Below are 53941 nucleotides of genomic sequence, written 5' to 3' on the forward strand. Positions count from 1 at the left end.
ACGGTCAGGACGGCGTACTGGACGCCGCGGCTGATCCGCTGTCTCTTGCGGGGGCGGTGGCGGGGGCGGCCCCGCGCCGCCGGGGTCGGCGCGGCCGCCCGGGGGGGCGCCCCCCCGGCGCGCGGGCGGGGTCGGTGGTCATCGCCTCCCACGTTAGACGGATGTCCGATCACGGTAAGTAACACGGTGATCGGGGGATCTGCGTGAATCTGTGGGAGTACATCGCCGACCGGCGGGATCTGCTGCTCTTCGAGACGGCGCAGCACGCCAGCATGGTGGCGCAGTGCGTGCTGGTGGCCGCCGTGATCGGCGTGGCGGTGGGCGTCATCACCTACCGGCGGCCGCGCGGGGCGGCGCTGGCCACCGGCACGGCCGGGGTGCTGTTCACGGTGCCGTCGCTGGCGATGCTCGGCCTGCTCATCCCGGTGCTGGGGCTGGGGGTGGCGCCGAGCGTGACGGCGATCGTGCTGTACGCGCTGCTGCCGATCATCCGGAACACGGTGGTGGGGCTGCGGGGGGTGGACCCGATGCTGGTGGACGCGGCGCGCGGGATCGGGATGAGCCGGCTGCGGGCGCTGACACGGGTCGAGCTGCCGCTGGCCTGGCCGGTGATCCTGACCGGCATCCGGGTCTCGACGCAGCTGGCGATGGGCATCGGCGCGGTGGCCGCGTACGTGTCGGGGCCGGGATTGGGCGAGCAGATCTTCTCCGGGCTGGCCCGGCTGGGCGGCGCGAACGCGGTGAACTCCACGCTCACCGGCACGCTCGGCGTGGCGCTGCTGGCGCTGCTGTTCGACGCGTGTTTCGTGCTGCTGGGGCGGCTGACCAGGCCGGGAGGCCGCCGTGCCTGAGACGGGGGCGGGCGGCGGCGGGGTGCCGATCGAGCTGCGCGCGGTGACCAAGCGCTTCCCCGGCGCGGCCGCGCCCGCGGTGAACGAGCTGGACCTGACGATCGCCGCCGGGGAGATCGTGGTGCTGCTCGGCCCGTCGGGGTGCGGCAAGACGACGACGATGCGGATGATCAACCGGCTGGACGAGCCCACGTCCGGCGACATCCTCATCGGCGGGCGCAGCGCCCGCGACATCGACCCCGACCGGCTGCGGCGCAACATCGGGTACGTGATCCAGCAGGCCGGGCTGTTCCCGCACCTGACGGTGGCGGCCAACATCGCGCAGGTGCCGCGCCTGCTGAAGTGGGACTCCGGCCGGATCGCACGCCGCGTGGAGGAGCTGCTGACGCTGGTCGGGCTGGACCCGGCGACGTTCGCCCAGCGCTACCCCAGAGCGCTGTCGGGCGGCCAGCAGCAGCGGGTGGGGGTGGCCAGGGCGCTGGCCGCCGACCCGCCGGTGATGCTGATGGACGAGCCGTTCGGCGCCCTGGACCCGATCACCCGCGAACGGCTGCAGGACGAGCTGCTGCGGCTGCAGGACGAGCTGGCCAAGACCATCGTGTTCGTGACGCACGACGTCGACGAGGCGCTGAAGATCGGCGACCGGATCGCGATCATGGAGCGGGGGGCGCGGATCGTCCAGTACGCGCGACCGGCCGAGATCCTGACCGCGCCCGCGGGCGAGTACGTCGAGCAGTACCTGGGCGGCGGTTCGTCGATGCGGCTGCTGCGGCTGACGAAGGTGGGCGACATCCGGCTCGACTCGGTGCCGCACGCCACCGCGGGCGCCGACGCGCGTGCCCTGCTGGCCCAGGCCGAGGAGGAGGGCCGCGACTTCGCGCTCGTCGTCGACGAGGCGGGCCGGCCGCGCCGGTGGGTGAGCGCCGCCGACCTGGCCGCCGCGCGCGGGCCCGTCGGCGAGCTGGGCGAGGAGACGGGGCCGCCGATCGGGCACCGGATGACGTTGCAGGACGCGCTGGAGGCGCTGCTGAACGCCGACAGCGACGTGGTGCCGGTCGTCGGGCGCGGGCAGGCGTACGCGGGGGTGCTGTCGCTGAGCACGGTGCAGAACGCGATCCAGGCGATCAAGGCGCGCGAGCGGGAGCGCCGCCGCCGGCGCCTGTCCGGCCTGACCGGCGACAGCGGAGACGGCGGAGACGGGGACGGCGGGTCCGGGCCTGGGGGTGGGGCGTGACCGTCAGCGGGTCGGCCGCGCAGCAGGCCGCCATCCCCGAACCGGACGTCGGCCGCTCCTGGCACATGCTGCTCGCGCCGCTCATCTACCTGGCCGTGGCCGCCGCGATGGTCGCCTACACCCAGCTGGTGCCGCTGGACGACATCGAGCGCAGCGCGCTGCGGCTGCCGTTCCTGGCCCGGCGCACCTGGGAGCACATCCGGCTGGTGTTCTACTCCACCGTGCTCGTGCTGGTGGTCGCGCTGCCGCTCGGGGTGCTGCTGACCCGGCGCGCCCTGCGCAGGGCCACCCCCGTGGTGCTGGCCGTGGTCAACGTCGGGCAGGCCACCCCGGCCGTCGGCCTGATCGTGCTGCTGGCCGTGGTGTTCCGGATCGGGTTCTGGACGGCGGTCGTCGCGCTGTTCGCCTACAGCCTGCTGCCGACGCTGCGCAACACGATGGTGGGCCTGGAACAGGTCGACCCCCGGCTGATCGACGCCGGGCGCGGCATCGGCATGTCGGCGTTCGGCGTGCTGTGGCGCGTCGAACTGCCCATAGCCGTCCCCGTCATCCTGTCAGGGGTGCGCACCACGCTCGTGCTGAACGTCGGCACCGCCGGCATCGCCGCGTTCATCGGCGCGGGCGGCCTCGGCGACCTGATCACCGCCGGGGTCAGCACCCAGCGCAACCTCGTGCTGATCACCGGCTGCGTGCTCATCGCCGTGCTGGCCATGCTCATCGACTGGGCCGGCGGCGTCGCCCAGCGGCTGCTGTCGCCCAAGGGGCTCACATGAGACTCGCGCTCCTGCTGATGCTCGTGACGGTACTCGTGACGGTGCTCGTGGCTACGGCCGGGTGCGGGCTGCGGCCGGCCTCGGCGTTCATCCCGCCGGTCGGGCCCGGCAGCATCAAACCCGTCCCCGTGCTGGAAGGCGTACGGCTGCAGGTGACGTCGAAGGAGTTCACCGAACAGCTCATCCTCGGCAAGATCGCCGTGCTCGCGCTCACCGTCGCAGGCGCCGACGTCGCCGACCGCACCAACGTGCAGGGCAGCGTCAACGCCCGCCGCTCGCTGACCCGGGGCGACGCCGACCTCATGTGGGAGTACACCGGCACCGGCTGGATCACCTACCTCGGCAGAAGCGACCCGATCACCGACGCGGCCCGCCAGTACGAGGCCGTGCGCGAGCTGGACCTGCGCCGCAACGACATCGTGTGGCTGCCCCCCGCCCCGCTGAACAACAGCTACTCCATGGCCGTCACCCGCGCCACCGCCACCCGCTACGGCATGCGCACGATCTCCGACATCACCCGGGTGCCGCCCGAGCGGCGCACGTTCTGCGTCGACCACGAGACGTTCGGCCGCTCCGACGGATTCCTCGGCATGCTGCGCGCCTACGGCCTGCACTACGGCACCGACGTGCAGCCGTCGAAGGTGCGCCGCGTCTCCACCGGCGTGCTGTACGACTCGATCGCCAGCGGCCAGTGCACGCTCGGCATGGTCACCACCACCGACGGCCGGCTCGAAGCGCTCCACCTGGCGCTGCTGGAGGACGACCGCCACTTCTTCCCCCTCTACCACCCGTCGGTCACCATCCGCGGCCCGGTCGCCCGCGAGCACCCCGAGATCGCCCGCGTCTTCGCGCCGATCAGCGCCAAGCTCACCGACGCGGTCATCCGCAAGCTGAACGCCCAGGTCGACGTCGACGGCGACGTGCCGGTGCTCGTCGCCCGCGACTGGCTGCGCTCGCAGGGCTTCATCACCTGAGCGGGCCTAGGATCGTGCCCGTGTTCACACTCGACGACGTGCTCGAGGTGCTGGCGCTGATTGAGGACGCCGGCTGCCGGACGTGGATCGGCGGCGGCTGGGGCGTCGACGCCCTGATCGGCCGGCCGACCCGGCCGCACCGCGACCTCGACCTGCTGCACCGGGCCGAGCAGGAGCCCGCCCTGATCGCCGCGCTGACGGCCGCCGGGTTCGCCGAACAGCCCGGCGCGGTCCCCGGGCGGCCGGTCCGCTTCGTCATGGCCGACGCGCACGGACGCGAGCTCGACCTGCACCCGCTCACCTTCGCCGCCGACGGGTCGGCCGTCCAGCCCGCCGACGCGCACGGCGCCACCTTCCCCTACCCGGCCGGCGCGTTCACCTGGGGCACGCTGGGCGGGCGGCGCGTGCGCTGCCTGTCGGCCGCCCAGCAGGTGACCTTCCACCAGGGCTACGAGCCGGCCGAGCGGGACGTGCACGACATGCGGCTGCTGCGCGAGACGTTCGGCGTCGACACGCCTTTCTGAACGCGCCTCAGGCGACGGCCACCTCCAGGGCGCGCAGCCGGTCCGGCTCGGCGACCACGTCGACGCCGGTGATCAGATCCCCGTCGAAGGTGAAGGTCAGCACGACCGACAGGCGGCCGTACGGCGCCATCGCCAGCGCCGGGACGCCGTCGACGAGCGCCACGCCGGTGAAGCGGGCCCGGCCGGTGGCGGCCATCGCGCCCTCGGCCACCCGGCGGGCGCCGCGCACCACGATCGGCTCCGGCGTCGGCACGACCCGCCGGTCGGCGTGCAGGACGACGTCCGGGTGCAGCAGCTTGACCAGCGCTTCGAAGTCCCCGCCCCGGGTGGCCGCCAGGAACGCCTCCACCACCCGCCGCCGCTGCGGCGCGTCCGGGCGCGGCGCGGCGCCGCCCCTGACGCGGCGGCGCGCCCGGCTGGCCAGCTGCCTGACCGCCTGCGGCGTCCGCTCCAGCATGACGGCGATGTCCTCGAACGGCACCGCGAACAGGTCGTGCAGCACGAACGCCAGCCGCTCGGCCGGGCTGAGCCGGTCCAGCACCACCAGCAGCGCCACCCCGACCGAGTCGGCCAGCACCGCCTCCTCCTCCGGGTCCGCCCCGCCCGTCAGCCCGGCCGCCGGCCCGCTCTGGGCCTCCAGCGGGTCCTCGCGGCGGGTCCGGCGGGCGCGCAGCATGTTCAGGCACAGCCGCGCCACCACGGTCGTCAGCCATGCGCCCAGGTTGTCCACACCGGAGACGTCGGAGCGGCTCAGCCGCAGCCACGCCTCCTGGACGGCGTCGTCGGCCTCGCTCACCGAGCCGAGCATCCGGTAGGCCACGGCCCGCAGCCCGCCCCGGTGCTCCTCGAACAGCCCGGCCAGCCGGTCATCTGCGACGCGCTCGTTCACCCTGGTCCTCGTCCCTTCCCGCGATGGCGTGCGCGCACACCCTAACCGGGCCCTCCCGGCGAAGCGGGACAGGGGTGGCCCGGCGTGGCGAAAGCGCCGAAGATGGCGTTGATCGTCTCCCCGGCCGCGAAGGAGCGCCCATGCCCGCCACCTCCACGCTGGTGCTCGTGCACGGCTTCTGGCACGGCTCCTGGTGCTGGAGTGAGGTCATCCCCCACCTGGCCGCCGCCGGCCGCGCCGCCGTCGCCGTCGACCTGGCCGGGCACGGGCTGCGCGCCCGCAGGCCGCGCTGGCTCACCGCACGCCCGTACGACCCCGAGGCCGTGCGCGCCGAAGTGTCGCCGGTGGGCGGCGTGAGCCTGGAGCAGGCCGCCGCACTGCTGACGGCGCAGCTCGAACGCATCGGCGGCGGCCGGCCGGTGACCGTGGTCGCCCACAGCGCGGCCGGCCCCGTGCTGATGCGCGTCACCGAGCGCAGGCCCGCCCTGGTCGCGCACGCCGTCTACCTGACCGCCTACCTGCCGGCCTCCGGCCTGTCGGCCGCCGCCTGCACGCGGCTGCCCGAGGCGGCGGCCGACCAGGTCGCGCCGCTGCTGCGCGGCGACCCCGCCCGCACCGGGGCGCTGCGGCTCGACCTGGCCACCAGCGACGCCGCCTACCGGCGTGCGCTGTACGAGGCGTTCTACGGCGACGTGGAGCCGGGGCTCGCCGGCGCCGCTACCGCCCTGCTGACCCCCGACGGCCCCATCGGCATCATGCTCGGCACCACCACCCTGACCCGCGACGGCTGGGGCTCGGTGCCGCGCACGTACGTCATGTGCACGGCCGACCGGGCGATCGTGCCGGCGTTGCAGGCGAGGTTCGTGGCCGAGGCCGACGCCGCCTTCCCGGGCGATCCGGTGTCCGTGGTCGAGCTGGACGCCTCCCACTCGCCGTTCCTGTCGATGCCGGGACGGCTGGCCGACGTGCTGGCGGCGCTCGGCTGACGGGCGGCCGACGGGCGGCCCGGGCCCGCCGGCCGGGTCAGACGCCCCGGATGTCGTGCGCGCTCCCGGGCGCGGCGAAGGCGAGCAGCGCGGCGGCCTCCGCGCGGATCTCCTCGGCCTGCGCGCCGGTGACGGGCGCGAACAGCTCGACGCTCACCACGGCCTTGTCCCGCTTCCAGGTGCCGCGCACGAACCCGTCGACCAGCACTGTGCCGAGCACCTGGCCGTTGACGGTGATCACCCGCGGCCGGTCGGCGTCGGCGATCACCCGGGTGCGGTCGGCGTGGCTGAGCAGCAGGTTGTCGAACGGCGCCAGCAGCCGCACCGGCGCGGGCGCCTCACCGCCCGGCCGGGGCGCGCCGGGCAGGTCGAACAGCTCCCTGCCGTCCGGGCCCGTCAGCGTGACCAGCTCCGGGCGCAGCCGCTCGACCACCTCGCGCAGCCCGGTCAGCCCCGACCACGCCTGCGCGTCGGCCACCGTGGCGGGCCCGAACGCCGCCAGGTAGCGGCGCACCAGCGTTTCGGGCGAGGGCCTCGGGTCCGGGTCGCGGCCCAGCCACGACTCGGCCGTCGCGTACGCAGTCTGCCCCGAGCGGCCCCACACGGCGCGCGGCGGCACCTGCACGAGCGGGACGAGGATGCGCATGATCTGCGCCAGGTCGGCCGCCTTGACGCCGGGGAACTCGCCGGCCAGCCGGGCGCCGAGCGCCGCCCCGGTCAGCGGGCCGCCGTCCAGCGCCCGGCGGCCCGCCGCGACCACCGCGTCCAGGTCGAGGGCGGCGATGCGGCTGCCGTACGCGCTGTGCAGGTAGCGGGTGAGCTGCGGCTGCGTCAGCGGGCGCAGCGTGAGGCTGTCGGCGGCGCTGACCAGGTGGACGGTGCCGCGCATGAGCACGAGCCTGACCACGTGGCGCTCCTCCAGCAGCCGCGCCAGCTCGCCGGGCTCGAAGCCGGACAGCCGCGACCACAGGCCGAAGTACGGCGGGAACGGCGCCTGGGCCTGCAGGCCCACCAGGTGCTCGACGGCCTCCAGCGCGGGCATGGCGTGGCGGCGCAGCAGGAGCTGGCGGGCCAGCGTGGCGCGGTTGAGGTCACGCAGGGTGATCACGGGGTGGCTCCGGGGGTCATGCCGTCGAGGAGGTAGGCCAGGCCGCGGGTGAAGGCGGCGTCCCAGTCGGGGTCGAGGCCGTGCGCCGCCAGGGTCGGGTAGGCGTCGCGGTGCTGCTGGAGGTGCCGGGCCAGGCCGGGGCCGCTGCCGGCCGGGTCGCGGGCCTGCATGGTGGCCGAGCCGGTGACGAACGTCGACAGGCTGAAGGCCGCGGCGGTCAGGTCGGGGCCGGTGAACCCGGCCTCGGCCAGCGTCGCGTACAGGAACTCGGTGCGCTCCAGCGCGTTGGGGCCCATCAGCGGGCGGTCCAGCAAGCCGGTCGACCACGGGTGGCGCAGCAGGGCGGCCCGCCAGCCGGTGACCAGCGCCGCCGCCCGCTGCCGCCAGGTGCCGCCCTCGGGCAGCGGCACCTGGCCGAACACGGCGTCCAGCGCCAGGTCGAGCACGTCGTCCTTGGTCTTGACGTGCCAGTAGAGGGTGGTGGAGCCGGTGCCGAGCCGCTCGGCCAGCCGGCGCATCGTCAGCCGGGCCTCGCCCTCCTCGTCGAGCAGGGCGACGGCCTCGGCGACGATCCGGTCCAGGGTGAGGGGCCGGCGCTCGCGCCGGGCGGGCCGCAGCCACACGCTCTCGTTCACCACCCGACGATAATACGCTGTACGAGGACCGGATCGATGGTCTAGTAATGGAACAATGAGCCATGTCGAGGTGAGCGAGCTGACCTACCGGCTGCCGGACGGGCGGCCCCTGCTGCGGGACGTGTCGTTCCGCGTCGGCGACGGCGTCATCGCGGCGCTCGTCGGCCCCAACGGCGCCGGCAAGACCACCCTGCTGCGCCTGATCGCCGGCGAGCTGCGGCCCGCCGCCGGCCGCGTCGCCGCCTCCGGCGGGATCGGCGTGCTGCGCCAGTTCCCCGGCCCCGGCACCGTCGCCGAACTGCTGCTCGCCGTCGCCCCCGCGCCGATCGCCGCCGCGGCCGCCGAACTCGCCGAAGCCGGCCGCGACCTGGACGGCGAGCCCGCCCAGCTCCGCTACGCCCAGGCCTTGGCCGACTACGCCGACACCGGCGGCTACGAGCTCGAAGTGGTCTGGGACACCTGCACCACGCTCGCCCTCGGCCGCCCCTTCGACACCGTACGCGAACGCCCGGTCGAGACGCTGTCCGGCGGCGAACGCAAACGGCTCATGCTGGAGGCGCTGCTGCGCGGCCCCGACCGCGTCCTGCTGCTCGACGAACCGGACAACTACCTGGACGTGCCCGCCAAACAGTGGCTGGAACGGCGGCTGCGCGAGACCCCCAAGACCGTGCTGCTCGTCTCCCACGACCGCCACCTGCTGGCCGAGACCGCCGACCGCGTCGTCACCGTCGAAGCCGGCCGCGTGTGGGTGCACGGCGGCGGCTACGGCGGCTACGCCCGCGCCCGCCGCGAACGCGCCGAACGCCTGCACGACCTGCGCCGCCAGTGGGAGCGCGAACACGCCCGGCTGCGCGGCATCGCCGACACCCTGCGCCGCGGCGCCACCCGCAACGACGGCCTGGCCACCTCCTACCAGGCCGCGCTCACCCGCCTGGCCCGCTTCGAGGAAGCCGGCCCGCCCGAACGCGCCCCCAAGCCGCAGAACGTGCGCATGCGCCTGCGCGGCGGCCGCACCGGCAAACGCGCCCTCACCTGCGAACAGCTCGCCCTGCCCGGCCTGCTGAAACCGTTCGACACCGAGATCTGGTACGGCGAGCGCGTCGCCGTCCTCGGCCTCAACGGCACCGGCAAGTCCCACCTGCTGCGCCTGCTCGCCGGCCAGCCCGTCGCCCACACCGGCGCCTACACCCTCGGCGCCCGCGTGCGGCCCGGCCTGTTCGCCCAGACCCACCAGCGGCCCGACCTGGCCGGGCAGCCCATCGCCGACCTCGTCACGACCGGGACCGCCACCGGCCGCCCCCTCGAGCGCGACGAAGCCATGGCCGCGCTGGCCCGCTACGAGCTCGCCCCCGCCTGGAGGCGGCCCTTCGAGACGCTGTCCGGCGGCCAGCAGGCCCGGCTGCAGATCCTGCTGCTGGAGCTGTCCGGCGCCACCCTGCTGCTGCTCGACGAGCCCACCGACAACCTGGACCTGGCCGGGGCCGAAGCCCTCCAGCAGGGCCTGGCCGCCTACCGGGGGACGGTGCTGGCCGTCACCCACGACCGGTGGTTCGCCGCCGACTTCGACCGCTACCTCATCTGCGCCGCCGACGGCCACGTCAGCGAGAGCGCCGAACCCGTATGGGACCGGTAGCCGCCCCTCAGGCCAGCGCGTGGACCAGCTCCACCGCCTCGCCCAGCGCCGCCGTCTCCTCCGCCGACATCGTCGGATTGGCCGCCCGCCGCGCGCACGCCTCGGCGAGCTGCCCGCCGAACAGCTCACCCCCCTCCTCCTCGGGGTCGCGGCACGACAGCAGCGACGACAGCAGCAGCCGCGTCAGCTCCACCGGCTCCACCATCCGGGTCACCGCCGCCTGCGCCAGGATCAGCGCCGACGTCGCCCAGTCCAGCGCCGGCGGCCCCAGCTCGGCGTTCTGCCAGTCGATCACCACCGGGCCGCGCGGCGACAGCAGCACGTTGTCCGGATGCAGATCCAGATGCAGCACCCGCTCACCCGGCCCCGCCTGCGCGCCCGGCGGCACCGCGTGCAGGCGGCGCAGCAGCTCCGCCAGCATCCGGCCGCCCTCCTCGGGCGCCATCGAGCCGTCCACCAGCGCCACCAGCATCGTCGCGCCCGCCACCCGCTCCATCACCAGGTCCGTGGGCCGCGGCCGCTCCGGGAAGACCTTCGGCACCGGGAACCCCGCCGCCGCCACGAGCGTCATCATCGCCAGCTCCCCGCCCGCGTCGTCACCGTCGCGGTAGCGGCGCAGCACCCGGCCCTCGCCCGCCTCGTACACGTCGGCGGTGCGGCCCCTGGCCAGCAGATCCTCCAGCATCATGCCCCCCAATCTAGGCTCGGACCATGCGTTACGTGCTGATGATCGGATTCGACGAGGACACGGTCACCGAGGAGCAGGCGCGATCCGGCTGCGAGGGCTGGAGCGAGGAGATGGCCCGCCGCGGCGTCCTCGTCACCGCCGCCGGGCTGCGCCCGAAGACCGAGGCCACCACCGTGCGCGTCCGCGACGGCGAGGTGCTGCTCACCGACGGGCCGTTCGCCGAGACCAAGGACCAGATCGGCGGCTTCACCGTCATCGAGTGCGGCGGCCTGGACGAGGCCGTCGCCATCGCCGCCGCCCACCCTTTCGCCCGCTACGGCAGCATCGAGATCCGGCCCCTCCAGGAGGCGCCCCACCCATGACCGGCTTTTCCGGCGGGGGTGTCGGTGGGCGGGCCCGCCGTTCGTCGTAGGGGCATGAACACAGTCATCTCCCGCGACGGCACCCCCATCGCCTGCCACAGCACCGGCACCGGCCCGGCACTCGTGCTGGTCGTCGGGGCCTTCAACGACCACTCCACCGGGACGCCGCTGGCCGGCCGGCTCGCCGCCGCCTTCACCGTCCACACCTACGACCGGCGCGGCCGGGGCGACAGCGGCGATCTCACCCCCTACACGGTCGAGCGCGAGCTCGACGACCTCGACGCCGTGATCGACGCCGCCGGCGGGGCCGCGGCCGTGTTCGGCTACTCCTCCGGCGCCCTGCTCGCCCTGCACGCCGCCGCCCGCGGCAGCGCCATCACCCGCCTGGCCCTGTACGAGGCCCCCTACGACAGCGCGCCGCGGCTCGGGCCGGCCCAGCGGGTGGGCGAGCTCGTCAGGGCCGGGCGGCGGGGCGAGGCCGTGGAGTACTTCCAGGCCGAGATCGTCGGGATGCCCGCCGAGCTGGTCACCCGGTCCCGCAGTGCGTCGTTCCGGCCCGCGCTGGAGGCGATGGCCCACACGCTGGAGTACGACCTGACCGTCACCGGCACCCCCGTCGACACCACGGCCGTCACGATCCCCGTGCTGGCCCTCGCCGGCGGCGCGAGCCCGGCCGCGATGCGTGAGCGCACGCACGCCCTGGCCGCGGCGCTGCCCGACGCCACGGCACGCGAGCTGCCCGGCGCCTCCCACCACCTCGACCCCGCCGCCCTGGCCCCGATCCTGACGGAGTTCTGCGCGCGCTGAGCACGGCAGGGACCGCCGCCGCCGTCACCACGGCGGCGGCGGTGACCATCCGCTACTCGCCGTCCACGTACAGGCGCAGGTGCCGGGCCGTCAGCGACGTGCCGGAGGCGACGAGCTCGCCCGGCGTGCCCGTAAAGACCACCTGGCCGCCGTCGTGACCCGCGCCCGGCCCCAGGTCCACGATCCAGTCCGCGTGCGCCATCACCGCCTGGTGATGCTCGATCACGATCACCGTGTTGCCGTCGTCGACCAGCCGGTCCAGCAGCGCCAGCAGCCGGTCCACGTCCGCCAGGTGCAGGCCCGTGGTGGGCTCGTCCAGGATGTACGTGGTGCCGTTCTTCGCCATGTGGATGGCCAGCTTCAGCCGCTGCCGCTCACCGCCCGACAGCGTCGTCAGCGGCTGGCCCAGCGCCACGTACCCCAGCCCCACCGCCTCCAGCCGGTCCAGGATCGCCCGCGCCTGCCCCGAGGTGAAGAACTCGCGCGCCTGCGACACCGACATGCCCAGCACGTCGCTGATGTTCTTGCCGCGCAGCGTGTAGGACAGCACCTGCGGCGTGAACCGCTTGCCGTCGCACTCCTCGCACACGGTCGCCACGTCGGCCATCATCGCCAGATCGGTGTAGATCAGCCCGATGCCCTTGCACGCCGGGCAGGCCCCCTCGGAGTTGGCGCTGAACAGGCCCGGCTTGACCCCGTTGGCCTTCGCGAACGCCGCCCGGATGGGGTCGAGCACGCCGGTGTAGGTGGCCGGGTTGCTGCGCCGCGAGCCGCGGATCGGCGACTGGTCGGCCACGATCACGCCGTCGCGGCCCGCCAGGTTGCCGTGGATGAGCGAGCTCTTGCCCGACCCCGCCACCCCGGTGACGACCGTGAGCACGCCCGCCGGCAGGTCCACGCTCACGTCACGCAGGTTGTGCTGGGTGGCGCCGCGGATCGGCAGCCAGCCCGACGGCTGCCGCACCGACTCGCGCAGCGTGACCCGGTGGTCCAGGTAGCGGCCGGTCAGCGACCCCGAGGCGCGCAGCCCCGCCAGGTCGCCCGCGTAACACAGCGTGCCGCCGGCCGCGCCCGCGCCCGGCCCCAGGTCGACCACGTGGTCGGCGATCCTGATCGTCTCCGGCTTGTGCTCGACCACCAGCACCGTGTTGCCCTTGTCGCGCAACTGCAGCAGCAGGTCGTTCATCCGCTGGATGTCGTGCGGGTGCAGGCCCGCCGTCGGCTCGTCGAACACGTACGTGACGTCCGTCAGGCTGGAGTTGAGATGGCGCACCATCTTCACCCGCTGCGCCTCGCCGCCCGACAGCGTCGAGGACTCCCGGTCCAGGCTCAGATAGCCCAGCCCGATCTCCACCAGCGACTCCAGCGTGTCACGCAGCCCCTGCACCACCGGCCCCACGGTCGGGTCGGAGATGCCCGCGACGAACGCCGCCAGGTCGCTGATCTGCATCGACGAGCACGCCGCGATGTCGACGCCGTCGATCGTCGCCGAGCGGGCCGCCTCGTTGAGCCGGGTGCCCTTGCAGTCGGGGCAGGTGGTCAGCTGCACCGCCCGGTCGGCGAACGCCCGCGTCTGCCCCTTCATCGACTCGCGGTCCTTGCCCAGGAAGCTGCGCCGCACCTTGGGGACCAGGCCCTCGTAGGTGAAGTTGTTGGCGCCCACCTTGACCTTGACCGGCTCCTTGTGCAGGAAGTCGGCCCACTCGGTCTCGGTGTAGTCGGCCAGCTTGCGGTCGGGGTCGAAGAAGCCGGAGCCGACGATGATCTGCCACGGCCAGGTGTCGACGCCGTAGCCGGGCACCTTGATCGCGCCTTCCTTCAGCGACAGCGACCGGTCGACGAGCTCGTCCACCTCGATGTCGGTGATCTTGCCCAGGCCCTCGCACGCCGGGCACATCCCGGCCGGCAGGTTGAAGCTGAAGGCCATCGGCGGGCCGACGTGCGGGGTGGCGATCCGGCTGAAGACGATGCGCAGCATCGTGTACGCGTCGGTCGCGGTGCCGACGGTCGAGCGGGCGTTGGAGCCCATCCGCTCCTGGTCGACGATGATCGCCGCGCTCAGGTTGTGCAGGGCGTCGACGTCCGGGCGCGCCAGACTCGGCATGAACCCCTGCAGGAACGCCGTATAGGTCTCGTTGATCAGCCGGCGTGACTCCGCCGCGATCGTCTCGAAGACCAGCGAGGACTTGCCGGAGCCGGAGACCCCGGTGAAGACGGTGAGCCGCCGCTTGGGAATGTCGAGGGAGACGCCGGTGAGATTGTTCTCGCGCGCGCCCCGGACCTGGATGTGGTCGTGGCTGTCGGCCGCGGTGTGATCGTGAGCAGGTGAGCTTCCGCCATTCATGGCTTCAAGTTTGCCATTAAACTGCTGATATAGACTTTTGGCGAGATTTCCTGGGCTTTCACCGGCGAACCTTAAAATCCGACGTAACCCTGGAGGTGCGGTGCGGCCCATCGACCTGGCCCGGCTGGCGGGCGTGTCGACGCAGCAGATCCGCAACTACGCCGACGAGGGCGTCCTGCCGCCCACGCCCCGCACCCCGGCCGGCTACCGCAGCTTCGACGCCCGCCACCGCCGCGCCCTGCTCGCCTACCAGGCGCTGGCCGCCGGGTTCGGCCGCGACCTGGCCCGGGCCATCATGCAGGCCGTCCACGACGGCCAGGTGCCCGTCGCCCTCACGCTCATCGACGCCGGCCACGCCGAGCTGCACGAGCAGCGCCTGGCCCTGCGCGCCACCGGCGAGGCCCTGGAAGCCGTCGCCGGGCAGGACACCACCCAGGCGCCCCGCTCCGGCCTGCGCATCGGCGAGGTCGCCGCCCACCTCGGCGTGCGCGCCTCGGCCCTGCGGCTGTGGGAGTCGGCCGGGCTGCTCAAACCCCGCCGCGAGCACGGCACCCGCTACCGCACCTACGGCCCGGCCGACGTCCGCGACGCCCGCATGGTCGCCATCCTGCGCCAGGGCCGCTACCCGTTCCCGCAGATCAGGCTCGTGCTGGACGGGCTGCGCCGCACCGGGGGCAGCGCCGCGCTGCGCGCCGCCATCACCCACCGCCAGGCCGAGCTCACCGGACGGGCCACCGCCATGCTCGAAGCCGCCGCCCGCCTGCACGCCTACCTCAACGGCCACGACTAGACGGCCTGCGCGGAGACGGCCTGCGCGGAGGCGGCCTTCACGGAGGCGGAGGCGGCGCCGGGCCGATGGTGGACCGGAGATCCCGGCATAATGCAGACAATCTGCACACGGGAGACACCACGCATGGACACGCCACCATCGCAGGCGGAGCGGATCGACGGGTCAGCCGTCCGGATCGGCGCGCTCGTCCCGCTGACCCGGCCCGGCTGGGCCGAGGCGGGCCGCCACCTGCTCGCCGGGCTCGAACTGGCCGCCCGCCACGTCAACGACGACGGCGGCATCGCCGGACGGCCGCTCGAACTGCTCGTCCGCGACACCGCCGCCGACCCGGGCAAGGCCGAGGCCGCCGTGGAGGAACTGGCCGGTCTCGGCGTCGCCGCCGTGGCGGGCGAGTACCACAGCGTCGTCGCGCGCGCCGCCGCCACCCGGGCCGACGCCCTCGGCCTGCCGTTCCTCTGCTCGTCGGCGGTCCTCGACGCGCTCACCGAACAGCCCGCGAAAACGGTCGCGCGCCTGGCGCCCGCCCAGTCCCACGGCTGGCGGATCTACGCCGACTTCCTGCTCGGCGCCGGCCACCGCCGCGTCGCCGTGGCCACCGAGCCGAGCCTGTACTGGGCCTCCGGCGCCCGCATCCTCCGCGAGCACCTCACACCGCGCGGCGGCACGCTCGCCGAGCTCGACATGCGCGCGCTCACCCCCGCCGCCGCGTGCGACGAACTCGCCGCCCAGGGCGCCACCGCCCTGCTGCTCCTGGTCGGCACCCCCGAGCCCGCCGTGCCGATCGTCCGGGCAGTCCGCCGCGACCCGCGCCTGGCCGGCCTCCTGATCGGCGCCCCGGCCGGGCAGCCGGAGTTCGCCGGCTGGGCCGCCGCGCTGGGCGGCGACGGCGCCGCGATCCCGTTCCTGCGCTACCTGCCCGAGCGGCTGACCCCGCTCGGCGCCCGCGTCGAGACCGCCCTGCGCGAACAGCTGGCCGAAACGCCGTCCTTCGTCGCCTTCGAGGGCTACGACACGATCACCGTGCTGGCCGGCGTGCTGCGCTCCCACGGCGCCGACCGGGCGCGCATCGCCGACGCCTGGCCGCACGTGGACGTCGAGGGCACCCGCGGGCCGATCCGGTTCTCCGACGTGCCCGGCATCAACGTCCGGCAGTGGGCGTGGCCGCCCGTCCAGGTCGCCGACCGTGACCCCGGACACCCCGGCCGCTTCCGGATCCTGCACACCGGCTGACAAGGAGCGCGGGCGGGGTCAGATCGACTCCCGGGCCACGGCCTCGCCGGAGATCCCCGTCTCGCGCTCCACGTCGGCCAGGACCTCCCGGGCCAGCTCCCGCACCGCCGCCCACTCCGCCGCCTCGCCCAGGGCGGCGGGGGTCCACAGGCGCGCGTTCTCCTCCCCGCCCATCGCCTCCAGGCAGCGGTCGAGGTGCTCCAGCTCGCCGATGACGCCCGGGCTCAGGGTCCGGGCCTCCTTCAGCACCCAGAGCGTCGCCAGCGCGCCGTCGTACTCCAGCGCGAGCTCGTCGACCGGGAGCCGGCCGCGTCCGAGCATGGCCGCCTGCCGCTCGCCGTCACGGGCCAGCCACACCAGGATCCTGACGATGATCTCCAGGGCCAGGTCAGGGCCGGGCACGTGCGGGTCACCGTTCACGAGCGCCCGCCCGTGAACGGCGGCTCGCCCTCCTTCAGCGGCCGGAAGCGCAGCGCCGACCACACCTCGTCCACCGCCACCTGCCCGTTGGGACGCAGCCCGTACTCGCCCACGATGGGCCAGAGCGTGTCCCGGTTGACGTCGGCCTTGTTGCCCTTCGGGTAGGCCACCCACAGCACCGCGGGCCGGGTGAGCCCGTCGCGGTGCTCGTCGAGCAGCCGGCGCGCCTCGTCCGCGCCGGAGGCGAACAGCACCGCGACCCCCGCCTCGCCGGGCCCGGCGGCCAGGGTCACGTCCTCGGGCAGCGGGTTCAGCAGCGGCCGGTGCTCGGCGTGGGAGATCCACACCGAGGCGCCGGGCTTGATCAGCAGCTTCTCGCAGACGGTCTTGCCGGCCATGTCAGGCCCTTTCGTAGGTCAGGTCCAGCACGCCGGTGCCGAACGTGGTGGAGGAGGTCAGCCGCAGCGGGACCCGCCCGGTCGCGTCGTCGAACAGCTTCTGGCCGCCGCCGACGACGAGCGGGTGCACGAGCAGGTGCAGCTCGTCCAGCAGCCCGTCGCGCAGCAGCGAGCGCACCAGCGCGGGGCTGCCGCTCATGCCGATGTCGCCGCCCGGCTCCCGCTTGAGCGCGGCCACCTTGTCGTAGCCGACGACCGTGGTGTTGTGCCAGGCGGGGTCGGCCAGGGTGGTGGAGACCACGTACTTGGGGATGTCGTTGAGCAGCTTGGCCATCGGATCCTCGTCCGGGTTCTGGTGCGGCCAGTGCGCGGCGAACTCCTCGTAGGTGCCGCGGCCCAGGAGCAGGGCCTCGCCCCGGTCCATGAGCGCGCCGACGGACCGGCCCATGTCCTCGTCATAGTAGGGGAAATGCCAGGTCTGAGGCGCTTCGACGACGCCGTCGAGCGACACGAACAGGCCGGCGATGATCTTCCTCATGGAGGGACCTCCTTCTCGGGTGGCCCCCATCCTCCAGCCGACAAAAAAATTTGTCAAGGCGGCCGCAGCACTCCCCGGAGGCGGCTCCGGGGAGGGTCTAGGACTCCAGGAAGTGCAGGATGGCCAGCACGCGGCGGCTGTAGCCGGTGGCGTGCGACAGGTTCAGCTTGTCGAACAGCGAGTTCACGTGCTTCTCCACGGCGCTCTGCGACACGTGCAGCGCCTGCGCGATCGAGGCGTTGGTCAGCCCCTGCGCCATCCGCTCCAGCACCTCGCGCTCACGCGCGGTCAGCCGCGCCAGCGGATCCACCTGCGTCGTGCGCGCCAGCAACTGCCGCACCACCTCGGGATCGAACGCCGCACCCCCCGCGCCCACCCGCTCCAGCGCGTCCAGGAAGTCGCCCACCTGCGCCACGCGATCCTTCAGCAGGTAGCCGACCCCCGCCACGTCCGCGCTCATCAGCTCGGTGGCGTACTTCTTCTCCACGTACTGCGACAGCACCAGCACCCGCACGCCCGGCCAGCGCCGCCTGATCTCCAGGGCCGCGCGCAGCCCCTCGTCGGTGTGCGTGGGCGGCATCCGCACGTCCACCACCACGATGTCCGGCACGTGCGCCGCCACGGCCGCCACCAGCGCCTCGCCGTCGCCGACGGCCGCGGGCACCTCGTGGCCCTCCTCCAGCAGCAGCCGCACCAGGCCCTCGCGCAGCAGCGTCGAGTCCTCGGCCAGGATCACCCGCACGGCAGCACCGCCGTCACCAGCGTCGGCCCGCCCGGCGGGCTGTCGACCTCGAAGACGCCGTCCAGCGCCGCCACCCGCCGTCCCAGCCCCGACAGGCCGCCGCCGGCGGCGCTCGCGCCGCCCGTCCCGTCATCTCGTACGCGCACGACGAGCATGCTGCCATCGCGGCGCACGTCCACCTCGACCAGGGTCGCCGACGCGTGCTTGGCCGCGTTGGTGACGGCCTCGCTCACCACGAAGTACGCCGCCGTCTCCACCGCCATCGGCGGACGCTCCGCCAGCTCGCACGACACCCGCACCGGCACCCCGGCCCGTTCGGACACCCCGGCCAGCGCCTCACCCAGCCCGAACGTGTCGAGCCCGCTCGGGTAGACCCGCCAGGCCACCTCGCGCAGCTCGGCCAGCGCCCGCTGCGCCTCGTCGTGCGCCTGGTCCAGCAGCTCCGGACGGCCCCGGCGGGAACGTCCGATCAGCATCGACAGCGCCACCAGCCGCTGCTGCAGGCCGTCGTGCAGGACACGCTCGATCCGCCGCCGTTCGGAGTCGACGGCCGCGACGATGCCCGCCCGGCTCTCGGCCAGCTCGGCGATGCGGCGCTCCAGCGCGAGCGTGCGGTCGCCGGCCAGCAGCCGGCTTGCCAGCCAGCGTTCGAGGACGTGTACGCCCACCAGGCCCGACAAGAGCGAAAAAAGTGCGACAAGTCCGACGAGGAGGAAGTAGCCGCCGATCGTCCACGACGGCGCCATCCCGTCGAACGGCTCCCCGTGCCCCCAGCTCCACAGCAGCGCCACGACGCTCTTGACGCCGAAACCCACCAGGAACAGCACCAGCCCGCCCAGCACCCCCACGGGCGCCCGGGCGGCCAGATAGCGCCGCAGCCGGTCCCGGTCGCCCTGGACCAGCGCGTCCAGCTCCGAGACCTCCAGCCGCAGCCGCCTGGCCTCCAGCGCGGCCAGCCGGCGGGCGGCCCCGTCCGCCCGTCCTCCCAGCAACGGCGCCACCAGCAGGAAGATCAGCTCCACCGGCGCGGTGAGCGCGCCCAGAGCCACCCTGCCGGCGACCCGCGCGCCCTCAACGACCGGCCGCATGCCGTCCCTTGCGGCGCTCGCTCAGCCGTACGCCGATGAAGACCAGCACCGCCAGCGCCACGAGGCCGAGCACGATCTTCGACCCGATGCCCGCGTACGTCTCCACCAGGTGCCAGTTCTCGCCCAGCAGGTAGCCGGCCATCACGAACACCGTGTTCCAGATCGCGCTGCCGATCAGCGTCAGCAGCGTGAACTGCATCAGCGGCATCCGCTCGACCCCGGCCGGGATCGAGATGAGGCTGCGGAAGATCGGGATCATCCGCCCGAAGAACACCGCCTTCTTGCCGTGCTTGAGAAACCACGCCTCCGTCTTCTCGATGTCGGAGATCTTCACCAGCGGAAGCTTGCCCGCGATCGCCAGCGTCCGCTCCCGGCCCAGCGCAGCTCCCACCCCGTAGAGCGCCAGCGCCCCCACCACCGAGCCGAGCGTCGTCCAGATCAGCGCGTCGACCAGACCCATCGACCCCTTGCTGGCCGTGAACCCCGACAGCGGCAGGATCACTTCGCTCGGCAACGGCGGGAAGAGGTTCTCCAGCGCGATCGCGATTCCGGCCCCCGGCGCTCCGAGGGCGTCCATCAACTCCACTACCCAATCAACCATGCGCATAAGGGTACGGAAGATCAACTCTACCTGGGATGAGGATCGCTGCCGAGGTTGGGTGCGGAAAACCACACCCATACGTACCGTACACTGTACGGTCGTGAGTCTTCCACAGGATTCGGTACGGCACGCGGTCGTCTTCGAGCCCGGCGATCCCCCCAGGAGCGGGCGGATGGCCTTCCTCGACCCCGGCGGCGACACCACCCTAACCGTCGCCCGCCCGGACGGGACCCACGAGGTCGCGGCCACCCGCGTCCCCGTGGCCGACGCCGTCGCCGCGCTGGCCAGGGCCCGCGCCGACGAATCCGCCCACCCCGCCGCCCGGTTCTGGGGAGCCGCCGCCCTGGTGGCGTTGCAGCTCGTCGCCCGCGGTCGCGTCCTGCCCGGCGTCACCGGCCAGGACCACGACTCCTGGCGCGCGGGCCCGTTCGACGCCGCCGACGCCCGCCGCATCCGCGAGCTCGCCGACGCCATGCCCGCCGAAGCCCGCGCCGTCCCCCTTCCCGCGACCGGCGAAGGAGACGGCGAAGGAGACACGGGGGCAGAGACAGGGGCGGGGGCGGGCGCCGAGCCGCGCCTGCCCGACGCCGAAAGCCACGTGCGGGCGTTCCTGGACGCGGTCGCCGACGCCATGCCGCGTTCCCCCGGAGCCGTCCGGGCCACCGGCACCACCGCCTATGCCGCCGCCCGCCCCGTCAAGGTGCCCCGGCTGCGCCCCTGGGCCGAGGAGGTGTCGGCCGGGCTCGACTCCGGCGTGCGGCTGTCGCTGCGCCTGGAGGCCGACGACCCCGCACGCGGCGAGTTCCGCGCCGTCATGCAGCTCCACAGCCTCGCCGACCCCTCGCTCGTGGTCGACGCCGCCGACCTGTGGGAAGGCCGCGACCCCGGCCTCGGCGGGCGTGCCAGGATCGAGGCCACCCTGGCCATCCGCCGCGCCGCCCGCGCCTGGCCACGCCTCGAACGACTGCTGGAAAGCGCCGTCCCCGACGAGCTCCCGCTGAGCGACGCCGACCTCGAAGAGCTGCTCGCCGGCGCCGCCACCCGCCTGGACGCCGCCGGGGTCGAGGTCCACTGGCCCAAGTCCCTGGTCAGCGGCCTGACCGCGCGCGCCGCCGTCGGCCTGCGCGACAGCGCCCCCTCCGACCTGCCCTCCTTCCTCGGCGGACACCACCTGACCAGCTTCGACTGGCAGCTCGCCCTCGGCGGCGAACGACTGACCGCCGCCGAGATGGACCACCTGGCCGAGACGCACCGGCCCGTCGTCCGGCTGCGCGACCAGTGGGTCCTCATCGACCCCGGCGTGGCCCGCAAGGTCCGCAGCCACCTCAAGCCGATGACCGCGCTCGACGCCCTCGGCGCCGCGCTGACCGGCACCGTCGAGGTCGACGGCGAGCAGGTGCCCGTCGAGCCGAGCGCCTGGCTGAGCGAGCTGCGCGACCGCCTCGCCGAGCCCGCCGACGTCGGCCCGCCGCCCGGCCTGGCCGCCACGCTGCGCGACTACCAGCTCCAAGGGCTGCGCTGGCTGGCCAGGATGACCTCGCTCGGCCTCGGCGGCTGCCTGGCCGACGACATGGGCCTGGGCAAGACCATCACGCTCATCGCCCTGCACCTCACCCGCCAGGGCACCGGCCCCACGCTCGTCGTCTGCCCGGCCTCGCTGATGGGCAACTGGGAGCGGGAGATCTCCAGGTTCGCCCCCGGCGTCCCGGTACGCCGCTACCACGGCGCCCAGCGCACCCTGGCCGACGACGGCTTCGTCCTGACCACGTACGGCACCATGCGGCTGGACGCCGCCCGGCTCGGCGAGCACCCCTGGGGGCTGCTCGTCGCCGACGAGGCCCAGCACGTCAAGAACCCCGCCTCCGGCACCGCCAAGGCGCTGCGCGAGATCCCCGCCGCCGCCCGCGTCGCCCTCACCGGCACCCCGGTGGAGAACAACCTGTCGGAGCTGTGGGCCATCCTCGACTGGACCACGCCCGGACTGCTCGGCTCCCTCACCCGCTTCCGGTCCCGGTGGGCCAAGCCGGTCGAGTCCGGCGACAAGGCCACCGCCGAACGGCTGGCCCGCCTCGTCGGCCCGTTCCTGCTGCGCCGCCGCAAGTCCGACCCGGGCATCGCGCCCGAGCTGCCGCCCAAGACCGAGACCGACCGCCCCGTCCCGCTCACCACCGAACAGGCCGGCCTGTACGAGGCCGTCGTGCGCGAGATCATGACGCAGATCGAGAGCGCCCAGGGCATGGCCAGGCGCGGCCTCATCGTCAAGCTGCTCACCGGGCTCAAGCAGATCTGCAACCACCCCGCCCAGTATCTGCACGAGGCCGACCCGCGCCTGCCCGGCCGCTCCGGCAAGCTGGAACTGCTCGACGAGCTCGTCGACACCATCGTCGCCGAGGACGGCGCCGTCCTGGTGTTCACCCAGTACGTCCAGATGGCCCGCCTGCTCGACAAGCACCTGTCCGCGCGCGGCGTCGGCACCCAGCTCCTGCACGGCGGCACCCCCGTCGCCCGCCGCGAGGAGATGGTCCGGCGCTTCCAGGACGGCGCCGCCCCGGTGTTCCTGCTGTCGCTCAAGGCCGCCGGCACCGGGCTCAACCTCACCCGCGCCGACCACGTCATCCACTACGACCGCTGGTGGAACCCCGCCGTCGAGGACCAGGCCACCGACCGCGCCTACCGCATCGGCCAGACCCGGCCCGTCCAGGTGCACCGGCTCATCGCCGAAGGCACCATCGAGGACCGCATCGCCCAGATGCTCGTCGCCAAGCGCTCCCTGGCCGACGCCGTGCTCGCCTCCGGCGAGGCCGCCTTCACCGAGCTGACCGACGCCGAACTCGCCGCCCTCGTGGAGCTGAGATGACCGACGCCCGCGGCTTCGCCGCCTTCCCCCCGCAGCGGACCGGCGCCCGCTTCGCCACCTCCTGGTGGGGCCGCGCCTGGATCAAGGCGCTGGAGGATACCTCCCTCGACCACACGCTGCTGAAGAACGGCCGCGCCTACGCCAAGACCGGCCAGGTCGGCCCCATCACCGTCAGCCCCGGCCGGCTCGCCGCCGTCACCGAGCACGAGTACGACACCGTCGTCCGCGTCGAACAGCTCACCGACGCCGCCTGGGAACGCTTCCTCGACCAGGTCGCCGCCAAGGCCGGGCACATCGCCGCCCTGCTCGACCGCGACATGCCGCACGACCTGGTCGAGGCCGCCGAGGACGCCGCCGTGCCGCTGCTGCCCACCGTCGGCGACCTGGAGCCCGAATGCTCCTGTCCCGACTGGGGTCACCCGTGCAAGCACGCCGCCGCCCTGTGCTATCAGGCGTCCTGGCTGCTCGACGACGACCCGTTCGTGCTGCTGCTCCTGCGGGGGCGCGGCGAGCGCGAGCTCATCGAGGGGCTCCAGCGCCGCGACGTGCCCGCCACCGCCCCGCAGGGCGTCCCCGTCGCCGACGCCTACGCGCTCGGCGTCCCGCCGCTGCCCGACCCGCCGCCGCTGGACGTCACGTTCACGCCGCTCGGCCTGGAGCCCGCCCCCGGCGTCGACGTGGCCGCGCTGGAGGTGCTCGCCGCCTCCGCCGCCTCCCGGGCCCGCGAACTGCTCCACACCGGCGCGTCCACGCCGCTCACCGAATACCAGGACCGGGTACGCCTGTCCGCCGAGTTCGGGCTCGACCTGGGCCTCGACGCGGCGGTGGCCGCCTGGCGGCACGGCGGCGCCGGCGGCCTGGACGCGCTCGAGAGCCCGTGGACCCCGCCCAAGCAGGACCTGGCCCGCGCCCGCGCGCTGCTGGAGGCCGGCTGGGAGGGCGAGCCGCCGGCGGTCGAAACCTGGCGCAACCAGTGGACCGTCGGCGACCGGCAACTGCGCTACGGCCGCGACGGCCGCTGGTACCCGTTCGCCCGCCGCGACGGCGCCTGGTGGCCCGACGGGCCGCCGGAACGCGACCCGTCGGCCCTGCTCACCTGATCGCCTTCAGATCCACCACGACCTGCTCGCCGTCCCGCGCGTAGACGAGCAGACCGGGCGTCCGGTAGTCGAGGACCGGGCTGTACACGGTCGGACCCAGCGCTCCCGACTTCCCGGTGGCCAGGTCGTACAGCACCTCGCTCGTCCGCTCGTGGGAGACCACCACGAAGCGGTCGAGCGCGGGCACCGACATCATGGTCGGGCCCGGCAGCTCACGCCTGCCGCCGCCGTCGCGGCGGGAGGCGGTGCGGCCGTGCACGCACCACGTGACCGCGCACACCCCTCCGGCGACGGACGCCCGGCTGCGCTCCCCCGTGCGCAGATCGACCAGGCCGCCGAACACGACCTCCTTGGTCGGCCGGTTGCCGGGCCTGGGGCGGGCGGCCCACGGCCACGCCAGCAGGGTGTGCCCGGCCGAGCCGGCCACCTGCTCGGCTCTGCCGCCGGTCAGCGGCATCCGGTAGACGCCTTCGCGGCCCCACGGCGACCACACCAGCCGGCCGCCCGCGATCTCCAGGTCGATGCCCTGTGGGGCGTTCTTCAGCGTGGCGACCTGGCGCTGCGTGCCGCCGGTGACCGGGGCCGTCCAGATCTCCACCACGCGCACGCCCGCGTGGCGGCGCAGCGTCCACCAGGCCAGCAGCCCCTCACCGACCGCAACGAACGGCGCCGACACCACGGTGCCGCGCGGCGAGCGCACGTCCACCAGCCGGCGGGCGGTCCGCTTCCTGACGTCGTAGGCCCACAGCGCGTCGATCCTGTCGACGTCCTCCGTCCGCACCAGCAGCGACCGGTCGTCCAGGTATCGTTCCGGCCGCATGGGCTGCCCGTTCGGCAGCTTCTCGGGAACGGTGCGGACCACGCCCGGCCACACCTTCTCGACGGGCGGCGGCACCGGGTGGGCCCGCGGCGCGGGCGGGGTGGCAGGCGCGAACGTCGGCGAGGGCCGCGCCGCCACGACGCGCTCGTCCGGCGGGACCATCACCGCGGCGACCGCCGACAGCACCGCGACCGTGGCCGCCGCCGACAGCACGGACCCCCTGCGCCGTCGCCGCCGGTGCCCCGTCTCGATCCGGGTCCGCAGGTCGGCCGCCGGCCGCGGTGCGTGCCCGGCCGCCCGCGCGAACTCCTCGCGCAGTCGCCGTTCCAGCTCGGCGCTCACGTCACGCTCCCCAGGCTCTCGACGATCGCGGGGACGTCACCGCGCAGCTTGTCCAGGGCCCGCGACGCCTGGCTGCGCACCGTGCCGCGCGAGATGCCCAGGACGACGGCGATCTCGGCGTCGCTCAGCTGCTCGTAGTAGCGCAGCACCAGCACCGCCCGCTGGCGGCGCGGCAGCCGCGCCAGCGTGTCCCACAGCGGCGAGCCCTCGTACGGCCGGTCCCGCCAGGTCCGGTCGGGCGGCTCGGCCGTGACGTGCTCGCGCCGCCGCAGCCGCCAGGCGTTGACGTGCAGCCGGCTCATCGTCGTCTTGACGTACGCCTCCGGGTCGTGCTTGCGCCGCACCCGCTCCCACGCTCCGCGTAACCGCACCAGGGCCTCCTGCACCAGATCGGCCGCGTCGTGCGGATTGCCGGTCAGCACGTAGCCGTAGCGGAGCAGCACGTCCACCCGGTCGGCGACGAACCGCTCGAACAGCTCCTCGTCCTGCACGCCCACGCCCTCCTGTCATGGTCATCCCGACTCAGACGGCCGGAGGGCGCCAGGTGTTGCACCGTCAGGGCGCCGGTCTTGGTGGGTTCGGGAGCTGGGCGATCTCCTCGGGGGTCAGGGCGCGGCAGCCGAGCGCTATCACGCCGTTGAAGGAGTTGTTCTCGCACATCACCGCGACGGTCGCGCAGGTGGCGGCGATCGTGGCGGCGATGACGCGGATCGGGTTGCAGGTCAGGCCGATCTGTCCCTTGGGCAGGGCCGCCGCGGGCAGGCCGAGCAGGCTGAGGAGCAGGGCCGTGTTGGGCGCGGTGGCCGTGGTCGTGATCACGCAGCACTGCGGCGCGGGGTCGGCGTGGGCCGCCGGGGCGGCCAGGACGAGGCCCGCCGCGGCTGCGGTGGTGGCCGTGGCGGCGGCCAGGGTCCTGCGGATGCGCATCAAGAGCTCCGTACGTAAGGGACGATCATTACGATCAGCCACGTACCCACGACAATGTGTTACGCATCAACAGGACTGGTCAAAGCCGGTCCGCTATCGCGGTGGCCAGCTCGATGACGGCGGCGCGGCGGCGGGCCAGCGCCTCGGCGGGGTCGGGCTCGTCGAGGATCAGGCGGCGCAGTTGCGGCACCGAGAAGTTCCAGGCGACCAGGCCGATGAGGGTGAACAGCCAGTCGCGAGCCCGCCGCTCGTCGGGCATGCCGGCCTCCATCAGGGCGCGCACGTTGGCGCGGTAGCCCTCGACGCGCTCCTCCTCGCCCGGCACCGGGCCGTCGCCCGACTCCAGCGCCTCCCACAGCAGCAGCCTGACCAGGTCCGGGCTCTCCTGGTAGCGGTCGAACAGCTGGCCGGCGATCTCGGGCAGTTTGCGCGGGTCGAGGTCGAGCGTGTGGCAGATCTCCTGCAACTGCGCGGCCACCACGGCGCCGAACAGCTTCTCCTTGTTGCCGAAGTAGAGGTAGATCGCCTGCTTGTTGGCGCGTGCGGCGGTCGCGATGCGCTCGATCCTGGCCCCGGCCAGGCCGTGCTCGGCGAACTCCGCGCTGGCGGCGGCGAAGATCCGCTGCCTGGTCGCCTCGGCGTCGTACGTCATGGAAGGAATTAAACCATCCGGTTGACATGCGGGCCGAATCACGCCACGATCTAAACCAACCAGATGGTTTATTGCTGAAGGAGACCACCATGTCCGTCGCCCCCATGCCCATCAGCACCCCGCTGCCCGCCGCGCTCGCCGGCCGCACCGTGCTCGTCATCGGCGGCAGCTCCGGCATCGGCCTGGCCGCCGGCGAACTGCTGCGCTCGCTCGGCGCCCGCGTCGTCCTCGTGGCCCGCGACAAGGCCCGCCTGGACGCCGCCGTCGCCCACTGCCTGGCCGTGCCCGGCGCCACGCATGACGACCCCGTGCTCGGGATCGCCGCCGACGCCGGCGACGAGCGGGAGCTGGACCGCGTCTTCGAGCAGGCCGGCCCCGTCGACCACGTGCTGGTGACGGCAGGCGGCTTCCAGGTCGGCCCGCTCGACGCCACCCCGCGCGCCGACGTGCAGGACGCCGTCGACAGCCGGCTCTGGGGCGCCTACGCCGTCGCCCGCGCCGCCGCCCCCCGCCTGCCCGCCGGCGGCTCCATCACGTTCACCTCCGGCCTGTACGCGACCCGCCCGCTGCCCGGCATGGCCGCCGCCGTCGCCGCGATCGGCGCCGTCGAGGCCCTCACCAGGGCGCTGGCCGTCGAGCTGGCCCCGCGCCGGGTGCGCGTCAACGCCGTCCGCTACGGCGTGTTCGACACGCCGCTGGCGCGCGGCGCGCTGGGCGCGGCCACCGACGAGGCCGTCGCCGAGGCGGGCCGCGCCTTCCTGCCCGGCCGCCTGGGCACCCCCGCCGAGGCGGCCGCCGCCCCGATCTTCCTGATGTCGGACAACTACGTCTCCGGCGCCGTCATCCCCGTCGACGGCGGCCAGAGCCTCGTCTGACCCGCCCCTCAGGCCAGGTTGAGCTGCCAGGACACGCCGAACCTGTCGTTGACCCAGCCGAAGCGCTTGCTGAAGCCGTGGTCGCCCAGCGGCATCAGCGCCGCGCCGCCCTCCGACAGGGCCGCGTACAGCCGCTCGATCTCGTCCGCCGACTCGCACTGCACGTACAGCGACATCGACGGCGTGAACGTGAACTCGTGGCGCACCGCGCTGTCGATGGCCATGTACTCCTGCCCCGCCAGGCGGAACGTGGCGTGCAGCACGCTGCCCTCCGCGCCCGGCCCGCCCGGGCCGTAGCGGGTGACGGCGACGATCTCCGCGTCGTCGAACAGCGACACGTAGAAGGTCATGGCCTCCTCGGCCTTGCCCTCGAACATGAGAAAGGTGGTGATTTTCTGGGACATCGATTACTCCGGTTCCGGTGCGTAGAAGGCGGTCGTCGCCTCGGTGGCCGCCGCGACGAGCCCGGCGTCCGCGCCCGAGGCGAGGTGCGCCTCGCCCCAGGCCCGGCTGCTGGCGACGATGGCGGCGCGCCCCTGTTCGGTCTCGTGGAAGTGCTCGTGGTCGGGGATCGGCAGGCCCGCCAGGTGCATGGCGAGACCGAGCACGGACAGGTCCCAGCCCACCCCCACCGCGCCGGGGCCGTACCGCGACCAGAACTCCGCCGCCACGACGGCGGTGTGCGTCAACTCGAAACGGGTGCCGTCGCCGTCGGGCGCCAGCGTCACCTCGACCTCCGAGGCGGGCGCGTCGCCGAAGACCCACGTCACCCTCAGCAGTTCGGGCGGCTCGCAGGCCAGGATCTCCCCGCCGGCGTTGCCCTCAAGCTGGTACGTGCCGCCCAGGCGCAGGTCGCCGCTGATCGGCAGCAGCCAGCGGCTGATCCGCTCGGCCGTCGTGAGGGCGTCCCACACGTCCTCGGCCGCGGCGTCGTAGTGACGGGACAGGACGACGGACTTGGTCTCGCCCTTCTCGGTCACCGCGCGGTGGGCGCGGGTGACCTCGTCGATGATGTTCATGCGGACTCTTCCTTCGTGGTGGGCCCGGGCGTGGTCGGCTCGGGCGGGCCGGCGGCGCGGCGGGCGCGCTTGCCGCGGGCCAGCTCCGTCGCCAGGGCGTCGAGGCGCTGGCTCCAGAAACCGCGGAAGCGCTCCAGCCACCGGTCGACCTCGCGCAGCGGCTCCGGGTCGACGGCGTAGAGCCGCCGGGTGCCCTCGGCGCGCACGGTGGCGAAGCCGTTGTCGCGCAGCACCTTGAGATGCTGCGAGACGGCCGGCTGGGAGATGCCGTGCTCGCGCTGGATGACGGCGGTGACCTCGCCGGAGCTGCGCTCACCGTCGGCGAGCAGCTCCAGGATCCGGCGCCGGACCGGGTCACCGAGTACGTCGAATGCATGCACGACCTCACTATTTCAGTCACAGCTTATATAAGTCAAACCCGGTATAAGGCGGCGGGCTAGGGTCGGAGCGTGCAGGACGTCGAGGAGGCCGTCACCCGGGCGTTCCAGGAGGAATGGGGGCGCGTCGTCGCCACCGTCATCCGCATGACCGGCGACTGGGACCTGGCCGAGGAATGCGCCCAGGACGCCTTCGCGCAGGCGCTGCGCCACTGGCCCCGCGACGGCGTCCCGCGCAGGCCCGGCGCGTGGCTGACCACCGCCGCCCGCAACCGCGCCACCGACCGGCTGCGCCGCGAGGCCGTCGGGGCGGCCAAACTCCGCCAGGCGGCCCTGCTCGCCCCGCGGTCCGAGCCGGACGGCGACGGCAGCGACGGCGACAGTGACGGCGACGACAGCGGCGTGCCCGACGACCGGCTGCGGCTGATGTTCACCTGCTGCCACCCGGCGCTGCCGTTCGAACAGCGGGTGGCGCTCACCCTGCGCACCCTCGCCGGGCTCACCACGGCGGAGATCGCGCGGGCCTTCCTGGTGTCGGAGGAGGCCATGTCGCAGCGGCTGGTACGCGCCAAGCGCAGGATCCGCCAGGCCGGCATCCCCTACCGGGTGCCGCCCGCCCACCTGCTCCCCGAACGGACGCGTTCCGTCCTGGGCGTGCTCTACCTGCTGTTCAACGAGGGCTACTCCGCCAGCGGCGGCGACGACCTCGTCCGGCGCGGGCTCAGCGGCGAGGCCGTCCGCCTGGCCCGGCTGCTCACCGGACTGCTGCCCGGCGAGCCGGAGGCCACGGGGCTGCTCGCGCTCATGCTGCTGCACGACGCCCGCGCCGCCACCCGCACCGGGCCCGACGGCACGCTGGTGCCCCTGGAGGAACAGGACCGCTCCCGCTGGGACGCCGGCCGCATCGGCGAAGGCGTCCGGCTGCTGGAGGACGCCCTGCGCCAGGGGCGGGCCGGGCCCTACCAGATCCAGGCCGCCATCGCCGCCTGCCACGGCACCGCCCCCACGGCCGCCGACACCGACTGGCCCCAGATCGCCGCCCTGTACGACCGGCTCGCCCGGCTCGTGCCCTCCCCGGTGGTCGAGCTGAACCGGGCGGTCGCGGTCGGCATGGCCGAAGGGCCCGCCGCCGGGCTCGCGCTCGCCGACCGGCTGCGCGAGTCCGGCGCGCTCGCGGGCTACCACCTGCTGCCCGCCACCCGCGCCGACCTCCTCCGCCGCCTCGGCCGCACCCACGAGGCCGCCGACGCCTACCGCGAAGCCCTCGGCTCCGCGCCGACCGCCCCCGAACGCCGCTACCTGACCCGCCGCCTGAACGAAGTCCGCGCCCAGCAGGACACCACCCGAACGGCCTGACACCGCCCACCCGTACGACGCCGCCAGGTCGGTGGCCGGTGGGAGGGCCGGTGCCGTGGAGGGTCAGCGGGGATGGGTGGCGATGATCACGGTGGCGGCCCACTCGTCGGAGCGGGCGACGCGCGGCGCCAGGCCGTGGCGGGCGACGGCCTCCAGGGCGGGCGGGACCTGGCGGTCGCTGGTCTCGAACAGCAGGTGCCCGCCCGGGGCGAGCCAGCCGGGCGCCCCGGCGGCCACCCGGCGCAGCACGTCCAGCCCGTCGGCGCCGCCGTCGAGCGCGAGCCGCGCCTCGTGCAGCCGCGCCTCGGCGGGCAGCAGCCCGATCTCCCCGGTCGGCACGTACGGCACGTTGGCCAGCAGCAGCCCGATCCGCCCGCGCAGGTCCGGGGGCAGCGGCTCGTACAGGTCGCCCTCGTGGACGCGGCCGGCGGGCAGGTTGCGGCGGGCGCAGGCGACGGCGGCCGGGTCGAGATCGGCGGCGTGCAGCTCGGTGCCCGGGACGGCGGCGACCAGGGCGGCGCCGAGCGCGCCGGTGCCGCAGCACAGGTCGACGGCCACCGTGCCGGGTGCGGCGAGCGCGATCGCCTGCTCGACGAGGAACTCGGTGCGCGGGCGCGGCACGAAGACGCCGGCGTCGACGGCCACGCGCAGGCCGCGGAACTCGGCCCAGCCGAGGACGTGTTCGAGGGGCTCGCCGGCGGCGCGGCGCTCGACGAGGGCGTCGAGCGCGGCGGGGGTGCGGGCCGCACCGGCGAGCAGGCGGGCTTCGTCTTCGGCGAAGACGCAGCCCGCGGCACGGAGGCGGGCGACGACGGCGGGCGGAGAGAGTGACATGAGCGCCTTTCGGGATGAACGGGGCGCTCTCCCGGTCGCCTCAGGAACGGCGGGCCGCGTGAGGTGAGAGCACCCGGACGGAACAAGCGGGAATGGGTCTCACCTCCTCGAATTTCGGCTGCGACACTATCGGAGCCCCGCGGAGCCCGGCAAACCGGTCAGCTCCTTGGCGGCGGTGCGGATCTCGTGCAGCAGCACCGCCAGGTCGTCCTCGGTGGTGGCGGGGCTCAGGACGCAGGCGCGCAGCGCGTCGGCGCCGCCCAGCCGGGTGCCGGTGAGGAACGTGACGCCGCGCCGCTGCACGGCCGCCGGGAGGGCGCGGTTCACCAGGTCGGGATCGCCTGAGTCCGGGCGGTAGCGGAAGGCGGCGATGGAGGTGACGACGGGCGCCATCAGCTCGAAGTCAGCGGCTTCCTCTACCATCGCGCCGAGCGTGCGGGCCAGCCGGGTGGTGTGGCCGACCAGGCGCTCGATGCCGTCGCGGCCGAGGTGGGACATCGTCGCCCACGTCTTCAGCGCGCGGAACGGCCGCGTCTGCTCGGGCCCGTACTCGGCGAACCAGCCCAGCTCGTCGGCGTTCTCGTCCACCAGGTACGACGGGACGAGGCTGAAGGCGGCACGCGCCTCGGCGGGGTCGCGCAGCAGCGCGCAGCCGCAGCCGACGGGGACGCCGAGCCACTTGTGCGGGTCGAGGGCGAGCGAGTCGGCCAGCTCCAGACCGGCGAAGGCGGACGGGTCGGCCAGCACGCCGAGCGCCCCGTAGGCGCCGTCGACGTGGAACCAGAGCCCGTGCTCGGCGGCGACGGCCGCGATGTCGGCGAGCGGGTCGACGGCGCCGCTGTTGACGGTGCCCGCGCTCGCCGCCACGCAGAACGGCCGCAGCCCGGCCGCCACGTCCTCGGCGACCATCGAGCGCAGCGCGGCCACGTCCATCCGGTAGGCGGCGTCGACCGGGACGGTGCGGATGCGCCGGGAGCCGATGCCGAGCAGTTCGGCGGCCTTGCGCAGGCAGCTGTGCCCTTCGGCGGACACGTACACGACCATCGGCGGGCGGCCGGACAGGCCCTCCTCGCGCACGTCCCAGCCGTCGGCGAGGGCGGCGCGCTGCCGGGCGGTGGCCAGGCAGATGATCGTCGCCATGGAGGCGCCGCTGGTCAGCAGCCCGCCGCCGGGCCGGTGCGGGAAGCCGACGAGGCCGGCCAGCCAGCGCACGACCGTGCGTTCCAGCAGCGGGCCGGCGTGGTCGCCGCCCGCGCAGCTCGGGTTGAGCGCGGCGGCCAGCGGCTCGACGAGCACGCCGGCCGGGTTGGGCGGCGAGTTGACCCAGCCGAAGAAGCGCGGGTGCCCGTTGCCCATCGGGTAGGGCAGCACCCGGGCGCGGACGTCGTCGAGCAGCTCGTCGAGGCCGCGCCCGGTCCCGGGCAGGTCCTGGCCGGTGAGCCAGAGGCGGTCGGCGTCGGCGACGGGCCGCCAGACGGGCTCCTCGCGGAGGCCGCCGAGGTGGTCGGCGGCGAGGCCGGCGGCGCGGCCCGCGGCGTGGCGCAGCTCATCCAAGGTGGGTCTCCGTTCGCTGGTCGTGGTGCGTGACGGCGGGCCCGCCCAGCTCCATGGCCAGGTAGTACACGCAGTCGGTGGCGTCGTCGTCGTTGGCGAAGGCGTGGCGGCGGTCGCCCGGGTAGTAGGCCGAGTCGCCGGCGCGCAGCACGTGGGCCCGGTCGTCGACGGTCAGGCGCAGGCTGCCGGACTCGACGGCGACGTACTCGCGCGAGCCTGGCGCGTGCGCGGCGAACTCCCCCGCGTCGACGCCCGGCCCGATCGTGGTGCGCATGAACTCGAACTCCACGTTCGGCAGCACCGGTGACAGCACCCGGCGCTCCCATCCGGACGGGTCGCGCACCACGCGCTGCTCGGCGTGCCGCAGCACGGCCGGCACCTCGCGGACGGGCTCGTCGAGCAGCCGCGCGATCGACGTGCCGAGGGCGGTGGCCAGCCGGTCCAGGACGAGCACGCTGGGGGTCTTGGCGCCCCGTTCGACCTCGGAGACCATGCTGCGGCTGATGCCGCTGAGCTCGGCCAGCCGGTCGATGGACAGCCCGCGGGCCCGGCGCTCGGCGCGGACGCGGGCGCCGAGCTCGGCCATCGACAGGCCGGTGGAGAGAACGCCATCCATGTTGTCCACTATAGGGGTGGTTTGTCCGCGATAGTGGTGATGTTGACAGCTGAGGGGAGGCCGCGTGTAATGATCCGGCAGGTCGCGTGTCGTCGCCCGGTGGACGGCGGGGGCATGGAGGCCGTGACAGCAGGGGGACGATACCGTGACTTCACAGCTCACAGGCAGCGCCTGATCCGACCGCGCCCGCGCGCCCCCTCATCACCGGCATTCCCGCACGCCTGACAGAGAGCTTCAGCATGCCCAACGGCTTCAACCAGTCCATCATCGACCAGTTCCGCGCCGGCAACGGCAGGGTGGGCCCGCCCTTCGAAGGGGCCCGCCTCATCCTGCTCACCACCACCGGGGCCAGGAGCGGCGCCCGCCACACCACCCCGCTCGGCTACCTCGCCGACGAGGGCAACAGCCGGATCTTCGTCATCGCCTCGGCCGGCGGCTCGCCCCGCCACCCCGCCTGGTTCCACAACATCCTGGCCGACCCGCGCGTCACCGTCGAGGACGGCGCGTTCACGTACGAGGCCACCGCGGCCGTCCTGGACGGCGCCGAGCGCGACGAGATCTTCGCCCGCGCCGTCGAGGCCGACCCCGCCTGGGCCGACTACGAGACGAAGTCCGGGCGCACGCTGCCCGTCGTCGCCCTCACCCAGACCGCCGGCGGCCCGCCCGACCTGCGCGGCGGCGACTTCCTCAAGGTCGTCCACGACGCCTTCCGCCGCGAGCTCGCGCTGATCCGCGAGGAGGTGGCCGAGTCGGGCGCCGGCCTGGGCGCGCAACTGCGCATCAACTGCCTCAACCTGTGCCAGGGGCTGCACTTCCATCACACGATGGAGGACACGCGCATGTTCCCGCACCTCGACGGCGCCCGCCCCGACCTCGCCCCCGTGCTGGCCCGGCTCCGCGAGGAGCACCGCGTCATCCAGGAGCTCGTGGACGAGCTGCGGAAGGTCGTCGCGAGCGGCGGCGGCGACGTGCTCGCCGAGGTAGAGCGCCTCACCGCCGAGCTGGAGGCCCACCTCGACTACGAGGAGGAACACCTCGTCCCCGTGCTGAACGGCGGCTGATCAGCCCGCGTAACGCCGCAGCCCCGGCGCGGCCCGCGCGATCAGGGCCACCGCCGCCACCGTGAGCAGCCCGCCGGCGCAGATCGTCACCTGCGGCCCGTACGCGGCCGCGGCGGTCCCGTGCAGCAGGTTGCCGATTTGCGGGCCGCCGACGAGCACGACCGTGAGCGAGCCCTGGACCCGGCCGCGCACGGCGTCGTCGGTGTGCGCCTGGGTGATGGCGTTGCGGAACGTGCTGAGCAGGAAGTTGGCGGCGCCGCCGAGCAGCAGCGCCGCCAGCGCCTGCCACAGCTGCCCGGCCAGGCCGAGCAGCACCACCGTCACCCCCCACACGGCGGCGGCCCACGCCATCAGCGCGCCCTGCCGCCGCGCCCGGGTGAACGTCCCCGACAGCAGCCCCGCCGCGAACACCCCCGCCGGGTAGGCCGCGTACAGCAGCCCCAGCTCCACGCCGCCGCCCGCCGGGCCGCCGTGCACCGTGCCGGCCAGCTCGGGCAGGACCGCCGACGGCATCCCGAACACCATCGCGGCCAGGTCCACCGCCAGCACCGCCACCAGCACCCGGTTGGCCGCCAGGTAGCGGAACCCGGCCAGCACCTGGGCGGGCGTGGAGCCCTTGCCGCCCTCCGGAGGCGGGATCGGCGGCAGCCGGAACACCGCCCACACCACCGTCAGCAGCGCGAGCGCGTCGAACAGGTAGAGCGAGCCCAGCCCCGTCACCGGGATCAGCACGCCCGCCAGCAGCGGCCCGATCACCGAGCCGGAGTAGCGGGCCAGAGAGCTCAGGCTGTTCGCGGCGGCCAGCAGCCCGGCGGGCACCAGCCGGGGCACCACCGCGCCCGTCGCCACCATGATCGCCCCGAACGTGGCGCCCTGGCAGGCCACCAGCGCCAGCAGCACCGCGACCGACCCCAGCCCGGCGGCCTGCTGCGCCCACAGCCCCGCGTACGTCAGCGCCAGCCCGCAGTGCGCCGCCAGCAGCAGCCGCCGCCGGTCCATCGCATCAGCCCGCGCCCCCGCCCACAGCGACGCCGTCACCAGCGCGCCGAACGACACCCCGGCCGCCGCGCCCACCGCCGCCGACGAGCCCGTCATCGCGAACAGCTGCGCCGGCACCGCCACCACGCTGAACGACCCGCCGACCGCGCCCACCGCCGAGGCCGCCCACAGTCGCCGGAACGCCGGGACGGCCAGCGGCCGCCGGTCCAGCGTGAAGCGGCTCACAACGCCACCACGTCGGCCACGACGCACGCGATGTTGTCGGGCGCGCCCGCCGCGTACGCCAGGGCGAGCAGCGCGTCCAGGGCCGCCTCCGGGCCGTCGGCGCCCGCCAGCGCCGCGTGCAGCGAATCGGGCGCGACCACGGCCGACAGCCCGTCGGAGCACAGCAGGTAGCGGTCCCCGGCCTCCGCCGCGTGCAGCGACAGGTCCGGCTCCGCCCCGCCCTCCCCCGTCAGCGCGCGGGCCAGCATCGACCGGCTCGGGTGCGAGGCCGCCTCCTCCGGCGTCAGCCTGCCCTCGTCGACCATCGCCTGCACCAGCGTGTGATCGTGGGTGATGCGGAACATCTCGCCGCCGCGCAGCACGTACGCGCGCGTGTCGCCGACGTGCACCAGCGCCAGCCGCGACCCCGAGCGCAGCAGCGCCGTCAGCGTGGTCGCCGGCCCGCGCGCGGACGCCTCACCCGGGCCGGCGAGCTCCTTGATCGCCGCACCGGCCCTGGCGACCGCGTCGGCGAGCGCGCCGAGCAGGTCCCCTTCCGGTACGGCCAGCGTCTCCAGCGGCTTGAGCGCCTCGATCGCCGCCGCGCTGGCCAGCTCGCCGCCCGGCCCGCGCACCCCGTCGGCCACCGCCAGCAGGCGGGCGCCCGCGTAGGCGGCGTCCTCGTTGCTGGTGCGCACCAGCCCGGACGCGGTCCTGGCCGCGTAACGGACGCCCACGGTGTGGTCGGCGGCGGCGCCCCCGCCGGACAGGTGGTCGACGAGGAACGTCGCCAGCCTGCCCCGGGCCGCCGTCTCGGCCTCCACCCGCGCCCAGTGATCGGCGACCGCCTCGGCGGCGGCGCCGGGCTCCAGGTCGCACACCTCGCGGATGCGGGCCAGCGGCATGCCCAGCCGCCGCAGCCAGGCGATCAGCCGGGCCCGCTCCACCTGGGCCGGATCGTAGAAGCGGTATCCCGACTCCCCGTCGACCAGGGCGGGCCGCAGCAGCCCGAGCTCGTCGTACAGCCGCAACGCCTTCGGCGACAGGCGCACGGCACGCGCGAACGCGCCGATCGTCAGTAGTTCCACATCGGACATGCTGGGCCTTCCCCCAGGGGCAAAGTCCAGCGGGCCGGGGCGCTCAGATGGTCAGCGTGGCCTGCCGGGCGGCCTGCCACTCGACCGTCACCACCGTGGCGTCGTCCTGGAGCCGGCCGCGCTGGTGGTCCAGGATCGAGTTGATCAGGCGGCGCAGCGTCTCGGGAGCCGACAGCCCGCCCGCCTCGTGGCGCACGATGAAGTCGACGAACCGCTCCAGCCCGAACTCCTCCCCGGCGGGGTTCTGCGCCTCGATGATCCCGTCGGTGTAGAGGAGCAGCCGGTCGCCGCGCTGCAGCTGATAGCGGTCCAGCCCCGACGACAGGCCCAGCCCGAACCCCATCGGCGGCGACGGCAGCTCGCTGTCGAGGCTGGCGACCAGCCGGCCGTCACGCACCACCAGCGGCGGATGGTGGCCGCGGTTGATCCAGGTGAGCTCGCCGGTGTCCATGTCCAGGTCGGCCAGGATGCCGGTGGCGAACCGGGTGCGGCCGAACTGCTCGCCGATCGCCGCGTCGATCCCCTCGCTCGTGGCCAGCAGGTCCTTGCCGGCGAGCCGGCTGTTGCGGCAGGCGCCGATCGCCATCGTCGCCGTCAGCGTCGCCGACAGGTCGTGCCCCATCGCGTCGAAGATCGACACGTGCAGATTGTCGCCCGCGATGCCATAGTCGTAGGCGTCGCCGCCCACCTGGTAAGCCGGCTCCAGCGCGGCGCTGAACACCACCCGGTCGTTGGCGAAGCTGCCGTGCGGCAGCAGGTTCCACAGCACCTCGGCCGACAGCAGCATCGGCTCGCCGCGCACCAGCGCCGCCCACGAGTCGCTGGAGCCCCGCTTGCTCACCAGGATGAGCGCGACCAGCGAGGCGAGCTGCCTGGCCCGCCACTCGACGGTCTCGTCGACGGCCTGGACCGTGGCGCCGAGCACGCCGATCCGCTCGGTGCCGTCGATCAGCGGCACCCACAGCTGCACGGCCGCCGGCTCCTCCTCGGCCTTGGCCCGCACGACCTCCACGTCGCGGAAGGCCCGCCCCGGCATCGTGGTGTCGATCGACACCGGCGCCAGCGGCACGCCCCGGGCGTCCACCTGGCCCGGCAGCGGCACCAGCATCAGCTGCCGCAGGTCGCTCACGTACACCTTGGTGTGGGTGAAGCCGGACAGGGCCGCGTGGCCGGCGATCAGGGGGACGGTGTCCTCCAGCGTGGCCGTGTGGCTGGCACGCAGGAGCCCGCCCAGCATGCGCTCGCCGTCGCTCAGCACCGTGCCGCCTCCCCTCCGACGGGCTCTTACCCGCGCGCGGGCGATCCTGCACCGCCCTCTCCCAGGAGGCCCCGCCTGGGTCCGGGGCGCGGAGCCTTCCATGTCGGCGCCCCGCGACGGAGAAAAGCCGCATGATCAGACGTTGACGTGACATGGACGATTCCGGGGACTTAGCCGGCAGCAGGCGGACGGGCGCGGGGGCGCGGGCGGTGGCCGGGCTGCTCCTGGTCGTGGCAGTCCTGCTCGGCCTGGTGGCGGGGCTGGGCGCGCTGTGGGCCGCCGCCGAGGCGAGCGGCAACCGGTACGTGGCGGTGACAGCGGCCGCACTGGCGCTGGCGGGCGTCACCTGGTGGCTGTGCCGGGCCGCGCTGCGCCGGGTCGCGGGCCCGCGGGTGCGGCGCTGGGCGCCGATCGCGGTCGCCGTCGTGGAACTGGCGGCCGTCGCCGTCCCAGTCGCGGGCCTGCTGTCCGGCGGGCCGCCGGACCGGCCGATCACGGCCGCGCCCGGCACCCGCTACTGGGACCTGCCGACCGGCTCGCGCATCGCCTACACCCGCACCCCGGCCCGGGGCGAGCCCACGGGCATCCCGGCGATCCTGGTGCACGGCGGGCCCGGCGCGCCGGACCCCGACCGGCCGCTCCCGGCGCTCGCGCTCGCCGCCGAGGGCTTCGACGTGTACGCCTACCACCAGGTGGGCGCGGGCCTGTCCAGCCGCCTGCCCGACGTACGCGGCTACACGGTCGCCCGGCACGTCGCCGATCTGGACGCCGTCCGGGCCGCGGTCGGCGCCGAGCGCGTCGTGCTGGTCGGCGCCTCCTGGGGCGGCACGCTCGTCGCCGCCTACCTGGCCGCGCACCCGGACCGGGCCGCCGCCGCGATCGTGGCCTCACCGGGACCGATCTGGGCACCGGCGTACCCCGGCAACCGGCACATGACGGAGAGCGGGCTGCGCGACCAGAACCGGCTGCTGTGGGAGCACCACCCGCGCCTGCTGCTGGCCGCCGCGCTCGTCGAGGTCGCCGGGCCGCGCACCGCCCGCGCGCTGCTGCCGGACGAGACGATGGACGGCGAGTTCGGCTCCCTCGTCGGCGGCCTCGACCTGCGGGCGGGCTGCCCGGGGCAGCCGGTGCGGGAAAGGCCGCCGGGGGTGGGGTTCTGGGCCAACGTCATGACCGGCCGCGACGCCCGCCAGGTCGCCGACCCCCGGCCCGCGCTGCGCCGGGTCACCGCGCCCGTGCTGGTGCTGCGCGGCTCGTGCGACTACCTGGCGCCCGCGGTCGCCCGCGAGTACGCGGCCGTGCTGCCCGGCGCCGTCTTCCGCGCCGTCGAGGGTGCCGGCCACGCCATCCCCCTCGACCGGCCGGAGGAGTACCGCGAGCTGGTCACCGCGTTCCTGCGCGACCGGCTCGGCCATCCTGCGCGCGGCCAGGGCGGGGTTCCGGTCCTGGGGCCGGGCCGCCCGGCCGGTCACACGACGCGGATGACGATCTTGCCGCGTACGCCGCCCGTCTCCAGGGCCCGGTGGGCGGCCGCGATGCCGGAGAGCGGGAAGACCGTGTCCACGACCGGGCGGATCGCCCCGCTCTCCACGTAGCGGGTGAGATCGGCGAACAGCCGGTGCTTGGGGTTGCCGCTGAAGAACCGCATCCGGCGCGGCCCGTACACGGTGGAGGCGGCGATCGCGGCCAGCGACGCGAGCGGGCGGTCGAGGTCGAAGGAGATGGCCACCATCCGCCCGCCCGGCGCGAGCAGCCGCCGGAAGTCGGGCAGGCGGGTGCCGGCGGTGTCGAGGATCACGTCGAAGGCGCCGAGCGCCGCGGGCTCGGTGGTCGCGTAGTCCAGGGCCTCGTCGGCGCCGAGCTCGCGGACGAGGTCCAGGTTGCGGGCTCCGGCGAGCGCGGTGACGTGCGCGCCGAGCGCCCGGCCGAGCTGGACGGCGACGCTGCCGACCCCGCCGCTCCCGCCCCGGACCAGCAGCCGCTCCCCCGCCCGCAGGCGGGCCTTGTCGCGCAGCGCGGTGATCGCGGTCGTGCCCACGCCGGGCAGGGCGGCGGCCTCGACCAGGTCCAGCCCGGCGGGCGCGAGCGCGAGCTGGCGGGGGCGGACGGCGATGTACTCGGCGGCGCTGCCGAAGGTGCGCGGCAGCCCGCCCCACACGCGGGTGCCCGGTGCGAGCCCGGAGACGCCGGGGCCGAGGGCGGCGACCTCGCCGGCGAAGTCGAGCCCGACGCGTTTGGGGAATCCGGGCTCGACCAGGTCGGTCACCAGCCTGACCCGCCCGGCCCGGCCGTACGACTCGCCGCCGTTGACGCTGGCGGCGTGCACCCGCACCAGCACCTCGCCGGGGCCGGGCTCGGGGCGGGGCAGCGTGCCCTCGTAGAGCACCTCGGGGGGCCCGTATCGGTCGAAAAGAGCGGCGCGCATGTTCGTCATGGCTGGGAGGCTAGCCAGCTAACCGGACGGTACCGCCCACTTATGGGTAATGTGAGAGACATGTCCGACGGTTCGTCTCGGATGTTGCGCGCCGACGCCTCGCGCAACCGCGGCCGGATCCTGCGGGCCGCCCGCCACCTGTTCGCCACGCGCGGCATCGACGTGCCGATGGCGGCGATCGCCCGCCGGGCCGGGGTCGGCACGGCCACGCTCTACCGGCGTTTCCCCACGCGGGAGTCGCTGGTCACCGAGGTGTTCGCCGACCAGCTCGCGATGTGCGTGGGGGCGCTGAGCGAGGCGCTGGCCGACGACGACCCGTGGCGCGGCTTCCGCACGGCCGTGGAGAAGGTGTGCGCGATGCAGGTCGCCGACCGGGGGTTCACCGCCGCGTTCCTGACGGCCTTCCCGGGCGCGTTCGACCTGGAGCGCAAGCGCGCCGAGGCCGAGGACGAGCTGGCCGAGCTCATCCGGCGGGCCAAGGCCGCCGGCCGGTTGCGCGCCGACTTCGTCCTGGCGGACCTCATGCTGCTGCTCATGGCCAACGGCGCGGTGGTCGCCGGGGCAGGGGACGCGGCCGCGGCGGCGTCGCGGCGGCTCGTCGCCTACTTCCTGCAGTCGTGGGAGGCCGGGCACGCGGGGCCGCTGCCGCCCCCGCCGGCGGAGCTGCGGTACGTGGGTTAGGCGCCGCTCTTGCGCTGCCGGTAGGCGCGCTGGCGGCAGGCCCGGGAGCAGTACGCGCGCGGCCGCCCCGATTCCGGCTGCTCCACCGGTTCACCGCACACCTGACACCGGGTTTCGTCACGCCTTTCGTCACGCCTGGCGGTGATGAGCAGCTCGATGCCGTCGAGCACCCGGGCCAGCCCGAACTCGAACGGGTCCTCCGGGTGGTCGTAGCCGCCCTCCTCCCACAGCCGGGTGAGCGTCGGATAGCGGTCCAGCCGGGCGAAGAGCGTGTCGCGCGAGCCCCACCACTCCTCCTCGCTCACGCCGCTGCTGCGCTCGGCGTGCGCGGTCTCGGCCAGCACCAGCGCCTCGGCGTCCACGAACCGGCCCACCAGCCCGACCGCGGCGATCATCTCGGCCGGGGTGAGCCCGGTGCCGGCGACCGTGCTCAGCATCGCCTCGTAGTAGGCCACCGCGTTGGGCCCGGGCACGTGCCGGCTGCCCCGGATCTCCGCCAGCCAGGGATGGCGTCTGCGCAGCTCCCAGCCCTGCCGGGCGCACGACTCCAGCCGGGCCCGCCAGCCCTCGCCCTCGGGCGCCGGCAGCCCGGCCATCACCGCGTCGCGCATCAGGTCCACCAGGTGGGCGCGGCCGGGGACGTGCCGGTAGAGGGACATGGTGGTGAAGCCGAGGCGCTCGGCGACCTTGCGCATCGACAGCCCGGCCAGCCCCTCTGCGTCGGCGACCTCGACGGCGGCCCGGACGATCCGGCCCAGGCTCAGCCCGGCCCCCGGCCCCTCGGCCCACAGGAGCTCCACCCTGCGGTCCGGATCAACTGCTTCGCTCATGGTTTAGGGTATATACCCGTGTACGCCATAAACAACGAAATCCTGTACGTTTCCCCGCACGGCGACGACGCCGCCCCCGGCACCCTGGAGCGTCCCTTCGCCACCCTCGGCCGGGCCGTCGATGCGGCCCGCGCGCTCACCGGCGACGTCGTCATCAGCCTGCGCGCCGGCACCCACACCCTCGCCGCCCCGCTCGAACTCACCGAGGACGACACCAGCCTCACCGTCCAGCCCCACGGCTACGGCACCGCCGAACAGGAGCAGGCCGTCATCAGCGGCGGCCGGGAGATCACCGGCCAGGTGGCCGGCGGCGTCTGGACGGCCGACGTCGGCGACCTCGACACCCGGCAGCTCTACGTCGAGACCGGCGGCGTCCTCCGCCGGGCCGAACGCGCCGGCATCGACGCCCTGCCCGGCGACGCCACCAGAACCGTCACGGGTTACGTCACGGACAGCCCGCTCGACTGGCACAGCCCCGCCGACGTCGAGTTCGTCTACCGGGGCGTCTACCCGTGGACCGAGGCCCGCATCGGCGTCGCCGAAGTCACCTCCGACGGCGCACGCACCCACGTCACGATGGCGCAGCCCGCCTTCGCCCGCGCCGTCGAGCTGTACAACTTCACCTGGGAGGAGCACACCCAGGAAGGCCCCCCGCTGCCCACCAGGATCGAGAACGACGCCGCCTTCCTCACCGAGCCCGGCACGTTCGTCCTCGACCGCTCCCGCCCCGGCCACCACGTGCTGCGCTACCTGCCCCGCCCCGGCGAGCGGCCCAGGATCGTCGCCCCCGCCCTGGAGACCCTGCTGCGCGTCACCGGCTCCCGCGACGTCACCTTCCGCGGCCTGACCTTCGCCGACGCCACCTGGCTGCGCCCCAGCGGCCCGGAAGGCTTCCTGCACTACCACGGCAACGGCCACTACGACGGCGGCCCGGTCGAGAAGGTCGTGCTCGTCGAAGGGCAGGCGTGGGTCACGGTGCCGTCCCGCTCGGCGACGATCCCCGCCTGCGTGACCGTCGACGGCGGCGCCGACGTCCGCTTCGAGCGGTGCCGCTTCACCCGGCTGGGCGCCACCGCGCTCGGCCTGACCGGCGGCGAACGGCACGTCGTGCGCGGCTGCGACTTCGACACCCTGTCCGCCTCCGCCGTCAACGTCACCGGCGGCCACGACACCCTCATCGAGGACAACCTGGTCGAGCACACCGGCCTCGACCACTCCGGCTCCCCCGGCATCGCCCTGCTCGGCACCGAACGCTGCACCGTCGCCCACAACCACGTCCGCGAGGTCCCGCACTGCGGCATCGTCGCCGGGCCGGGCCGCGGCACCCGGCTCCTGCGCAACCTCACCACCGGCACGATGAGCGTCCTGGCCGACGGCGGCGGCCTCTACCTGTCCGGCCCGCAGGGCAGCTCGCACGACGACGGCGCCCAGATCCGGGGCAACGTCGTCAAGGACACCCGCACCCCGTACAACTTCGGCCTCTACACCGACTACGGCGCCGCCTGGGTCACCGTCGAGGAGAACGTCGTCACCGGCGCCGACAGCACCGCCGTGCTGCAGGTGTCGCCGCCGCTGGAGAACGTCGTCTACCGGGGCAACTTCTGGGACGCCGACCCCGCCGGCAGCGACGCCGTCCCGGCCGGGGTCACCTACGAGGGCAACACCACGCTGGCGGAGGGCCTGGACGCGGCCACGGCCGAGATCCAGGCCCGCGCGGGGCTGCTGCGGCCCCGCGGCTGACCACACCAGAGGACGAAGGTCAGCTGCAGCCGCCGCGTCCGCAGATGGACCAGGCGCGCAGCTGGCCGTTCTCCCACAGGTCGACGAAGACCGCGGTGGCGCCGCCCCGGACGTCGGCCTCCAGGGTGAAGCCGTGCCCGACGGTGCCGTTGCAGGCGCTCCTGACCTCGCGCGACACGATCGTGTCGTTCACGTAGGCGGTGTAGACCACGTCACGGCAGCCGGAGGCGGCCCGCAGCTCGCCGCCGACCCGGACCGAGCGGTTGTACCAGATGAGGTTGCCCTTGACGTAGGAGTTGCCGTACTGGACGTCGTAGCGCGTTTGCGGGTAGTCGGCGGCCCGGGCCGCCGAGGTGGCTCCGGCCGTGAGGACGGCCGCCGTTCCGATCGCGAGAAGTGCCCGTGCGATGCGCATGTTCCCTCTCTTCCGATGCAGGACGTTCGCTCAGCAAGGACGATGGAACACGCGGCCGGGCCGGCCAAGGGGTGATCGCGGATGTTCGCCGGCCGTTGGCTCAGGATTCGCCGCGCAGCCGGCTGCGCTGCACCTCGCGGGCCAGCGCGCGCCGCACCGACGCGGGGGCGGGGGCGGTGACGCGCGCGGGCAGGTCGAGGCCGCGGCTGATCCGGTCGTAGGCGGCCCGGCAGCCCGCGGGCAGCCGCTCCCGGTGCAGACGCAGGTCCTCCTCCACGAGGCGGCGCAGCTCGTCGACGTGCTGGGGGGTGAAGCGCTTCCTGCCGCGCGCCACGGCGTGGACGTGGCGGGCGCAGCGGGCGCCGTCGCACGTCTCGGCGATGTGCTCGGCCAGGCCCCACAGGCGGCCTTCGAGCCAGGGGACGTCGTGCTGGTCGAGCGTCAGGTCCAGCGGCGGACGCGGCTCGGCGGCCCGCAGCTTGGTGACGTGCTTGCTCACGGCGGGCTGGCTCATGCCGGTGAGCTGGGCGATCCGGTCCTGGGTCCAGCCGAGGCCGGCGAGGGTCACGATCATCTCGGCGCGGAGCCTGCGCATGTCGTCGCCCGCGCGGATGACGTCGTTCATGTCGGCGATCATCCGCCCGGCCTGCTCCTCGGTCAGCGTCATGCCACAGATCATAACCTGGTTGTATAAATCGGTTATATGCGTCAGAGTCCTGGGTCATGCCCACTTTCACCGCGCCGGACGGCACCCGGCTGGCCTACCGCACCTCCGGGACCGGCGACCCGCTCGTGTGCGTCCCGGGAGGCCCCACGGACGCCGGCTACCTCGGCGACCTCGGCGGCCTGTCCGCGCACCGGCGGCTCGTCCTGCTGGACCCGCGCGGCACCGGCCGCTCCGCCCGGCCCGCCGACCCCGCCTCCTACCGCTGCGACCGCCAGAGCGGCGACCTCGAGGCCCTGCGCGAGCACCTCGGGCTCGACCGGATCGACCTGCTCGGCCACTCCGGCGGCGCCAACCTCGCCGTGACCTACGCGGCCCGCCACCCCGCGAACGTCGGCAGGCTGGCCCTGATCACCCCCGGCTGCGCCGCCGCCGGCATCACCGTCACCGGCGCGACGCGGCGCGAGCTCGCCCTGCGCAGGAAGGCCGAGCCGTGGTTCCCCGCCGCGTTCGCCGCCCTGGAGGCGATCATCAAGGGCCGGGGCGGCGACCGCGGCGCCATCACGCCCTTCCTGTGGGGCCGCTGGGACGCCGCCGCGCGCGAGCACCCCGCCTCCCGGCCGCCCGACCCGGCGATCGCCGCCGCCTTCGCGGCCGAGGGCGCCTTCGACCCGCCGCGCACCCGGGCCGCGCTCGCCGCCCGGCGCGGCCCGGTGCTGGTGCTGGCCGGCGAGCACGACCTGAACAGCCCCCCGGGGGCGACGGCCGAGTACGCCCGCCTGTTCCCCGCCGCCTCGCACGTCGTCCAGGCCGGGGCCGGCCACTACCCGTGGGTGGACGACCCCGGCCGGTTCACCGAGGCCGTCGCGGCTTTCCTGCGCTGACCCGGCGCGGGGTGTCGATCCGGGCAGGAGTCATTCGTATAAGGGGTGAAGGAGGACAACATGCAGAAGTACCTGCTCAGCATCTACCAGCCCGACGGCGACCCGCCCCCGCCGAAGGTCCTGGAGCCGATCGTCCGCGACCTCGAGGCGCTCAACGACGAGATGCGCGCCGCCGGGGCGTGGGTGTTCGCCGCCGGGCTGCACCCGCCGGGCACCGCCACCGTGCTGCGGCCCAAGGGCGGCGACGTGCTCATGACCGACGGCCCCTACACCGAGGGCAAGGAGCACCTCGGCGGGTTCACGGTCATCCAGGCGCCCGACCTGGACGCCGCCCTCGCCTGGGGGCGCAGGCTCGCCGCCGTCACCACGCTGCCGGTCGAGGTGCGTCCGTTCCAGTGAGCGTGGAGCGGGTGTTCGCCCAGGAGTACGGGCGCGCGGTCGCCGTCCTGGTCCGCGTCTTCGGCGACATCGACATCGCCGAGGACGCGGTCCAGGACGCCTTCACGGTCGCGGTGCGGCGCTGGCCCGCCGAAGGGACGCCGCCGAGCCCGGCCGGATGGATCATCACCACGGCCCGCAACCGCGCGGTCGACCGGCTGCGCCGCGAGGCCGCGCGGCAGGACAAACACGCCCAGGCCGCGCTGCTGCACGCCGGTGACGCGCCGGCGGAGGAGGGACCCGTGCCCGACGACCGGCTCCGGCTGATCTTCACCTGCTGCCATCCCGCGCTGGCCAGGCCCGCCCAGGTCGCGCTCACGCTGCGGCTGCTGGGCGGGCTCAGCACGGCCGAGATCGCCCGCGCGTTCCTGGTGCCGGAGCCGACGATGGCCCAGCGCCTGGTCCGCGCCAAGGGCAAGATCCGTGACGCGCGGATCCCGTACCGGATCCCGCGCGAGGCCGACCTGCCCGAACGGCTGGAGCCCGTGCTGGCCGTCATCTACCTGATCTTCAACGAGGGCTACCTGCCCCGGTCCGGCGACCGGCTGGTGCGCGAGGAGCTGTGCGCCGAGGCGATCCGGCTCGGCCGGCTGCTGGCCGAGCTCATGCCGGACGAGCCGGAGGCGATCGGGCTGCTGGCGCTCATGCTGCTGCTGGAGTCGCGCCGCCCGGCCCGCACCGCGCCCGGCGGGACGCCGGTCCGCCTGGCCGACCAGGATCCCGGCCTGTGGGACCGCGCCCTGGTGGCCGAGGGCCGGGAGCTGGTCCGGCGGTGCCTGCGCCGGGGGCGGCCGGGGCCGTACCAGATCCAGGCGGCGATCAACGCCGTGCACAGCGAGCCGCCGACGGACTGGCGGCAGGTGGTGGCGCTGTACGACCAGCTCATGGCGCTCGCGCCGAGCCCCGTCGTGGCGCTCAACCGGGCCGTCGCGGTGGCCGAGGTCGCCGGGCCCGGGGCGGCGCTCGCCCTGGTGGACGACCTGGACCTGGACGGCTACCACGTCTTCCACGCCGTACGGGCCGACCTGCTGCGCCGCCTGGGCCGGGACGCGGAGGCGGCACGGGAGTACGACGCGGCGCTCGCGGGCACGGGCAACGAGGCCGAACGCGCCTTCCTGCGCCGGGCCCGCGACCCTCTAGACTAGTCAAAGTTGATTAGAGGAGGGTTCGGCGATGTCGGCGATCCGGCTGCTGGTGCTGGGCGCGGTGCGGCTGCGCGGGCGCGCCCACGGCTATCAGGTGCGCAACGACCTGGAGTTCTGGGGCGCCGACCAGTGGGCCCACACGAAACCGGGCTCCATCTACCACGCGCTCAAGCAGATGGCCAAGCAGGGGCTGCTGCACGCGTACGAGACGGCGCCGAGCACCGCCGGCGGGCCGCCCCGCACCGAGTACGAGGTGACCGAGAAGGGCGCCGCCGAATACTTCTCGCTGCTGCGCCGCTCGCTGACCACGCCCGGCGAGAGCGACCTGCTGGCCGCCGGGGTCGGGTTCATGGTCGACCTGCCCCGGGAGGAGGTCGTCGCGCTGCTGCGGCAGCGGATCGCCGCCCTGGAGGAGTGGCGCGGCTCCGTCACGGCCCACTACACGCCCGAGGACGGCCCCGGCCAGCACGGGCACATCGGCGAGATCATGCACCTGTGGGTGACCGCCGCCGACGACGGCGTGCGCTGGACCGGTGACCTGATCGCCCGCGTCGAGGGCGGCGCGTACGCCTTCGCCGGGGAGGAGGGCGACCCGTTCGCCGGGGCCCTCTCGCAGGAGGGCCCCGGCGAGGTCACCTGCTGAGGCCGCGGAAGCGGGCCGCCGCCATCGGGCAGGCGATCGCCAGCAGGACGAGCGGCCACAGCACGGCCAGCAGGTGGGCGTTCTCGGCGGCCCACGAGGTGCCGGCCACGCCCGGGTTGCCGAACAGGTCGCGCACCGCGGTGGCGCTGGCCGTCATCGGGTTCCAGTCGGCGATGGTGCCGAGCCAGCCGGGCATGGTCTCCGGCGAGGCGAACGCGCTGGAGCTGAACGCGACCGGCCACACCAGGATCTGCACGGCCATGACCAGATCCGGCCTGCCGACGATCAGCCCGAGCCAGATGCCGCACCATAGCATCGCGAACCGCAGCAGGAGCAGCAGCCCGATCGCGGCGACCGCCTGGGAGGGCGTGCCGTGCCAGCGCCAGCCGATGGCCAGACCGGCGCCGATCATGACGGCCAGGCCGGCGATCGACTCGAGCATGTCGGCGACGCCCCGGCCGACCAGCACCGCCGACGGCGCCATGGGCATCGACCGGAAGCGGTCGAGGACGCCCTTGCCGAGGTCCTGGGCGATCGCGGTCATCGTGCTCTCGAGCCCGAAGGCCATGGTCAGCACGAGCATGCCCGGGACCAGGAACTCCTTGTAGTCGCCGCCGCCCGCGACCTGCATGCCGCCGCCGATGAAGAAGGCGAACATCACCAGCATCATCACCGGGAAGGTCAGCGAGATCACCGCCCCCCACGGGTGGCGCGCCCAGCGGGCCAGCTCGCGCCGCGTCATGGTCCAGGAGTCGATCAGCCACCAGCGCAGGCTCATGAGCGCTCTCCCGTCAGATGCATGAACACCTCGTCCAGCGTGGGGCGGCGCACCGCCAGGTCCTCGGCCTCGATGCCGGCCTCGTGCAGGGCCCGCACCAGGTGGCTGAGGGCCGCCATCCGGTCGGCGACCGGCGCGCTGGCCCTGCGCCGGTCCTCGTCGAGCTCGACCGCGCCCGCGCCGGGCACCCCGGCCAGGACGCCGGCGACGGCCGGCAGCAGGGCGGCGTCGTGCACGACCACGTCTACGCGGTCGCCGCCGACCTTGGCCTTGAGCTCGTCGGCGGTGCCGTCGGCGATCACCCGGCCGTGGTCGATGACCGAGATCCGGTCGGCGAGCTGGTCGGCCTCCTCCAGGTACTGGGTGGTCAGCAGCACGGTGGTGCCGCCGCCGACCAGTGAGCGGACCGCGTTCCACACCTCGGTCCGGCCGCGCGGGTCGAGGCCGGTGGTCGGCTCGTCCAGGAACAGCACGCTCGGCTCGACGATGAGCGAGGCCGCCAGGTCCAGGCGGCGCCGCATGCCGCCGCTGTAGGCCTGGACGGGTTTGCGGCCGGTGTCGGCCAGCCCGAACCGCTCCAGCAGCTCGCCCGCCCGCGCCGCCGCCCGGCGCGCTCCCAGGTGGTGGAGGCGGCCGAACAGCTCGAGGTTCTGCCGCCCGGACAGGTCCTCGTCCACCGCCGCGCTCTGCCCGAGCAGGCCGATCCGCCGCCGCACCTCGGCCGGGCGCTCGGCCACGTCGATCCCGGCGACGCGCGCCCGGCCCTCCTCCACGCGCAGCAGCGTGGCGAGCGTGCGGACGAACGTGGTCTTGCCGGCCCCGTTGGGGCCGAGCACCCCGTGCACGGTGCCGCTCGGCACGGTCATGGTCAGTCCGTCGAGGGCCTTCTTCTCGCCGTACGTCTTCCGCAGCCCTTCCGCGACGATCGCAGGCACGTCCCCTCCTTTGCTAGTCAAGTTTGACTAATCGGACGGAGCGTAGCTGCGGCCTCCTTTATTAGTCAAACTTGATTAGCCGGTGGACCGGCACCTCAGCGCGAGGTCGAGCGTGTCCAGCGCCCAGGCCCAGGAGGCGTCGGCGTCCCTCGGGGTGTGCCGGAACCCGCCCGCCAGCTCCAGGCTCACGTAGCCGTGGATCGCCCCGCCCAGGAAGCGCACCGCGTCGGTCTGGTCCGGCTCCGGCAGGTCGTAACCGCGCAGCAGCGCCCGGATCATCTCCGAGTGCCGGGGCCCCGCGCTGCGCGCCGCGGTCTCGGGGTCGAGCTCGAACCGGGCGGCGGCGTAGCGGCCCGGATGCTCCCTGGCGTAACGGCGATAGGCGTCGGCGAACGCCACCAGCGCGTCCCTGCCCGCCCGCCCGGCGAGCGCGCCGGCGGCCCGCGCGGCCAGCTCCTCCAGCGCCAGCAGCGCCACCCGCACCTTCAGCTCGCGGGCGTTGGCGATGTGCGCGTACAGGCTCGGCTCCTTGACGCCCAGCCTGCGCGCGACCGCAGACCCGGTCACGTGCTCGAAGCCGATCTCGTCGGCCACCTCCGCCGCCGCCAGGGTGAGCCGTTCGGCGGTGATGATCGCGCGAGCCATGCGTCCTCCGTCAACTAAACAAATTAACGATTTGCCTAATTGTATTAGCCTGGAAGCCATGAAACCCATCACCGAACGCGACATCCGCAGGTCGTTCGTCAACTGCTCCAAGGGCGAGGCCCAGCGCCTCGGCATCCCCCGTGACCTGGCCGAACAGCCGTGGGACGACCTCGACTTCCTCGGCTGGCGAGATCCCGGCGCCCCCGACCGCGGCTATCTGGTCGCCGAACGCGACGACGGCGGCCTCGTCGGCATCGCGCTGCGGGCCACCCCCGCCACCGGGCGCGGCTTCACCTCCCGCAGCATGTGCTCGCTCTGCCTGACCACCCTCGCCGGCGGCAACGTGGCGCTGATGACCGCCCGCCGCACCGGCGAGGCCGGCCGCCTGGGCAACACGGTCGGCCAGTATCTCTGCGGCGACCTCGCCTGCTCCCTGTACACGCGGGGCAGGAAGCAGGCGGTGGGCGGCGACTTCGACGAGACGCTGACCGTGACCGAGAAGATCGCCCGCACCCGCGGCAACCTGGCGGCCTTCATCGAGAAGGTGACCGCCTGACCACGGGCGCCGGCCGGACGCCTCAGCGGCGGCGCACCTTGATGTCGCGCATGTCGGTCGCGGCCACCCGCAGCACCCGGTACGGCACCGCGTACGCGTCGAGGGCGGCCACGGCGGCCGCGACCGCCTCCGGCTCGCCGTCGTCCGGCCCGGCGGGCACCTGGCAGCGGAACGTGAACGCCGTCAGCCCGGCGTCATGGCTGAACGTGCCCGCCTCGGTGAAGGCGAGGTCGGCCGCCCCCAGCACGGCGGCCCGGCCGGCCTCGTCCAGCTCGCCGAACTTCCCGGAGATCGTCACCCGGAACATGGATCAGTCCTTTCTCACGGCGTAACCGAGGACGCGCTCGCCGAGCACGGCCTCGATCGCGTCCAGCAGCTCCAGCACCGCCCCGGCGATCGCGTCGGGGCCCTCTCCCCCGGCCGTGCGCCGGCCGATCTCGGCGAAGACCATCGCGTGGAACGACCCGAGCTGCCAGGCCACCACGCGCGGCAGCGGGTCGCCCGGCGCGGCGCCGGTCTCCTCGGCCAGCGTGGCGGCCAGCTCGTCGGTCATCCGGCGGCCGAGGTCCTCCAGCCGCGCGGTGAGCGTCGGCGCGGCCCGCATCATCTCGAAGACGCGCCCGAACCCGCCCGTCAGGCCCAGCTTGCGGTCACGGTCGCGCACCTCCTGGCGCAGGCGGCCGAGGATCGCCCCGGCCGCGCCCGTGCCCGGGGGCCGCTCGCGCACGATGTCGGCCAGCCGCCGCGGCGACGCCTGGTCGGGCGGCAGCACCAGGTCCTCCTTGACCGGGAAGTAGTTGTAGACGGTGTTGACCGACACCTCGGCCGCCGCCGCGACGTCGGCCACCGTCACGTGGTCGAAGCCGCGCGCCACGAACAGGCCGATCGCCACCTCGGAGATCCGCTGCCGCGTCTGCCGCTTCTTGCGCTCCCGCAACCCTTCGGTCATGCCGAGAAAGTTTAACCGAACTCCAAACTTGGAGTGCACTCCATTTTTGTCCGGAATCGGACCCGGGCCCAGGGTGCGGAAGAATGGACGCCCGTGAACGATCTTCCGCCCGAGGGGGCGCAGTCCGACGAGGACATCGCCCGCGCCCACGTCACGACCCCGGCCCTGCACAACGCGACGATCCAGCTGGACGACCCCGACCCCGCCTGGCCGGCCCGCTACGAGCGGACCGCCGCGGCGATCCGCGCCGCACTCGGCGACGCCGTCCTGCTGCTGGAGCACGTCGGCTCCACCTCGGTGCCCGGCCTGCCCGCCAAGCCCATCCTCGACCTGCTGCTGATCGTGGCCGACCCGGCGGACGAGGCCGCGTACGTCCCGCCGCTGGAGTCGATCGGCTACGTGCTGACGATCCGCGAGCCCGACTGGTTCGAGCACCGCGTGCTGAAGCTGCACGAGGGCGAGATGCCGGTCAACCTGCACGTGCTGCCCGACGACTGCCCCGAGACGCGCCGCATGCTCGGCTTCCGCGACTGGCTGCGCGAGCACGACGACGACCGCGACCTGTACGCCCGCACCAAGCGCGACCTCGCCCGGCGCACCTGGAAGTACGTGCAGAACTACGCCGACGCCAAGAGCGAGGTCGTGGAGGCGATCATCGCCCGTGCGGGCCTGTGACCGGCTGGCCCCGCGCGGGGCCGGGCAGGGCGGCGGCGATCTCCCAGAAGGCCGCGTACCGGCCGCCCCGGCCCAGCAGCTCGTCGTGGCCGCCCTCCTCCACGATGCGGCCGCCGTCCAGGAAGGCGACCCGGTCGGCGCGCTGGACGGTCCGCATCCGGTGCGCCACCATCACCACCGTCCGGCCCGCCATCAGGCGCTCGATCCCCTCGTGCACGGCCGCCTCGTTCACCGGGTCCAGCGCCGAGGTCACCTCGTCCAGCAGCACCACGGGCGCGTCCTTGAGCAGCGCCCGCGCGATCGACACCCGCTGGCGCTCGCCGCCCGACAGCAGCGCGCCACCCTCGCCGACGTGCGCCGCCCAGCCGCCGGGCAGCCGCTCGATCACCTCGTCCAGCCGCGCCGCCGTCGCCGCCGCCCGCACCTCGGCCTCGCTCGCGCCGGGACGGCCGAGCCGGACGTTCTCCTCGATCGTGCCGTCGAAGAGGTAGACGTCCTGGAAGACGATGGCGATCCGCGCCATCAGCGCCTCGGTGCTGACCTCGCGCACGTCCACGCCGCCCAGGCGCACCGCGCCCGCGTCCACGTCGTGGAACCGGGCGAGAAGCTGAAGCAGCGTGCTCTTGCCCGCCCCCGACGGGCCCACGACCGCGAGCCGCTGCCCCTGCGGCACCTTCAGCGACAGGCCGTCGATCACCGTACGGCCGCCGTGCCGGAAGGTGACGGCGTCGAACTCCAGGTCGTGGCGTTCGGGCAGCACCGGCTCGGCGGGCTCCGGCAGCGGCTCCGTACGCAGCACCGCGTCGAGCCTGACCAGCTCGGCCCGCGCGCCGCGCAGCTTGCCGCCGATGTCCGACAGCGACAGCAGCGGGTCGGCGCAGCGCGCGGCCAGCACCAGGATCGTCAGGACCTCGGCCGCGCCGACACCCCCGCCCAGCGCCAGGTACGCGCCGAGGACCAGCACCGCCGTGAAGATCGCCTGCACGGTCAGCGTCAGCCCGACCGCGCCGGGCAGCGTCGCCAGCACGGTGCGCCGCGAGGCCCCCTGCACCTCGCGCAGCGCGGCGTCGAGCGCCTCGAAGCGCTCGCCGGTCCGGCCGCCGGTCCGCAGCACCGGCTGGGCCTGGAGGTACTCGATGACTCGGCCGGCGGCCTCCTTGTCGCGCTCGTGCCGGTCGGCGTCGGCGGCGGCGGTCGAACGCGCCGTCCACGCCTGGATGGCCGCCACGACCGGGGCCGCGGCCAGCGCCGCCAGCCCGAGCTGCCAGTTGAACGCCAGGATCACCACCACGATCGTCACCGGCGTCACCAGGGCCGAGACGAACGGCGCCAGCAGGTGCGCCGACACCCCCATCGCCTGCAGCAGGCCCCGGCTGGCCAGCACCGACACCTCGCCGACGCGGCCCGCGCCGTACCAGCCGATCGGCAGCCTGGCCAGGTGCTCGCCCAGCCGGTGGTACATGCCGCGCAGCATCGTCGTCCCGACGCGCATGCCGGCCAGGTCGCTGGTGTAGCGCAGCCCGGCGTAGGCCGCGACCGCGGCGCCGAACGCGGCCAGCCACGGCCAGGCGTCCGAGGGCGAGCCGCCGAGCAGGGCCGCCAGCACCGGCACGAGCAGCGCGTAGGACAGCCCCTCGACCACCGCGGTGATCGTCATCAGGGCGACCGTGCGGCGCATCGCCCGCGCGTACTCGGGTCCCAGCACGCGCAGCAGCATGCGGATCATGCGGGCTCGTCTCCTTGTCCGATGAGGCCGGGTCCGACGAGGTCGGGTCCGGCGGGCTGAGGGTCGGCGGGGTGCGGGCCGGCGGGGTGCGGGCCGGTGCGGTTGGCCTGCCAGAACGCGGCGAACCTGCCGCCGCTCGCCAGCAGCTCGGCCGGGCTGCCCCGCTCGACGATCACGCCGTCCTCCAGCATCACGACGGTGTCGGCGTCGGCGACGGTCTCCAGCCGGTGGGCGATGACC

Annotated in this window: 59 protein-coding genes and 1 pseudogene (1 of these 60 cut by a window edge); 25 read left to right on the top strand and 35 right to left on the bottom strand. The window is 74.4% G+C overall.

Annotated features, from left to right (window positions below):
- Positions 1-203: 203 nt before the first annotated feature.
- From AB0J53_RS43375 to AB0J53_RS43395, 5 genes are read left to right on the top strand one after another with little or no spacing between them, the layout of a single operon-like run.
- Positions 204-851: an ABC transporter permease gene (locus tag AB0J53_RS43375; RefSeq protein ID WP_364183715.1), complete on the top strand. Its 648-nt coding sequence runs from the start codon at positions 204-206 to the stop codon at positions 849-851.
- Positions 844-2085: an ABC transporter ATP-binding protein gene (locus AB0J53_RS43380; RefSeq protein ID WP_364183718.1), complete on the top strand. Its 1242-nt coding sequence runs from the start codon at positions 844-846 to the stop codon at positions 2083-2085. The genes AB0J53_RS43375 and AB0J53_RS43380 overlap by 8 nt, the downstream gene beginning before the upstream one ends.
- Positions 2082-2858 (top strand): ABC transporter permease, encoded by a 777-nt coding sequence (locus tag AB0J53_RS43385; RefSeq protein WP_364183720.1) that lies wholly within the window; start codon positions 2082-2084, stop codon positions 2856-2858. The genes AB0J53_RS43380 and AB0J53_RS43385 overlap by 4 nt, the downstream gene beginning before the upstream one ends.
- On the top strand, positions 2855-3832 hold the full coding sequence (locus tag AB0J53_RS43390) for a glycine betaine ABC transporter substrate-binding protein (protein ID WP_364183722.1): 978 nt from the start codon (positions 2855-2857) through the stop codon (positions 3830-3832). The genes AB0J53_RS43385 and AB0J53_RS43390 overlap by 4 nt, the downstream gene beginning before the upstream one ends.
- A gap of 20 nt (positions 3833-3852) precedes the next feature.
- Entirely contained in the window at positions 3853-4356 is a 504-nt protein-coding gene (locus AB0J53_RS43395) for a hypothetical protein (protein ID WP_364183725.1), read from the top strand.
- 7 nt (positions 4357-4363) lie between these two features.
- On the opposite strand, the gene AB0J53_RS43400 is transcribed toward AB0J53_RS43395, so the two are convergent.
- Positions 4364-5245: a sigma-70 family RNA polymerase sigma factor gene (locus AB0J53_RS43400; protein ID WP_364183727.1), complete on the bottom strand. Its 882-nt coding sequence runs from the start codon at positions 5243-5245 to the stop codon at positions 4364-4366.
- A 140-nt stretch (positions 5246-5385) separates the two neighbouring features.
- Here AB0J53_RS43400 and AB0J53_RS43405 point away from each other — a divergent pair, with 140 nt between their 5' ends.
- Positions 5386-6231 (top strand): alpha/beta fold hydrolase, encoded by an 846-nt coding sequence (locus tag AB0J53_RS43405; protein ID WP_364183729.1) that lies wholly within the window; start codon positions 5386-5388, stop codon positions 6229-6231.
- A gap of 37 nt (positions 6232-6268) precedes the next feature.
- Here the strand turns inward: AB0J53_RS43405 and AB0J53_RS43410 are convergent, their stop codons facing one another.
- Together AB0J53_RS43410 and AB0J53_RS43415 are read right to left on the bottom strand one after the other, a co-directional pair.
- On the bottom strand, positions 6269-7339 hold the full coding sequence (locus AB0J53_RS43410) for a winged helix DNA-binding domain-containing protein (RefSeq protein ID WP_364183731.1): 1071 nt from the start codon (positions 7337-7339) through the stop codon (positions 6269-6271).
- Positions 7336-7974, bottom strand: coding sequence for a TetR/AcrR family transcriptional regulator (locus AB0J53_RS43415; protein WP_357592926.1), 639 nt, complete (start codon positions 7972-7974; stop codon positions 7336-7338). The genes AB0J53_RS43410 and AB0J53_RS43415 overlap by 4 nt, the downstream gene beginning before the upstream one ends.
- 55 nt (positions 7975-8029) lie before the next feature.
- Between AB0J53_RS43415 and AB0J53_RS43420 the strand changes: the two genes are divergently transcribed.
- On the top strand, positions 8030-9607 hold the full coding sequence (locus AB0J53_RS43420) for an ATP-binding cassette domain-containing protein (protein WP_364183734.1): 1578 nt from the start codon (positions 8030-8032) through the stop codon (positions 9605-9607).
- A 7-nt stretch (positions 9608-9614) separates the two neighbouring features.
- On the opposite strand, the gene AB0J53_RS43425 is transcribed toward AB0J53_RS43420, so the two are convergent.
- Positions 9615-10295 (bottom strand): phosphotransferase, encoded by a 681-nt coding sequence (locus AB0J53_RS43425; protein ID WP_364183736.1) that lies wholly within the window; start codon positions 10293-10295, stop codon positions 9615-9617.
- 23 nt (positions 10296-10318) lie between these two features.
- Here AB0J53_RS43425 and AB0J53_RS43430 point away from each other — a divergent pair, with 23 nt between their 5' ends.
- Together AB0J53_RS43430 and AB0J53_RS43435 are read left to right on the top strand one after the other, a co-directional pair.
- Positions 10319-10657, top strand: coding sequence for a YciI family protein (locus tag AB0J53_RS43430; protein ID WP_364183739.1), 339 nt, complete (start codon positions 10319-10321; stop codon positions 10655-10657).
- Positions 10658-10711: 54 nt separating this feature from the next.
- Positions 10712-11464, top strand: a complete 753-nt coding sequence (locus AB0J53_RS43435) for an alpha/beta fold hydrolase (RefSeq protein WP_364183741.1) — start codon at positions 10712-10714, stop codon at positions 11462-11464.
- Between the two features lie 52 nt (positions 11465-11516).
- On the opposite strand, the gene AB0J53_RS43440 is transcribed toward AB0J53_RS43435, so the two are convergent.
- Positions 11517-13808 (bottom strand): excinuclease ABC subunit UvrA, encoded by a 2292-nt coding sequence (locus AB0J53_RS43440; protein ID WP_364183744.1) that lies wholly within the window; start codon positions 13806-13808, stop codon positions 11517-11519.
- A 100-nt stretch (positions 13809-13908) separates the two neighbouring features.
- On the opposite strand from AB0J53_RS43440, the gene AB0J53_RS43445 reads away from it, so the two are divergent.
- Complete coding sequence (locus tag AB0J53_RS43445; protein ID WP_364183747.1) at positions 13909-14598, top strand: MerR family transcriptional regulator; 690 nt, start codon at positions 13909-13911, stop codon at positions 14596-14598.
- Positions 14599-14721: 123 nt separating this feature from the next.
- Positions 14722-15828 carry an ABC transporter substrate-binding protein gene (locus AB0J53_RS43450; RefSeq protein ID WP_364183749.1) on the top strand — a complete coding sequence of 369 codons (1107 nt, stop codon included), beginning with the start codon at positions 14722-14724 and terminating at the stop codon, positions 15826-15828.
- Between the two features lie 18 nt (positions 15829-15846).
- Here AB0J53_RS43450 and AB0J53_RS43455 read toward each other — a convergent pair whose 3' ends face one another.
- The 6 genes from AB0J53_RS43455 to AB0J53_RS43480 form a co-directional block, all read right to left on the bottom strand.
- Entirely contained in the window at positions 15847-16230 is a 384-nt protein-coding gene (locus AB0J53_RS43455) for a hypothetical protein (RefSeq protein ID WP_364183752.1), read from the bottom strand.
- A gap of 14 nt (positions 16231-16244) precedes the next feature.
- Positions 16245-16646, bottom strand: a complete 402-nt coding sequence (locus tag AB0J53_RS43460) for a hypothetical protein (RefSeq protein ID WP_364183755.1) — start codon at positions 16644-16646, stop codon at positions 16245-16247.
- 1 nt (position 16647) lies between these two features.
- Positions 16648-17184, bottom strand: a complete 537-nt coding sequence (locus AB0J53_RS43465) for a dihydrofolate reductase family protein (protein WP_364183758.1) — start codon at positions 17182-17184, stop codon at positions 16648-16650.
- A gap of 97 nt (positions 17185-17281) precedes the next feature.
- Positions 17282-17926: a response regulator transcription factor gene (locus AB0J53_RS43470; protein WP_219514606.1), complete on the bottom strand. Its 645-nt coding sequence runs from the start codon at positions 17924-17926 to the stop codon at positions 17282-17284.
- Positions 17917-19014: a histidine kinase gene (locus AB0J53_RS43475; RefSeq protein ID WP_364183762.1), complete on the bottom strand. Its 1098-nt coding sequence runs from the start codon at positions 19012-19014 to the stop codon at positions 17917-17919. Before AB0J53_RS43475 ends, AB0J53_RS43470 begins: the two co-directional genes overlap by 10 nt.
- On the bottom strand, positions 18998-19615 hold the full coding sequence (locus tag AB0J53_RS43480; RefSeq protein ID WP_357592905.1) for a DedA family protein: 618 nt from the start codon (positions 19613-19615) through the stop codon (positions 18998-19000). Before AB0J53_RS43480 ends, AB0J53_RS43475 begins: the two co-directional genes overlap by 17 nt.
- Before the next feature lie 100 nt (positions 19616-19715).
- Here AB0J53_RS43480 and AB0J53_RS43485 point away from each other — a divergent pair, with 100 nt between their 5' ends.
- Both AB0J53_RS43485 and AB0J53_RS43490 read left to right on the top strand, forming a co-directional pair.
- Positions 19716-22472 carry a DEAD/DEAH box helicase gene (locus AB0J53_RS43485; RefSeq protein ID WP_364183765.1) on the top strand — a complete coding sequence of 919 codons (2757 nt, stop codon included), beginning with the start codon at positions 19716-19718 and terminating at the stop codon, positions 22470-22472.
- Positions 22469-23572 (top strand): SWIM zinc finger family protein, encoded by a 1104-nt coding sequence (locus AB0J53_RS43490; RefSeq protein ID WP_364183768.1) that lies wholly within the window; start codon positions 22469-22471, stop codon positions 23570-23572. Before AB0J53_RS43485 ends, AB0J53_RS43490 begins: the two co-directional genes overlap by 4 nt.
- Here AB0J53_RS43490 and AB0J53_RS43495 read toward each other — a convergent pair.
- The 4 genes from AB0J53_RS43495 to AB0J53_RS43510 form a co-directional block, all read right to left on the bottom strand.
- Entirely contained in the window at positions 23565-24734 is a 1170-nt protein-coding gene (locus AB0J53_RS43495; protein WP_364183771.1) for a hypothetical protein, read from the bottom strand. The genes AB0J53_RS43490 and AB0J53_RS43495 overlap by 8 nt on opposite strands.
- Complete coding sequence (locus AB0J53_RS43500) at positions 24731-25231, bottom strand: SigE family RNA polymerase sigma factor (RefSeq protein WP_308126118.1); 501 nt, start codon at positions 25229-25231, stop codon at positions 24731-24733. The genes AB0J53_RS43495 and AB0J53_RS43500 overlap by 4 nt, the downstream gene beginning before the upstream one ends.
- A gap of 58 nt (positions 25232-25289) precedes the next feature.
- Positions 25290-25661, bottom strand: a complete 372-nt coding sequence (locus tag AB0J53_RS43505; RefSeq protein ID WP_364183775.1) for a hydrophobin family protein — start codon at positions 25659-25661, stop codon at positions 25290-25292.
- A gap of 79 nt (positions 25662-25740) precedes the next feature.
- Complete coding sequence (locus AB0J53_RS43510; RefSeq protein ID WP_364183778.1) at positions 25741-26313, bottom strand: TetR family transcriptional regulator; 573 nt, start codon at positions 26311-26313, stop codon at positions 25741-25743.
- 89 nt (positions 26314-26402) lie between these two features.
- Here AB0J53_RS43510 and AB0J53_RS43515 point away from each other — a divergent pair, with 89 nt between their 5' ends.
- Positions 26403-27188: an SDR family oxidoreductase gene (locus AB0J53_RS43515; protein ID WP_364183781.1), complete on the top strand. Its 786-nt coding sequence runs from the start codon at positions 26403-26405 to the stop codon at positions 27186-27188.
- An 8-nt stretch (positions 27189-27196) separates the two neighbouring features.
- Here the strand turns inward: AB0J53_RS43515 and AB0J53_RS43520 are convergent, their stop codons facing one another.
- From AB0J53_RS43520 to AB0J53_RS43530, 3 genes are read right to left on the bottom strand one after another with little or no spacing between them, the layout of a single operon-like run.
- Positions 27197-27592 carry a VOC family protein gene (locus AB0J53_RS43520; RefSeq protein WP_364183784.1) on the bottom strand — a complete coding sequence of 132 codons (396 nt, stop codon included), beginning with the start codon at positions 27590-27592 and terminating at the stop codon, positions 27197-27199.
- A 3-nt stretch (positions 27593-27595) separates the two neighbouring features.
- Positions 27596-28207 carry an SRPBCC family protein gene (locus tag AB0J53_RS43525; RefSeq protein ID WP_364183787.1) on the bottom strand — a complete coding sequence of 204 codons (612 nt, stop codon included), beginning with the start codon at positions 28205-28207 and terminating at the stop codon, positions 27596-27598.
- Positions 28204-28587, bottom strand: coding sequence for a metalloregulator ArsR/SmtB family transcription factor (locus tag AB0J53_RS43530; RefSeq protein WP_219514564.1), 384 nt, complete (start codon positions 28585-28587; stop codon positions 28204-28206). The genes AB0J53_RS43525 and AB0J53_RS43530 overlap by 4 nt, the downstream gene beginning before the upstream one ends.
- Before the next feature lie 69 nt (positions 28588-28656).
- Here AB0J53_RS43530 and AB0J53_RS43535 point away from each other — a divergent pair, with 69 nt between their 5' ends.
- Positions 28657-29940: an RNA polymerase sigma factor gene (locus AB0J53_RS43535; protein WP_364183790.1), complete on the top strand. Its 1284-nt coding sequence runs from the start codon at positions 28657-28659 to the stop codon at positions 29938-29940.
- 63 nt (positions 29941-30003) lie between these two features.
- Here AB0J53_RS43535 and AB0J53_RS43540 read toward each other — a convergent pair whose 3' ends face one another.
- From AB0J53_RS43540 to AB0J53_RS43550, 3 genes are all read right to left on the bottom strand, one after another.
- Entirely contained in the window at positions 30004-30774 is a 771-nt protein-coding gene (locus AB0J53_RS43540) for a putative protein N(5)-glutamine methyltransferase (RefSeq protein ID WP_364183793.1), read from the bottom strand.
- Positions 30775-30900: 126 nt separating this feature from the next.
- A complete protein-coding gene (locus AB0J53_RS43545) occupies positions 30901-32328 on the bottom strand; it encodes an aminotransferase class V-fold PLP-dependent enzyme (protein WP_364183796.1) in 1428 nt (475 codons plus the stop codon).
- Positions 32321-32944 carry an XRE family transcriptional regulator gene (locus tag AB0J53_RS43550; RefSeq protein WP_219514496.1) on the bottom strand — a complete coding sequence of 208 codons (624 nt, stop codon included), beginning with the start codon at positions 32942-32944 and terminating at the stop codon, positions 32321-32323. Before AB0J53_RS43550 ends, AB0J53_RS43545 begins: the two co-directional genes overlap by 8 nt.
- Before the next feature lie 239 nt (positions 32945-33183).
- On the opposite strand from AB0J53_RS43550, the gene AB0J53_RS43555 reads away from it, so the two are divergent.
- The gene (locus AB0J53_RS43555; RefSeq protein ID WP_364183799.1) at positions 33184-34005 is read left to right on the top strand and encodes a nitroreductase/quinone reductase family protein; all 822 of its coding nucleotides are present in this window, start codon (positions 33184-33186) and stop codon (positions 34003-34005) included.
- On the opposite strand, the gene AB0J53_RS43560 is transcribed toward AB0J53_RS43555, so the two are convergent.
- Genes AB0J53_RS43560 through AB0J53_RS43570 form a run of 3 tightly spaced genes read right to left on the bottom strand, consistent with a single transcriptional unit; the run spans position 34006 to position 37563 of the window.
- Positions 34006-35229, bottom strand: coding sequence for an MFS transporter (locus tag AB0J53_RS43560; protein WP_364183802.1), 1224 nt, complete (start codon positions 35227-35229; stop codon positions 34006-34008).
- Positions 35226-36296: a MerR family transcriptional regulator gene (locus AB0J53_RS43565; protein WP_364183804.1), complete on the bottom strand. Its 1071-nt coding sequence runs from the start codon at positions 36294-36296 to the stop codon at positions 35226-35228. The genes AB0J53_RS43560 and AB0J53_RS43565 overlap by 4 nt, the downstream gene beginning before the upstream one ends.
- 52 nt (positions 36297-36348) lie before the next feature.
- The gene (locus AB0J53_RS43570) at positions 36349-37563 is read right to left on the bottom strand and encodes a PP2C family protein-serine/threonine phosphatase (protein ID WP_364183807.1); all 1215 of its coding nucleotides are present in this window, start codon (positions 37561-37563) and stop codon (positions 36349-36351) included.
- A 152-nt stretch (positions 37564-37715) separates the two neighbouring features.
- Between AB0J53_RS43570 and AB0J53_RS43575 the strand changes: the two are divergent.
- A pseudogene (locus AB0J53_RS43575) lies at positions 37716-38930 on the top strand (alpha/beta fold hydrolase); the annotation flags it as partial.
- 101 nt (positions 38931-39031) lie between these two features.
- Here AB0J53_RS43575 and AB0J53_RS43580 read toward each other — a convergent pair.
- Positions 39032-39988, bottom strand: coding sequence for an NAD(P)-dependent alcohol dehydrogenase (locus AB0J53_RS43580; RefSeq protein ID WP_364183893.1), 957 nt, complete (start codon positions 39986-39988; stop codon positions 39032-39034).
- A gap of 69 nt (positions 39989-40057) precedes the next feature.
- On the opposite strand from AB0J53_RS43580, the gene AB0J53_RS43585 reads away from it, so the two are divergent.
- Complete coding sequence (locus AB0J53_RS43585; RefSeq protein WP_364183810.1) at positions 40058-40678, top strand: helix-turn-helix domain-containing protein; 621 nt, start codon at positions 40058-40060, stop codon at positions 40676-40678.
- Here AB0J53_RS43585 and AB0J53_RS43590 read toward each other — a convergent pair.
- Complete coding sequence (locus AB0J53_RS43590; protein WP_364183813.1) at positions 40675-41508, bottom strand: TetR/AcrR family transcriptional regulator; 834 nt, start codon at positions 41506-41508, stop codon at positions 40675-40677. The genes AB0J53_RS43585 and AB0J53_RS43590 overlap by 4 nt on opposite strands.
- Before the next feature lie 18 nt (positions 41509-41526).
- On the opposite strand from AB0J53_RS43590, the gene AB0J53_RS43595 reads away from it, so the two are divergent.
- Positions 41527-43248 (top strand): right-handed parallel beta-helix repeat-containing protein, encoded by a 1722-nt coding sequence (locus tag AB0J53_RS43595; RefSeq protein ID WP_364183816.1) that lies wholly within the window; start codon positions 41527-41529, stop codon positions 43246-43248.
- A 19-nt stretch (positions 43249-43267) separates the two neighbouring features.
- On the opposite strand, the gene AB0J53_RS43600 is transcribed toward AB0J53_RS43595, so the two are convergent.
- Both AB0J53_RS43600 and AB0J53_RS43605 read right to left on the bottom strand, forming a co-directional pair.
- Positions 43268-43663, bottom strand: coding sequence for a hypothetical protein (locus tag AB0J53_RS43600; RefSeq protein WP_364183819.1), 396 nt, complete (start codon positions 43661-43663; stop codon positions 43268-43270).
- 100 nt (positions 43664-43763) lie between these two features.
- A complete protein-coding gene (locus tag AB0J53_RS43605; RefSeq protein ID WP_364183821.1) occupies positions 43764-44330 on the bottom strand; it encodes a hypothetical protein in 567 nt (188 codons plus the stop codon).
- Between the two features lie 56 nt (positions 44331-44386).
- On the opposite strand from AB0J53_RS43605, the gene AB0J53_RS43610 reads away from it, so the two are divergent.
- From AB0J53_RS43610 to AB0J53_RS43625, 4 genes are read left to right on the top strand one after another with little or no spacing between them, the layout of a single operon-like run.
- Positions 44387-45211: an alpha/beta hydrolase gene (locus AB0J53_RS43610; protein WP_364183824.1), complete on the top strand. Its 825-nt coding sequence runs from the start codon at positions 44387-44389 to the stop codon at positions 45209-45211.
- A gap of 60 nt (positions 45212-45271) precedes the next feature.
- Positions 45272-45610, top strand: coding sequence for a YciI family protein (locus tag AB0J53_RS43615; RefSeq protein WP_364183827.1), 339 nt, complete (start codon positions 45272-45274; stop codon positions 45608-45610).
- Positions 45607-46794, top strand: coding sequence for an RNA polymerase sigma factor (locus tag AB0J53_RS43620; protein ID WP_364183830.1), 1188 nt, complete (start codon positions 45607-45609; stop codon positions 46792-46794). The genes AB0J53_RS43615 and AB0J53_RS43620 overlap by 4 nt, the downstream gene beginning before the upstream one ends.
- 28 nt (positions 46795-46822) lie before the next feature.
- Entirely contained in the window at positions 46823-47437 is a 615-nt protein-coding gene (locus AB0J53_RS43625) for a PadR family transcriptional regulator (protein ID WP_364183833.1), read from the top strand.
- Here the strand turns inward: AB0J53_RS43625 and AB0J53_RS43630 are convergent.
- From AB0J53_RS43630 to AB0J53_RS43640, 3 genes are all read right to left on the bottom strand, one after another.
- Complete coding sequence (locus AB0J53_RS43630) at positions 47427-48215, bottom strand: ABC transporter permease (RefSeq protein WP_219517705.1); 789 nt, start codon at positions 48213-48215, stop codon at positions 47427-47429. The genes AB0J53_RS43625 and AB0J53_RS43630 overlap by 11 nt on opposite strands.
- Positions 48212-49150: an ATP-binding cassette domain-containing protein gene (locus AB0J53_RS43635; RefSeq protein ID WP_364183836.1), complete on the bottom strand. Its 939-nt coding sequence runs from the start codon at positions 49148-49150 to the stop codon at positions 48212-48214. Before AB0J53_RS43635 ends, AB0J53_RS43630 begins: the two co-directional genes overlap by 4 nt.
- Positions 49151-49225: 75 nt before the next feature.
- Positions 49226-49795: a WHG domain-containing protein gene (locus AB0J53_RS43640; protein ID WP_364183839.1), complete on the bottom strand. Its 570-nt coding sequence runs from the start codon at positions 49793-49795 to the stop codon at positions 49226-49228.
- A 58-nt stretch (positions 49796-49853) separates the two neighbouring features.
- On the opposite strand from AB0J53_RS43640, the gene AB0J53_RS43645 reads away from it, so the two are divergent.
- On the top strand, positions 49854-50351 hold the full coding sequence (locus AB0J53_RS43645) for an FBP domain-containing protein (RefSeq protein WP_219517703.1): 498 nt from the start codon (positions 49854-49856) through the stop codon (positions 50349-50351).
- A 22-nt stretch (positions 50352-50373) separates the two neighbouring features.
- On the opposite strand, the gene AB0J53_RS43650 is transcribed toward AB0J53_RS43645, so the two are convergent.
- Positions 50374-50658 carry a DUF6204 family protein gene (locus AB0J53_RS43650; protein WP_219517702.1) on the bottom strand — a complete coding sequence of 95 codons (285 nt, stop codon included), beginning with the start codon at positions 50656-50658 and terminating at the stop codon, positions 50374-50376.
- A gap of 3 nt (positions 50659-50661) precedes the next feature.
- Positions 50662-51300: a TetR/AcrR family transcriptional regulator gene (locus AB0J53_RS43655; protein WP_364183843.1), complete on the bottom strand. Its 639-nt coding sequence runs from the start codon at positions 51298-51300 to the stop codon at positions 50662-50664.
- Between the two features lie 93 nt (positions 51301-51393).
- Here AB0J53_RS43655 and AB0J53_RS43660 point away from each other — a divergent pair, with 93 nt between their 5' ends.
- Positions 51394-51975 carry a GrpB family protein gene (locus AB0J53_RS43660; protein ID WP_364183846.1) on the top strand — a complete coding sequence of 194 codons (582 nt, stop codon included), beginning with the start codon at positions 51394-51396 and terminating at the stop codon, positions 51973-51975.
- On the opposite strand, the gene AB0J53_RS43665 is transcribed toward AB0J53_RS43660, so the two are convergent.
- Both AB0J53_RS43665 and AB0J53_RS43670 read right to left on the bottom strand, forming a co-directional pair.
- Positions 51953-53701, bottom strand: a complete 1749-nt coding sequence (locus tag AB0J53_RS43665) for an ABC transporter ATP-binding protein (RefSeq protein ID WP_364183849.1) — start codon at positions 53699-53701, stop codon at positions 51953-51955. The two genes, AB0J53_RS43660 and AB0J53_RS43665, sit on opposite strands and share 23 nt — an antisense overlap.
- Positions 53698-53941, bottom strand: partial view of an ABC transporter ATP-binding protein gene (locus AB0J53_RS43670; RefSeq protein ID WP_364183852.1) — the 3' portion only. Its footprint extends 1592 nt past the window's final position; the window shows 244 of its 1836 coding nt (coding positions 1593-1836); its start codon lies off the right edge, out of view; its stop codon occupies positions 53698-53700. Before AB0J53_RS43670 ends, AB0J53_RS43665 begins: the two co-directional genes overlap by 4 nt.

It is taken from the genome of Nonomuraea sp. NPDC049725 (assembly GCF_040674795.1).
GTDB classification, from domain to species: Bacteria; Actinomycetota; Actinomycetes; order Streptosporangiales; family Streptosporangiaceae; genus Nonomuraea; species Nonomuraea ceibae.

What these genes read in the sequence shown, in the direction of transcription:
- AB0J53_RS43390 (WP_364183722.1), top strand. Translation starts at nt 2,855, where the DNA reads ATGAGACTCGCGCTCCTGCTGATGCTCGTGACGGTACTCGTGACGGTG.
- AB0J53_RS43405 (WP_364183729.1), top strand. Translation starts at nt 5,386, where the DNA reads ATGCCCGCCACCTCCACGCTGGTGCTCGTGCACGGCTTCTGGCACGGC.
- AB0J53_RS43420 (WP_364183734.1), top strand. Translation starts at nt 8,030, where the DNA reads ATGAGCCATGTCGAGGTGAGCGAGCTGACCTACCGGCTGCCGGACGGG.
- AB0J53_RS43425 (WP_364183736.1), bottom strand. Translation starts at nt 10,295, where the DNA reads ATGATGCTGGAGGATCTGCTGGCCAGGGGCCGCACCGCCGACGTGTAC.
- AB0J53_RS43430 (WP_364183739.1), top strand. Translation starts at nt 10,319, where the DNA reads ATGCGTTACGTGCTGATGATCGGATTCGACGAGGACACGGTCACCGAG.
- AB0J53_RS43435 (WP_364183741.1), top strand. Translation starts at nt 10,712, where the DNA reads ATGAACACAGTCATCTCCCGCGACGGCACCCCCATCGCCTGCCACAGC.
- AB0J53_RS43440 (WP_364183744.1), bottom strand. Translation starts at nt 13,808, where the DNA reads ATGAATGGCGGAAGCTCACCTGCTCACGATCACACCGCGGCCGACAGC.
- AB0J53_RS43450 (WP_364183749.1), top strand. Translation starts at nt 14,722, where the DNA reads ATGGACACGCCACCATCGCAGGCGGAGCGGATCGACGGGTCAGCCGTC.
- AB0J53_RS43460 (WP_364183755.1), bottom strand. Translation starts at nt 16,646, where the DNA reads ATGGCCGGCAAGACCGTCTGCGAGAAGCTGCTGATCAAGCCCGGCGCC.
- AB0J53_RS43465 (WP_364183758.1), bottom strand. Translation starts at nt 17,184, where the DNA reads ATGAGGAAGATCATCGCCGGCCTGTTCGTGTCGCTCGACGGCGTCGTC.
- AB0J53_RS43475 (WP_364183762.1), bottom strand. Translation starts at nt 19,014, where the DNA reads ATGCGGCCGGTCGTTGAGGGCGCGCGGGTCGCCGGCAGGGTGGCTCTG.
- AB0J53_RS43480 (WP_357592905.1), bottom strand. Translation starts at nt 19,615, where the DNA reads ATGGTTGATTGGGTAGTGGAGTTGATGGACGCCCTCGGAGCGCCGGGG.
- AB0J53_RS43490 (WP_364183768.1), top strand. Translation starts at nt 22,469, where the DNA reads ATGACCGACGCCCGCGGCTTCGCCGCCTTCCCCCCGCAGCGGACCGGC.
- AB0J53_RS43505 (WP_364183775.1), bottom strand. Translation starts at nt 25,661, where the DNA reads ATGCGCATCCGCAGGACCCTGGCCGCCGCCACGGCCACCACCGCAGCC.
- AB0J53_RS43510 (WP_364183778.1), bottom strand. Translation starts at nt 26,313, where the DNA reads ATGACGTACGACGCCGAGGCGACCAGGCAGCGGATCTTCGCCGCCGCC.
- AB0J53_RS43515 (WP_364183781.1), top strand. Translation starts at nt 26,403, where the DNA reads ATGTCCGTCGCCCCCATGCCCATCAGCACCCCGCTGCCCGCCGCGCTC.
- AB0J53_RS43520 (WP_364183784.1), bottom strand. Translation starts at nt 27,592, where the DNA reads ATGTCCCAGAAAATCACCACCTTTCTCATGTTCGAGGGCAAGGCCGAG.
- AB0J53_RS43525 (WP_364183787.1), bottom strand. Translation starts at nt 28,207, where the DNA reads ATGAACATCATCGACGAGGTCACCCGCGCCCACCGCGCGGTGACCGAG.
- AB0J53_RS43540 (WP_364183793.1), bottom strand. Translation starts at nt 30,774, where the DNA reads ATGTCACTCTCTCCGCCCGCCGTCGTCGCCCGCCTCCGTGCCGCGGGC.
- AB0J53_RS43550 (WP_219514496.1), bottom strand. Translation starts at nt 32,944, where the DNA reads ATGGATGGCGTTCTCTCCACCGGCCTGTCGATGGCCGAGCTCGGCGCC.
- AB0J53_RS43555 (WP_364183799.1), top strand. Translation starts at nt 33,184, where the DNA reads ATGCCCAACGGCTTCAACCAGTCCATCATCGACCAGTTCCGCGCCGGC.
- AB0J53_RS43580 (WP_364183893.1), bottom strand. Translation starts at nt 39,988, where the DNA reads ATGCGCGCCGCTCTTTTCGACCGATACGGGCCCCCCGAGGTGCTCTAC.
- AB0J53_RS43585 (WP_364183810.1), top strand. Translation starts at nt 40,058, where the DNA reads ATGTCCGACGGTTCGTCTCGGATGTTGCGCGCCGACGCCTCGCGCAAC.
- AB0J53_RS43590 (WP_364183813.1), bottom strand. Translation starts at nt 41,508, where the DNA reads ATGAGCGAAGCAGTTGATCCGGACCGCAGGGTGGAGCTCCTGTGGGCC.
- AB0J53_RS43600 (WP_364183819.1), bottom strand. Translation starts at nt 43,663, where the DNA reads ATGCGCATCGCACGGGCACTTCTCGCGATCGGAACGGCGGCCGTCCTC.
- AB0J53_RS43605 (WP_364183821.1), bottom strand. Translation starts at nt 44,330, where the DNA reads ATGACGCTGACCGAGGAGCAGGCCGGGCGGATGATCGCCGACATGAAC.
- AB0J53_RS43610 (WP_364183824.1), top strand. Translation starts at nt 44,387, where the DNA reads ATGCCCACTTTCACCGCGCCGGACGGCACCCGGCTGGCCTACCGCACC.
- AB0J53_RS43615 (WP_364183827.1), top strand. Translation starts at nt 45,272, where the DNA reads ATGCAGAAGTACCTGCTCAGCATCTACCAGCCCGACGGCGACCCGCCC.
- AB0J53_RS43625 (WP_364183833.1), top strand. Translation starts at nt 46,823, where the DNA reads ATGTCGGCGATCCGGCTGCTGGTGCTGGGCGCGGTGCGGCTGCGCGGG.
- AB0J53_RS43630 (WP_219517705.1), bottom strand. Translation starts at nt 48,215, where the DNA reads ATGAGCCTGCGCTGGTGGCTGATCGACTCCTGGACCATGACGCGGCGC.
- AB0J53_RS43640 (WP_364183839.1), bottom strand. Translation starts at nt 49,795, where the DNA reads ATGGCTCGCGCGATCATCACCGCCGAACGGCTCACCCTGGCGGCGGCG.
- AB0J53_RS43645 (WP_219517703.1), top strand. Translation starts at nt 49,854, where the DNA reads ATGAAACCCATCACCGAACGCGACATCCGCAGGTCGTTCGTCAACTGC.
- AB0J53_RS43650 (WP_219517702.1), bottom strand. Translation starts at nt 50,658, where the DNA reads ATGTTCCGGGTGACGATCTCCGGGAAGTTCGGCGAGCTGGACGAGGCC.
- AB0J53_RS43655 (WP_364183843.1), bottom strand. Translation starts at nt 51,300, where the DNA reads ATGACCGAAGGGTTGCGGGAGCGCAAGAAGCGGCAGACGCGGCAGCGG.
- AB0J53_RS43665 (WP_364183849.1), bottom strand. Translation starts at nt 53,701, where the DNA reads ATGATCCGCATGCTGCTGCGCGTGCTGGGACCCGAGTACGCGCGGGCG.